Here is a 55,293-nt window from a genome sequence, read left to right on the forward strand (position 1 = left end):
GGGTCGCCCTTGGTCCAGCCCTCGAAGAAACAGGAGTTCTCCGGGTCGGGGACACAGACCCGGGTGTCGTGCTGCATGTAGTGCACATAGCGGGCGATGGTCGCCGAGGTTCCGCCGGTGCCCGCCGTCGCCACGATCCACGCCGGCTCGGGATAGCGCTCCAACCGCAGCTGCTGGTAGATCGATTCGGCGATGTTGTTGTTGCCGCGCCAGTCGGTGGCCCGCTCCGCGTAGGTGAACTGGTCCATGTAGTGGCCGCCGGTGCGCTCCGCGAGGGACGCGGACTCCTCGTACATCTTGCGCGAGTCGTCCACGAAGTGGCACTGCCCGCCATGGAATTCGATCAGCCGGATCTTCTCGGGGCTGGTCGTGCGCGGCATCACGGCGATGAAGGGGACACCGATCAGCTTGGCGAAATAGGCCTCGGAGACCGCGGTCGAGCCGCTGGACGCCTCGATGACCGGTTTGCCCGGCCGGATCCAGCCATTGCACAGGCCGTAGAGGAACAGCGAGCGCGCGAGGCGGTGCTTGAGGCTGCCAGTCGGATGGGTGGACTCGTCCTTGAGGTAAAGGTCGATTCCCCACTGCTCCGGCAGCGGGAAACGCAGCAGATGCGTGTCAGCGGAGCGGTTCGCGTCGGCCTGGACCTTGCGGACCGCTTCCTTCAGCCATGCCCGGTAATGCGGATCGCTGCGGTCCACGTCGACGGTCACCATCGCCCCGTCCGTCACAGACTTCCCACTCGTACTCATGCGTGCCGTTCCTCGCCTTGTCGACTCCGGTCCCCACTCGCCACAGTAAGCCCCTCACCTGCACAAACGTTCACTTTGGGGATCCATAGGAGTCACTTGCAGGCCAGGAGCCGCCCCTGCCTTTCCGCACGTACTGGTGAACTCGCCCCGAGTTGTGCAGACTTGCAAGGAGGAAACGTGCGAAGGGGGCGGAGACTCGATGGCGATGGCAGAGCCCGAATTCAGTGCTACGGGCGTGCGGATCGAGCGGTGGCCGCGATCATTGACAAGGGCCGGACAAGTGCTGATCAAGGACGGCAGGCTGGCGCTGCTCACCAGCTACGGCCGGGTGATCGAGAGCGCGCCGGTGCGCGCGGTCAGGGCCGGTAAGCCCTGGTTCGCCGATGACGCGAGCACGGTCGCGACGCTCAACGGCAAGAGGTACCGGCTCACCATGGGGCAGCGCAGCCGCAGGCCGGAGGGCCGGGCGCTGGCCGGGCGCTTCCTGGAGGCCGTGCGCGGCGCAGGCGGCACCAGGAGCTGAGAGTAACCACCCGAGTGCGGTGAGTTGCGGAACCGTCTGTACTGGTTCACGCTTGTATCACGTCACTCAGGGTTTACCGGCGGTCACGCTGTGATCCAGCCCGCCGGACACATCAGCAGCCAGCCAACTGCTGGATCCGATCCTTCGTCTTCCGGACCTCATTCGGGGAGTCGCAGCCGTGATCAGCCAGCCAAGCAGGCACTGCACGGTGGAGCTCCAGGCCCTGCCGTCGCGGATCGGTCAGGTCCGCAGAATCATCTCGGCGCAACTGCGCTACTGGCATCTCGATCCCTTGATCGACCAGGCAGCGCTCGGCGTCACCGAACTGCTGACCAATGTCCACCGCCATGCCGAGCCCGACAAAGTGTGCACTGTCGAGATCGAGTTGCTGCTCGACCGGCTCACGGTCTCGGTCCATGACCACGATCCGCGCCTTCCGACCGTGCGCGACTCCGATGCGCTGGCCACCTCCGGCCGCGGGCTCGCGCTGATAGCGGCGGTGAGCGAGAGCTGGGGCGTACGGCCCAAGGGCGACACGGGCAAGATCGTGTGGTTCACGCTCTCGGCGCCGTCGTCCGCGGTGGCTCTGCCGGCGTATCCGATGGTGTACGGAGCGACGCCTGACGGCCCGTTCGCCGAAACACAGGACGGTGCGCGTAAACGCGCCACAGCGCGGTCGGCCGTCGCCGGGTGAGCAGAAGGCGCCGGACGGGCTCGCAGCCCGTCCGGCGTTCGAGGACAACACTCGGACTGCTCCGTCTACTCCGTGGCGATGGCGCGCAGCACGTCCAGGCGTGCCGCCCGCCGCGCCGGCCGCCAGCCCGCGACCGCCCCGGCCACCAGGCCGACCAGCGCGACCACCAGGAGCTGGAGCGGCGGTACGGCGAACGCGAAGGCGGTGTCGCCCGCGCCCTCGGACGCCTTGACGAGCACCCAGCCGAGCAGCCCGCCCAGGGCCAGTCCGCCTGCCGTGCCGAAGGCGGCGACCAGCACCGACTCGTAGCGCACCATCGAGCGCAGCTGCCTCCTGGTCTGTCCGACCGCCCGCAACAGGCCCAGTTCCCTGGTGCGTTCGTGAATCGCGAGGGTGAGCGTGTTGGCGATGCCGAGCAGCGCGATCACCACGGCGAGCGCGAGCAGGGCATAGACCAGGGTGAGCATCATGTCGATGGCTCCGGCCGCGCTCTGCGCGTACTCGTCGCGGGTCTGCACCTCGGGGTTGCCGTACGCGGCCGCTGTCTTCTCGACCGCAGCCGCGCCGTCCGCAGTGGACACGCCGTCCTTGAAAGTGACCGCGATCAGCGTGTCGGAGTCCTGGCCCCGGTGCGGGGCCCATGCCTCGCGGGTGATGACATAGTCGCCCGCCAGCTCCGACTGCTCGAAGACGGCGCGGACGGTGAAGGTCTGCTTCTGGCCGTCGGTGAAGGCGAGCTCAGCGGTGGAGCCGGGCTTCCAGCCCTTCTTGTCCGCCTCGGTGTCCGCGACGGCCATTGCGGTGGTGCCGAGGCCGTCGAGCGAGCCGTGCACGGTGCCGAGGTCGAAGGACCTGCCCAGCGCCACCGGGTCGGTGACAGTCAGCAGGCGTCCCGCGCCGTCGACCTCCGCGACGCCCTTGCCCAGGCCGACCGCGGTCTCCACCTCGGGCTGCGCGGCAATGGCGGGGGCCAGCTTCGGGCTGAGCCCGCTGCCGCCCGCGCCGAAGGCCGGCACGCTGACGGCCACATCACCGGCAAAGGACCGGGAGACCGTCTGGTCCATGGTCGCCTTCAGCGAGGCGCCGAAGACGGTGAACAGTGAGACGACGGCGACACCGATCATCAGCGCGGTCGCGGTGGCCGCGGTCCGCTTGGGGCTGCGCAGGGCGTTGCGCTTGGCCAGGCTGCCGGACACGCCGCGCAGCCGGTCGAGCGGCCCGCCGAGGATCCGTACCGCATACGAGGACGCGACCGGGCCGAGCACCACGAAGGCCGCCAGGGCCAGCACAGCGCCCGCAGCCGCGAGCCAGAGGGACGGCGAGGCCACGACGCCGAACAGGATGATGCCGATACCGGCCAGGGCGACGCCCGTTCCGATGTACGCACGCTTCCGGGAGACCGCCGACTGGTCCACGGCCGTCTCGCGCAGCGCGGCGAGCGGAGCGGTCCGCCCGGCACGGAGAGCGGGCATCAGCGCGGAGCCGAGGCCCACGATCACGCCGACGGTGAGCGGCAGCAGCAGCGAGAGACCGCTGATGACCAGGCTGCCCTCCGGGAAGGGGAAGCCGATGACGGGGAACAGCGCCCGCAGTCCCGCGGCGATCCCGATGCCGCCGATGAGACCCACGGCGGACGCGGTCAGCGCGACGACGGCCGCCTCGACGAGCGTCGAGCCGACGACCTGGCGCCTCGACGCGCCGAGCGCGCGCAGCAGGGCGTTCTCGCGGGTGCGCTGGGCGATGACGATCGCGAAGGTGTTGTAGATGGAGAAGGTCGCGACCAGCAGCACGATGCCGGAGAACACCAGCAGCAGGGTGGTGAACAGATTCAGGAACTGACCCGAGATCATGTCCTGGTTCTCTTCCGTCACCTCCTGGCCGGTGACCGCCTCGACTCCCTGGGGCAGTACGGGCGTCAGCGCGTCCACGAGTTCCTGCTGACTGGTGCCGGGTCCGGCCCGCACCTGGATGGACGCGGCCTGACCGGGCTTGGGGGTCAGGTACTTCTCGGCGTCGGCGAGGGTCATTGCGGTGAAGGTGACCTGGGCCATGCCGTCCTCGCCGCCGAAGGTCGCCAGTCCGACGATCGTGACCTGCACCGGGTCGGGGGTGCGCAGCACGGTACGATCGCCGATCTCCAGCCCGCCCCTGTCGGCGGTGCCGCGGTTGACCACGACCTCGCCGCTCCTGGCGGGGACCCGTCCCTCGGCGAGCTGGTACGGGTTGAGCTCCGGGTCCGTGATCCAGTTGCCGGCGAGCGTCGGCGGGCCCTGTCCGCCGATGGGCTTGCCGCCCGATCCGACGAGCTGTCCCGCGCCCTGGATGCTGGGCACGGCGGCGGCGACACCCGGCGTCTTCTCGATCCTCGACACGAGGTCGGTCCCTACGGGCTGCCGGGTGCCCTGGCCCTCGCCGGAGACCGTGACGACATTGGAGCTGCGGACAACGGCGTCGGTGCCGCCGTTGGCGCTGGCGAACATGGTGTCGAAGCTGCCGCGGAGCGTGTCGCCCATGATGAGCGTGCCCGCGAGAAAGGCCACGCCGAGCAGTACGGCGGTGAAGGTGCCGGCGAAGCGCCGTTTGTGGGCGCGCAGGGAGTTGAGGCTGATGCGCAGCGAGGCGCGGCTGCCGCTCATGTCTTCGTCCCCTTGACGTCGAAGGCCTTGATTCGGTCCAGGACGCGCTCGGCGGTCGGGGCCTCCATCCGGTCGACGAGCCGTCCGTCGGCGAGGAAGACGACCTCGTCGGCGTGGGCCGCGGCGACCGGGTCATGGGTGACCATGACGACCGTACGGTCCGTCTGACGCACTGCCCGGCCCAGCAGCCGCAGCACCTCTTCGCCCGAGCGGGAGTCGAGATTGCCGGTGGGCTCGTCGGCGAAGACCACGTCCGGCCGGCCGGCGAAGGCGCGGGCCACGGCGACGCGCTGCTGCTGCCCGCCGGAGAGTTCGCTCGGCCGGTGGTGCAGCCGGTCGCCCAGTCCGACGGTGTCGATGAGGGCGTCGAGCCACTCACCGTCGGCCCGCTCCCCCGCCAGATCCATGGGGAGCGTGATGTTCTCGGCGACGGTGAGTGTGGGGATGAGATTGAAGGCCTGGAAGACGAAGCCGATGCGCTCGCGCCGCAGCAGGGTGAGCCTGCGGTCGTCGAGCGCGCTCAGATCGGTGTCGCCGATGAGGGCGGAGCCCGAGGTGAGGGTGTCGAGCCCGGCGGCGCAGTGCATCAGCGTCGACTTGCCGGAGCCCGAGGGCCCCATGATGGCGGTGAAGCGGCCGACCGGGAAGTCGACGCTCACCCCGTCCAGGGCCCTCACTTCGGTGTCGCCCTTGCCGTAGACCTTGACGGCGTCGACGACGCGGGCGGCGATCCGGGTCAGAGTGGCGGTGGTGGTCATGCCGCGCCGTCCTTGCCCGCCGTGCGGCCGAACTGCTCGTCCAGGACGGACAGTCGGCGCCAGTACTCGTCCTCGTCGATCTCACCGGCGGCGAAACGGCGCCCGATGATCGCGATCGGCGAGTTCTCGCCGTACGTCACGCGGGGGCCCTGCCACGGGCCGCGGCGGCCGCGCCAGATGCCGGTACGGCGCAGGACGGTGACGACGGAGACGACGACGGCCGCCCAGATCAGCGGGAAGAACAGAATCCACGGGCCGGGCCCGTCGTACGCCAGGGTGTTCATCTCGGTTCAGCTCCTCGGTGGCGATGGTGGTACGCGGTTCGTTGTCGCCTTCGAGGCTCTCGCCGGGAGGGGGTCGAAGTCGTCGTACGGCCAGCGGCACTGCGCGTACCACCCAGGGAGTACGCAGGGCTTTCACGGCTGCTCCCGAGCATCCTGGATTCTGTACCTACTAGTATGTACAGTCGGCCTATGAGCACCCCTGAACGGTTGATCGAGGCCACCCGTGAGCTGCTGTGGGAGCGCGGCTATGTGGGCACCAGCCCCAAGGCGATCCAGCAGCAGGCGGGCGCCGGCCAGGGCAGCATGTACCACCACTTCGCTGGCAAGCCCGATCTGGCGCTCGCGGCGATCCGGCGCACGGCCGAAGAGCTGCGCGCGAGTGCCGAGGCGGCGCTGGGCGTCGAGGGGACGGCGTACGAGCGGATCAGCGCGTACCTGCTGCGCGAGCGGGACGTGCTGCGCGGCTGCCCTGTCGGACGGCTGACGATGGACCCGGACGTCATCGCCGACGACGAGCTGCGTGCCCCGGTCGAAGAGACGCTCAGCTGGCTTCGCGGACGGCTCGCGGCAATCGTCCAGGAGGGCCGGGAGCGGGGCGAGTTGAGCACCGCGCTGGTGCCCGCCGAGATCGCGGCGACGATCGTCGCGACCGTGCAGGGCGGCTATGTGCTGGCCCGGGCCTCGGGCTCGACGGCCGCGTTCGACGCGGGCGTGCGGGGCCTGCTGGCTCTGCTGCGGACCAACGGGAGCAATTGATGCTGCCATGCAGTACGAGATCACATTAGGAGGTGAGACACTACGCGGTTGGGCAAGGAAGCCCAGTTCAGAGGGGCGGACAGCATGGCCGACACGATCGACCTGTACCTACGAAAGTCCCAGCGGGACAGACAGGGCGTCCATGCGCTGACCTTCCGCGCGCAAGAGGACCGTGGCCGACGCTGGGCCGCTGAGAACGGCTACACGGTCCGACAGGTCTGGAGAGACAACCTTTCAGCGTGGACCGACACCCATCGCCCCGACTTTGACCGGGCGCTAACGGCCCTCCGCGCCGACGAGACCGACGGCCTGTGGTGCTACGCGGGAGACAGGCTCACTCGCAAGGGATCAGACCTGGTCGCTCCGCTTCTCACCGCTGGCAAGCGGCTGATCTTCGATTACGAGCGGCTCGACTCCCAGGACCCGCCCGACCGACGGCGCATCATCGACCGGGCGGAGGAGGCACGGGAGTACAGCGACCTGCTCAGCTACCGAGTCCGTGGCACCAAGGAGCGCCAGCGCGAGGAAGGAGCTTGGCTGGGAGCCGCGCCGTACGGCTACCTCATCGCTGACGCGACGTCGCGCAAGCTCACCCACGACCCTGTCCGCTGGCCGGTCGTGCTCCGCATCTTCGCTGACACGGCAGAGGGCAAGTCGGCTCGCGCCATCGCCAGCGCCCTCAACGCCGAGGGCACCCTGAGCCCAACGGGGAAGACCTGGGGAGGCTCGCAGATTCACCGTATGGTCAGCTCCCCCGTGTACGAGGGTTGGCAGGCCGTGACCCGCGTCAAGGGTGGCCGCTCCGTGGCGTTCAGGGACACTGCGGGCAAGCGGGTGAGCATCCTCGCGGAGGGGGTCCTCCCTGTACCTCCTGACGTCGTCCAGCGGGCACGGCAAGTGGTCGCTGGACATGCCCGCGTAGGCGACGGAACGGGACGCCCCAAGCACTTGCTGAGTGGTCTGCTGCGCTGCGCCGGATGCGGAGGCGGGACGGCCATCCACGGACGCTCATACCGCTGCTACGGCTTCACGGTGGGCAAGCCTTGTCCCGCTCCGGCCAGCGTCATGCGGGCATACCTGGACGAGTACGTGTGGCGTCAGTGGCGCGCTGCTGTGCTGGCATCCGAACTGGACGACCCCAGCGAGCTGATGATGGCCGTTGCGGAACGCTGGCTGAAGCTGACACGGCCCACGGAGACGGCCGAGGCACAGGCTGCCGTAGCGGCCCTCAAAGCAGCGGAGGCCGCCCTTGAGCAACTCGCCAACGACCGTGCGGCGGGACTGTACGCGGGGGCTATGGGAAAGCACTTCCCCAGGCTGGTCGTGGAGGCGGAGGCCAGCCTGGCGGAGGCCCAGGAGCGGGTGAGCGAGTTCAGCGGGACGAGAGTGGACCTGACGATGTTCGATGATTTTGAGGTCCTGGATCGCTATTGGGACAAGGCAGATGGAGCGCTCCGCCGTGACCTCATCCGGCTGGCCATTGACCAGGTGACGATCACTCAGGGGACGCGTAGGGGGGCACCGTTCATTGGCGAGGAGCGCGTGACGATCAAGTGGGCTGGGGAGGTGACGGCGTGACTCTCACCCAGCCGGAACAGGATGCGGTCGATTCCGTCCTTGAAACCCACTTCCGCAGCGTTGAGGTGCGCGCGCTAATGGCCCGGCTGAACGACTTGTAGGGACGCCAGCACGGGGGAGACGCGTCGCTGGTCACCAGGAGCCGCGTGGAGCGCTGTGAGGCTCTCCTGGCTGCCTTGCAAGGTCACCCGGACGCCCTCGTACCCGACCCGCCGGAGGGCTGCCGCTGTAACCGCTGAGCCTCGCTGATGGGGCCCTCACCTGATCCTTGGGGTGGGGGCCTTTGGCATGCCTGCCCTGCGTCTCAGCGTCTCCTGACGCGTCAATACCTGTCCACATGGTGAGACTTTGGCCGGTTACGGCGGGAACCGAATGCCCCGGGGCGTGACCACGATTGTCCGGGACGGGCAGCGATTCGTCGTTGACCAGACGCCGCACGACGAAGACGGAAACCCCATCAATCCGCCAATGCTGCCGCCCACTTGACCACTGACCCTGCAGCGAATAGGGCCGTGCCAATCCCTGGCACGGCCCTCTGCCAGCGAAGCTCGCGTGCGTCACCAACTCAAGACTCATGGCGATTCGGGGCCGACGGGTCAACTCTTTCAGTAACCCTTCCCCACGCCATTACAGACCTTAAAGCCATAGCTTTTCGCCAAGGCTCGACCGTTTCTATTCAGGCTCTTATCATGCGCGGCGCACATTTGGGTTTGATAGACGACCGACGCAAGTTGTCACTATTCAAGCAACTGTCGAGGCTGGAGGAAGTCCGAGCCCGTAACTGTCCATGCGGAACAGCCAATGCTGATGTGGAAACTACTCGCGGCAAAGTATGGCCGAAAGGGCATCTATTCCCGAGCAGGTGACCCGCTTGGAATCCAAGCCCACGTCCTACGGAGTATTGCCCCCGAACCGGTAGCTGCCTAGCCGCTGCTTTGACGGCTGGTCTCGCAGGAGCTACGTCGACAGTCCGGTGGACGCGCGGGGCACGCACCACGGAGCTAGTTCCCATGCCAGCGTCCTCTTTGACGGGACGCCGGCGGTGTCCCCATGCTAGACGGTCCCGAACCTGCAGCGTGTTCCAGCCCGAGCCTCTCGAATAGCAACGGACCGGAGGAGTGGCGTACTACAAGGCTGGTCGATATGCGCGCGAGCCGCTTTGTGACGCTGTGGGGGGTTGCGGCAAACGGCGGCGGGAGCCTTTGCGGCGTCAGATGCGGCCGGTCTCGTGGGCCCACATGGCGACCTCGACGCGGTTTCGGGCGCCGAGCTTTCGCATGAGGCTGGCGAGGTGGGCTTTGACGGTGCTTGGGGTGATATGGAGCTCGTTGGCGATCTCATTGTTGGTGCGGCCTTGGGCTACAGGCACGAGGACTTCCTCCTCGCGGGCGGTGAGCGGTTCTATCGGCTGCCTTGGTGGTGGGGTCTGTGCGTGGGCGAACGCTGCGAGCAGTCGGACAGTCACGCTGGGTGCGATCAGTGCGTCTCCGTCGGCGGCGGCGTGGATGGCCTGGGTCAGCAGGGCGGGTCCGGCGTCCTTGAGCAGGAACCCGCGGGCGCCGGCTTTGAGCGCCCCGTGGACATACTCGTCGAGATCGAAGGTGGTGATGACCACGATCGGCAGGGGATCGGTGACGTCGGGGCCGGCGAGGCGTCGGGTGGCTTCGATGCCGTCCATCAGCGGCATTCGGATGTCGAACAGGCCGACGTCGGGGCGCAGCTGGAGCGCCAGGCGGATTGCCTCGCGCCCGTCGGCGGCCGCGCCGACCACTTCGATGTCGGGTTGGGCGTCGAGCAGCATCGTCAGCCCGGTGCGCACGATGGGCTGGTCGTCGGCGATGAGGACCCTGATGCTCATCGTGGCGTCCCGGTTCGGGGCAGGACCGCCTCTACCCGCCAGCCCCGCTCGGCGGCGGGGCCTGCGTGGAAGGTGCCGCCGAGCAGTGAGGCGCGTTCCCGCATCCCCACCAGGCCGTAGCCTGCTGGGGCGCGGCCGCCAGCGGCGGAGCCGTCGTCGTCGATGGTCAGCCGTACCTGGTCGGCGTCGCCTGTGACGGCGACGGTGACCTGGGTCGCGTGGCGGGCGTGCCGTCGAGCGTTGGTGATGGACTCCTGGGCTAGGCGGTAGATCGCGGCCCCGACCGCCGGGCTGAGGTCGTCGAACTCGCCGAATAGCGTCACCTCGACGCAGGGACGCGTCTGGCCATCGGTGGCGAGCTGCTCGACCTCGGCCACGCCGGGCTGCGGCGCGAACTCGGTGTCCTGTGTGGCGCGGAGCACGCCGACGATGGCGCGCAGCTCGGTGAGGGTGCGGGTCGCTGCGTCCTCGATGATGGCCAGGGCCTCGATGGCACGCTCGGGGTGGGAGGCCGCGATGGCACGTCCTGCTTGGGCCTGGATGGCGATGCCCGAGACGTGGTGGGCGACGGTGTCGTGGAGTTCACGAGCGAGCTGTTCGCGTTCGCGGGCCTTGGCTTGGTCGATGTCGCGGATGAGGATCTTCGTGTGATAGCGGATCGCGGCGCCGAGCGCGGCGGCGAACAGGAAGAACCCGTATGCTGCGACCGAATCCGCCAGGCTGGTTTTGTCGGCGACGTTGGTGATGGCCAGCCAGAGCAGGATGACGCCGAGGCCGCTTGCGGCTTCCCGACCGGAGCCCCACCGGAACAGGGCGTAGGCCAGGATCAGCGCCGCGGAGATGCTGTTCAGCAGGGCGCCTTGCGACCCGGTGAGGATTCTGACGATGTCGACGATTGTCAACGTGCCGAAGGAGACCGCAACCGCGACGAGCGGGTGCGTGCGTCGCCACAGCAGGGGGCCGAGGACCGCGAGCACCGCGAGTAGCAGCAGCGGGCGTGGCGCCAGGTCCTGGCGAAGCACCACTTCCAGCAGGGACCAGCAGATCAGTACTGCGACCAAGGCCCAGTCCCGCGGCCTCCGGTCCGGGGCATTCGTGGGTCGAGGTTCGGCCCACAGCGAGCGGAGTGCGTTGGTGGCCATCTGATCAGCCTAGGCGGCCCGCGTGCTCGGTGTATCCGCCGAAAGTACAAGAGCTCGGCTGTGCCAACGGCCAGGTCGAATCAGGCTCCGCGGCTGATGTGCCCGCCGCCGGCATCCGTGAAGGTGGAAGCACCCACCCAATCAAGCCAGGGAGCATTGTGATGAGAACGCCTCAATCCCATACCGCACTAGAGAATCCGCCGTCCCAGAGCACGCTGGAAGATCTGCGCATGCCCGTGCAGGCCAAGCTCGCAGCAGCATGGACCAGCTTCATGTTCCTCTACATCTACGTCGACTACCTCGCCCTGTACAAGCCCGGCTTCGTCGACGACATCCTGGCCGGCATCGTCCACGAGTTCGACATCGGTCCAACCTTTGTCGCCATTGCGCTCACGCTCATGGCCATCCCGATCCTCATGATCCTGCTCTCCGCGACACTGCCCGCCCGTGTCAACCGCACCATCAACCTCGTCGTAGCAACGCTCTACATCCCCGTCTCGATGTTCAACGCGGTAGGGGAGTCTTGGACCTACTTCTACTTCTACGGCCTCTCCATCGGACTCGAGGTGCTGCTCCTGGCCTTCATCCTGCGCTCCGCCTGGACCTGGCCACGCCGCATCGCATCACCGGCGACCCTGGCAGCCAGCCTCGACAGCGAGCCACTCCGCAGGCCGCAGCAGGCGTGACTGCCCGCCCCGCGCCCGACCATCCTTCGCTCGCGCCACCCGCGGGCACGGTCCATTCAGCGGTGACCTGATGGTCATGCCGGTGTGGCGATGCTCCAGGGATCGCCCAGAAAGGCGTTGCGTAGGGCTGTGAAGACCTCGACGCCGTGGGCTTTGGCCGTGGCGATGTAGGAACGGACGCGGCAGAACGCGGTGAGTCCTCGCATGCTGCGCCAGCTCCCGCTGATCTTGGCTTGGAGCTTGGCCATCCTGATCGCCTGCTCGGCTGGGTTGTTGGTCCACTCGACGTGGAAGTCCAGGGTGAAGTTGAGGACTTGATCGACTCGCTCACGCATCCGTTTCGCCAGCTTGTAGGCGTCGTGGCTGCGGCCGGCGGTCCCGGGGGTGTTCGCGTCGATGCCCTGCTGCGCGGTGTTGAGATACAGATCCCGCAGGCTCTGGCTCGTGGTCGTGGACAGGCCGGCCGCGCCCTGCGTGATCGCGGTGTCGACGGTGCGTCGTGCCTTCTTCAAGGTCTGGCGCATCTGCTCGGCCCACGCCTGATGTTCGGGGTCGGACTCCCACACGGCCTTGAGGTCGCGCAGCAGGTGAGCGCAGCACAGTTGCACCTGGGTGACCTTCCCGCCACGGGTGGGGTCGCTGTATTTGTGGTAGCCGTGCCAGTCATCGCGGATGAGCACTCCGGCGAAGCGCGGCAGGATGTCGAAGCCGTCCACGGCGGCGTGGCTGCGGGTCTGGTGCGCGCCGTACCAGATCTGAGCTATTCAGTATGGCGTCTCTCTCCGCGCCTTGTGTGGTTTGTAGGGGTGGATCGATGGTTAGTTGTACATCGCGTGCCAGCGTCGGCCCGATGTTCTCGATAAGGAAAACCAGCAGCATGGATCCGGGAATACGAGATCTGATGTCTGCGATCACGTAAGGCTGCACCTGTTCGCGCTGGGCGCGCTCTGTGAGTGCGTTCGCCCTCGCTGCGGCGGCTGTCTGCCTGTGGCTGTAGATGAAGGTCACGGCCGCCGATGGGACGGAGATCGCCAGGGCAACCAGGGCAATGACGGAGGATGCGTCCATAGTCCGAGGGCACGGAACCTGACTGACAGCGTCGGGAGCTTGGATCGGGGCGCGCCAGCTTCTGACTAATCGTCAGATGCAATGACTGGGGCTCATGCTCGGTTGAGAGCGCGGCTTTCGCCGTGTCCGGTCCAGCTTCCCCGGCGTACGCTCAGGGCATGGCCGCTGAGCACCTGGGCGACAAACTTGCCCGCCTTCGCCGACTGGCTGACCTCACTCAGGATGGTCTCGCCGAGCGATCTGGCGTGTCCGTCGACGTGATCCGCAAGCTTGAGCAACGGCGCAAGCACAGCGCCCGACTGCCCACCCTTCACGCGCTGTCCAAAGGGCTCGGTGTGGAGCTGACGGCACTGCTGGGAGACCCGCCGGGTGTTCCGTCCAATGGCGACCCTGAGCCTCCCGCGTTGGTCGCTGTCCGGCGCGCGATCATGCCGCCCCTGTTCGCTCCTCCGCCGGAGCCCAACAGCGCTGAACGCCTGTCGCTGGGCATCCTCCGCCGGGAGATCGCGGATGGGTGGACGCTGTACCACGATGCCGATTTCGGCCGCCTCATGGAGGTGCTGCCCGGCATCATCTCTGACGCTCGCCTGTCGGCTGCTGTGGGCACTGTCGGCGAAAGGGAGGCGGGCCAGGCAGCGTTGGGCAAGGCGTTGCAACTCGCCGGACACCTGGCCATCCGTTTAGGCAAGACGGACCTGGCGCTGTCAGCGCTGGAACGCGCCATGAACGCAGCGGAGCAGTCGTCCGACCCACTGCTGACTCCCATGGTCTCCAACTCGGTGGCCTGGAACTACCAGCGGCAGAACCGATTGGACGACGCGGAACGCCTTGCCGTGCACGCCGCTGATGGTGTCGAGCGGGATCACGCCGACACGGCGGAGGGAGTCCGTGTCTGGGGTGGGTTGCTCATGTCGGCAGCGACCAGCTACGCCCGAAGCGGGGATTACGACCAGGCGAATGAGCTCATGACGACGGCGGAGAATGCGACGCGCCGTCTGGCCACGCTGCCCGCTCCGGCGGACAGCAAGATGGTCTCGGTATTCAGCCGGTCGTCAGTGCGCATTGAGCGCGTCCGCCTCGCTGTCCAGCACGCTCGCCCCGAGGAGGCGCTGAGCCTTGCCCAAGGATTGCGACTGAGTGCTGACACGCCTCCTTCTTGGCGGACATGGCTCCTCCTGGACGTAGCGCGCGCTCATACGGACCTGGGGAATGCTGAGGGCGCTGTCCGTGCGCTGGAGAGGCTGTGTCAGATTGCCCCAGCGTGGATGCGTCATCACACCCTCGCTGTGGCCGTAGTCAGCGATCTGTGGTCGGGCCCCTCCAGGCCCCCGGGATTGCGCCGCCTGGCTGAGTTCCTGGGCATCGCCAACTAGGCCGCGAAAGTAGGCCGTTCCGTCCCTGTAGTCCCTCGCGGCATGGCGAGATCCTCAGCGCATCCGAGACACGGCGGAGGGTGCAAGCGATGGCGCGCAGTACGACCATGACAGCGGCAGTCCAGTTAACGGAGCCCTCCCAGGGGAAGCCCATTCCCGTGCCCGGCTGCGACGTCTGCCGAGCGCTGGCAGGACAGTGGGGCCAAGCGATGGAGGCCGGGTCTCCCGCCTACGACCCGTCGCACGCCACTGATCTGGCCGTGGAGATCCAGCGGCATCCCCACGGGAGGCACCGGTGACCCGCTCCGTACTGCGGTACGTCGACCACGTGATCAGCCACGTACCAGACGGCGGACTCATCGCGCTGATCACGTGCGTGGCGCATGGGTGCGGTGAGGCCAGCGGATCCCGGGATGATGCCGACGACGCTCAGGATTGGGCCCTTGCCCACGCTGGCCGGACAGGGCACGACCTGTTCCGGCGGGAGTACGTCGACCATGCCCGAGTGACCCGCACCGAGTAGGCCCCGTTCCCGCACGCTGCCCCAACTCCACCCCGACGGGGCTGGGTGCCGGCCGACTACGACATGGGGATCATCCGTGAGCGGGTCGCGACAAGGGGGCATCTCCTGGACGACTTCCCGGGGCTGGGGCTCAAGGCGTATCTGATGCGCGAGCGCGCCGACGGCTCCCCGGTGAACCAGTACGCGCCGTTCTATCTGTGGGCCGCGCCCGAAGGCATGAACGGCTTCCTGTGGGGACCGGGGTTCCAGGGCATCGTCAACGGCTTCGGACGTCCGGTCGTCCAGCACTGGACGGGGCTGGCATACGAAGAGGGACCCGCGTCCGGTGCCGTGCCGCGGACCGCGACACGCCGTCGGGTACGCCTGCCGGAGTACGACCCGCCCGCCGCGGCCGTGGAGCGGGCGCTGGAAGAGCATCGTCGTCTCGCGAGCGCGGACGGCGCGGTGGCGGTCGCCGTCGGCATCGATCCCCGGCACTGGGAGCTGGTGTACTTCGCGCTGTGGGCCGAGGACGCGCCCAAGGAGGTCGGCGATCCCTTCCAGGTGCTGCATCTGTCGGCCCCGCAGCGTGCTGAGCTGCCTCGCGGACGGCACTGGTGAGCCTCGTCCGAACAGTCCTAGACGGGACCTGCGAACTCGCGTTCCAGCCGCCGCCGTACGCGCTCCTCGTGGAAGAGGCGTCCCACAAGCGCTCCGCCGTAGACGACGAATCCGGCGCCGACGAGCCAGGACTGGATGACGAGCACGGTCCCGAACGGACCGTAGGTGACGGCGTTCGACGCGATCAGCGGCGAGAAGACCAGCTGTGAGAAGACCCGCAGACCCAGCATGCCCACGGCCGTGGCCACAGACCCGGGGAGCAGGGCGCGCCAGCGGACCCGGCCGCCGAGCAGCACGCGCTGCGAGACCCAGAAGAACAGGATGGTGCCGATGAGGTCACCCACGGCGTTGAATATCGTGACCGCGACCGATTGGGCCGACAGGGGTGTGTTGACGAAGGCCAGGAGGGCGAAGATCAGCAGGGCGAGCCAGACGACGTGCCGCCACATGGTGTGCCAGCGGGCGGTCGGCAGGTCCCAGACCTTCTCGTAGCCCGTCTGTACGGCAGCGCCGAAGGTCAGACCGAAGACGGTGAGCGCGGCGAGACCGAAGGCGGTCGTGCGCTGCAGCGTCGCGCCCGGCAGGCCGAACAGCCGCTGCACCTCGTCCTGGGAGGCTTCGGACACCCCCAGTGCCTGGCCCAGCCAGCGGGCGAAGCCCTGTCCGCTCGCCGGATCGGCCGCCGCGACGACGACGAGCAGCGGAACCAGCGTCAGAAAGCCCAGTGCGGCGAAGCCCATGGCACGGTGCATCAGCTCCATCTCGCGGCCGCGGTTCCAGGCCAGCCCAACCGGTGACGCAGCAATCCTGCGGCCCAGGTCGTGGAGCCGGTGCGCGTGGGAAGCCGCGCCGGAGGGCTTGTGGGTCATAGGTCCTCGACTACCCGGAAGTGCGTCGCCACGCTTCCATCGTGCCCCCGGTCGGGTGTTCCCGCCCGTGCCGCCGACTGGCTGCCGATCCGGCCGGGCCAGGTCGTGTACCCCGACGTCCTCCGTACCGTGTACACATACCTCAGGACCCCCTCGGCGATCAGCCGAGCGCGGCGAGCGGGTCGTCGAGAACCGGCTGCCAGGCCAACTCGGCGGCTCCGACCAGGCTGTTGTGATCCAGCGTGCAGGCCAGGATCGGCACCCCGCCGCTGCGCCCCCACAGACTGCGGTCGGCGACCACGGCGCGCAGCCGCTCGGGGTCGGCCTCGAGCAGATCGCGGTGCAGCCCGCCGAGGATGATGCGGTCGGGGTTGAGGATGTTGACCAGACCGGCGAGCCCGAGGCCGAGGCGGTCGATGAGTTCCTCGGCCGCGTTGCGTACGGCCGGGTCGTCGTACTCCGTACGCAGCAGCCGGAGGCACTGCTGGAGCAGTGAGACCTCGGGGCCGGGGTCGCGTCCCGCGGCGATGAGGAAGGCGAGCGGGTCGGCCTCGACGTCGAGGCAGCCGCGGCTGCCGCAGTGGCAGGGGCGTCCCTCCGGGTTGACGGTGAGGTGGCCGACTTCGAGAGCGAGGCCCGAACTGCCGGTGTGGAGACGGCCGTCGAGCACCAGGGCCCCGCCGACGCCGCGGTGGCCGGTGGCGACGCAGAGCAGATGCTGGGCGCCGCGGCCCGCGCCGTGGCGGTGTTCGGCGAGCGCCGCGAGGTTGACATCGTTGCCGGTGAACGCGGGTCCCTGGATGCCCGCCGCGCGGACCCGCTCGGCGAAGATGTCGCGGACGGGTGCCCCGGCGGGCCAGGCGAGGTGGAGCGGATTGAGCGCGGTGCCTTCCGGTTCGGCGACCGCGGAGGGCACGGCGAGGCCCGCGCCCACGCATCTGCGGCCGCTCGCGCGGAGCAGCGCCGCGCCCGCGTCGACGACCTCGCCGAGCACTTGGGCGGGGTCCTCGGAGACGGTGACGCAGCCGGGCGCGGTGGCGACGGTGCGGCCGCCGAGTGCGACGAGCGCGGCGCGGAATCCGTCGGCGTGCACCTGGGCGGCGAGGACGACCGGGCCCGCGTCGTTGACGGCGAGCCGGTGCGAGGGGCGGCCTTGGGATCCTGCGGCGGCGCCGGGCCGGGAGTCGACCCGGATCAGCCCGAGGGCTTCGAGTTCCGCGGCGACGGCGCCGGCGGTGGCGCGGGTGACGCCGAGCTCGGCGGTGAGGACGGCGCGGGTGGGGGCGCGGCCCGTATGAACCAGTTCCAGCGCGGGGCCGAGGGCGCCGCGGCCCCTCTCCAGCCTCGTTTTGATGGTTGTCGCCTTGCCGTTCATGGATGCGAGTCTCCCATGATCCGGAGGCTGAGCAGCCGCCTTGTCCGGATCGGCCTCCGGCCCCTATCCTGACTTTGTGCCGCTACTAAACAAACCAAGGACGGCCGTTCCCGGGAGGCCCGGCGCACCCATCGCCTCGCCCTCCCTGTCCCGCCTCCGTACCGCGCTGACCGTGTTCTTCGCCCTCGACGGCTTCCTCTTCGCCGGCTGGGTCGTCCGCATCCCCGCGATCAAGGAACAGACCGGGTCGTCGGCGAGCGATCTGGGGCTCGCCCTGCTCGGTGTCTCGGCGGGTGCGGTGGTGACGATGACGCTGACCGGTCGGCTCTGCCGCCGCTACGGCAGCCATCCGGTGACCGTCGTCAGCGGTGCCCTGATGTCGCTGAGCATCGCCCTCCCGCCGCTGACGCATTCGCCGCTCGCGCTGGGCCTGGTGCTGCTCGTCTTCGGGGCCGCGTACGGCGGGGTCAATGTCGCGATGAACAGCGCGGCGGTCGATCTGGTCGCGGCCATGCGGCGGCCGGTGATGCCCAGCTTCCATGCGGCATTCAGCCTCGGCGGCATGATCGGCGCGGGTCTCGGCGGACTCGTCGCGGGCGGGCTTTCCCCCACCGCGCATCTCATCGCCCTCACGGCGATCGGCCTGCTGGTCACCGCCGCCGCAGGACCCGTGCTCCTGCGCCACCCGGCGCCGGTCACCGAGCACACGGCGAAGGGCCCGGGGAAGGACCCGGCACCGCGCAGGCTCAAGGGGCGTACGCGCCGGATCGTCGTCGTCTTCGGCGTGATCGCGCTCTGCACGGCGTACGGAGAAGGGGCGATGGCCGACTGGGGCGCGCTCCACCTCGAACAGGACCTGCACGCCCACGCGGGCATCGCCGCCGCCGGATACTCGCTCTTCGCGCTCGCCATGACCGCCGGCCGGCTCTCGGGGACGGCCCTGCTGGAACGGCTCGGCCAGACCCGCACGCTGGTCGCGGGCGGCACCACGGCGGCTGCCGGCATGCTGCTCGGCGCCCTGGCACCCACCGTGTGGCTCGCTCTGCTCGGCTTCGCGGTGACCGGGCTGGGACTCGCGAACATCTTCCCGGTGGCCGTGGCCAGGGCGGGCGCACTCGCGGGACCCGGCGGCGTCGCGGCCGCGTCGACGCTGGGCTACGGCGGGATGCTGCTCGGCCCGCCCGCGATCGGCTTCCTCGCCGACTGGTTCTCGCTGCCCGTGGCGCTGACGACCGTGGCCGCTCTCGCCGGTGGCGCGGCCCTGATCGGGTACTCGGCACGAAGGATGTCCGTACCCCAGGGCCGCTGAGTACGCCGGGGACGCGGTTTCCGGGGCCGCGCCGTACCTCTGCACCGCGCTGGTGGTCTCCGTGCTGATCCAGTCGCTCGCGCTCGGACTGTTCGTACGACTGCTCCGGGGACACCCGCACCCCGCGCACCCCCAGGGAGCGTGAGCGCGGTGGCACAATCTGGAGCATGGAGACCGCCCGGCTGATCAAGTTCCTTGTCCACGACGGCCAGTTGCTGGCGGCGGCTGCCGTCGAGGCGGGCCCCGACGCGATGGTGCCGACCTGTCCCGGCTGGCAGGTGCGGGACCTGCTGCGGCACGTCGGGATGGTCCACCGCTGGGCGACCGCCTTCATCACCGAGGGCCATACCGATTACCACCCTGCCGAGGAACGGTCCGACCTCGACGGCGAGGCGCTGGTGGAGTGGTTCCGGGAGGGACACGGGCTGCTGGTGGCGGCGCTGAGCGAGGCGCCCGCGGACCTGCGGTGCTGGACCTTCCTGCCCGCGCCGTCGCCGCTCGCCTTCTGGGCCCGGCGGCAGGCGCACGAGACGGCGATCCATCGCACGGACGCCGAGTCGGCGCTGGGCGGCACACCGAGCCCCGTGGCCGCCGAGTTCGCCGCCGACGGCATCGCCGAGCTGCTGACCGGCTTTCACGGCCGCTCCCGCAGCCCAGTGCGCTCCGAGGCCCCGCGCTCACTTCGCGTACGGCCGGTCGACACGGATGATGTGTGGACCGTATGGGTGTCCACCGACGTGCCCCGTACGGAGCCCAGCGAAGAGGGGCCCGCGGACTGCGAGTTGAGTGGTATCGCCGAGCAGCTCTATCTGACGCTGTGGAACCGGCTGCCACTGTCCGCCGTGTCCGTCGCGGGCGAGGCGGACCTCGCCCAGCTGTGGCGTGAGATGTCCGCGGTCACCTGGTCCTAGGGCCTGCCGTTGACCGGATCAGGCTGTCGGGTTCGCCAGCATCCGGGAGAGCACGGCACGCTGCAGCGGCTGCACCTCGGTGTGCCGGGCCCGGCCCGCCTCCGTGAGTGCGACCCGCACACCGCGCCGGTCCTCGCTGCACATCCCGCGGGTGACGAGGCCGTCCTTCTCCAGCCGCGCGACCAACCGTGACAGGGCGCTCTGGCTCAGATGGACCCGGGACGCGAGCTCCTGCACCCGGAACGAGCAGTCGCCGTCCCCGGTCTTCTCGGCGAGCACATCGAGGACCTCGAAGTCGCTGGCGCCGAGCCCGTGCCGGTGCAGCTCGCGGTCGAGCTCGCAGATCGTACGGGCATGCAGCGCGAGGACCTCCCGCCACTCGTCCACGAGCGCTCGCTCGGACTTCTTCGCCGCCATGACGGCACGGTAGCAGAAAAGACGGACTTTGTTGCATCGGAATTAAATGCATTTGCATTCAATGCATGCGCATGTACTGTCCTGCTCATGACCTCTCCGCTCACCGTCCCCGTAGCGCAGGAGCGCTGGAGCCCGCGACTCTGGGGCACTCTGCTCGTGCTCTGCGCGGCGATGTTCCTCGACGCCCTCGACGTATCGATGGTCGGCGTCGCCCTGCCCTCGATCGGGACCGATCTCGATCTCTCCACCTCGACCCTGCAGTGGATCGTCAGCGGCTACATCCTCGGATACGGCGGCCTGCTGCTCCTCGGCGGCCGCGCCGCCGACCTGCTCGGCCGGCGCCGGGTGTTCCTGATCGCGCTCGCCGTCTTCGCGCTGGCCTCGCTCCTCGGCGGGCTCGTCGACTCCGGGCCGCTGCTCATCGCCAGCCGCTTCATCAAAGGCCTGAGCGCCGCGTTCACCGCGCCCGCCGGACTCTCCATCATCACGACAACCTTCAAGGAAGGCCCACAGCGCAACCGCGCGCTGGCCATCTACACCACCTGCGCGGCAACCGGCTTCTCCATGGGCCTGGTGCTGTCCGGGCTGCTCACCGAGGTGAGCTGGCGCCTGACGATGCTGCTGCCCGCGCCCATCGCCCTGATCGCGCTGCTGGCCGGCATCAAGCTGATCCCGAAGAGCAGCCGCGAAGACTCCGGAAAGGGATACGACCTGCCGGGCGCCGTCACCGGCACGGCCTCGATGCTGCTGCTCGTCTTCACCGTCGTCCAGGCCCCCGAAGCGGGCTGGGCGTCGGCACGCACCCTGCTGTCCTTCCTTGCCGTGGCCCTGCTGCTCACCACCTTCGTCATCATCGAACGGCGCAGCTCGCACCCGCTGATCCGGCTGGGCGTGCTGCGCTCGGGCAGCCAGATCCGGGCCAACCTCGGCGCGGCCTTCTTCTTCGGCTCGTACGTCGGATTCCAGTTCCTCGTCACGCAGTACATGCAGTCCCTGCTGGGCTGGTCGGCGCTCCAGACGGCACTCGCCTTCCTTCCGGCAGGCGCCCTGGTAGCACTCTCCTCGACGAAGATCGGCTCGGTCGTGGACCGGTTCGGAACGCCGCGTGTGATCGCCGCCGGCTTCAGCCTGCTGGTCGTCGCGTACGCGCTGTTCCTCCAGATCGACCTCACACCGACCTACGCGGCCGTGATCCTGCCCTCGATGCTGCTGCTCGGCGCGGCCTGCGCCCTGGTCTTCCCCTCGCTCAACATCCAGGCCACCAGCGGCGTGGAGGACCACGAGCAGGGCATGGTCTCCGGCCTGCTGAACACCTCGATCCAGGTCGGCGGGGCGATCTTCCTTGCCGTTGTCACCGCGGTGATCACGGCGGGCGGTGGCACGGACCGCTCCGCGCAGGCGGTGCTCGACAGTTTCCGGCCGGGCCTGGTGGTGGTGACCGCGATCGCGGCGGCCGGGCTGCTGATCACGGTGACCGGTCTTCGTACGCGCCGCAGCGGACCGACCGTCCTGGTGGCGAAGTCCGTACCGGAGACGGAGCTAGAGCGGGTGACGGTCGGCGACTGACCGGGACCGTGCTCAAGAGGGCGGCGGCCGACGGGAGTTCTTGCCCGTCGGCCGCCGCCCTGTGACACTCCGTGCATGGGGCGACGGACACAGGCGGAGCGGGACGCGATCACGGTGGAGATCGGCTTTGCTGTCGTCACCGGGTTCCTGGTGGGCGGACTGACGTTCCTGGCGATCGCCGGACCGATGATAGTGATCCCGATGTCGTCCGACACCGAGCGCCGACTCGTCCTCGCGGCCGCCGTGGCCGGCCTGGCCGTCTTCGTCGTACGCGTCGTGCACGTCCTGTGGCGCTTTCCCGGCGGGCCGGGCAAAACCCGTCAGCCGAGCCAGCCCGGGCGCACCAACCCCGACTCGTAGGCCAGCACGACCAGTTGTGCCCGGTCGCGGGCGCCGAGCTTGACCATCGTGCGGCTCACATGCGTCTTGGCGGTGAGCGGGCTGACCACGAGTCTGCGGGCGATCTCCTCGTTCGAGAGGCCGATGCCGACGAGGGCCATCACCTCCCGCTCCCGTTCGGTGAGTTCGCCGAGAACCTCGGCGTCCGTGGGTGCCTTGGAACGAGCCGCGAACTCCGCGATGAGACGACGCGTCACGCCCGGGGAGAGCAGAGCGTCGCCCTGCACCACCGCCCGTACCGCACGCAACAGTTCCTCGGGCTCCGTGTCCTTCACCAGGAAGCCCGAGGCTCCGGAGCGGATCGCATCGAAGACGTACTCGTCGAGCTCGAAGGTGGTCAGCATCACCACCTTCACCTCCCCGAGCTGCTCGTCCTCGGTGATTTTCCGAGTGGCGGCGAGACCGTCGAGCTCCGGCATCCGGATGTCCATCAGCACGACGTCGGGGCGCAGTTCACGCACCAGCCTCACCGCCTCCTCGCCGTCGGCCGCCTCGCCCGCCACCTCGATGTCCTGCTGGGCATCGAGCAGCGCGCGGAAGCCTGCCCTCACGAGCAGCTGGTCGTCGGCGAGCAGTACGCGGATCACATCGTCTCCTTCGGCTGCACAGGGAGGTCGGCCAGCACCCGGAAGCCACCGTCCGGCCGTGGTCCCGCCTCGATCGTGCCACCCAGTGCGGCGGCCCGCTCCCGCATTCCGATGAGGCCGTTGCCACTGCCGCCCACGTCCGAACGGGTGGCCGGGCCGTCGTCGTCGATCCGCAGACCGAGCCGGCCCGGCGCGTACGCGATCCGCACGCGCGCGGTGCGTGATCCCGAGTGGCGTACGACATTGGTAAGGGCCTCCTGGACGATACGGAAGGCGGCGAGATCGGTGCCGGGCGACAGCGCGGTGCGCTCCCCCTCCGTCTCGATCTCCACGCTCAGTCCGGCGCCGGCGGCCTGTTCGACGAGTTCGGGGAGCCGGTCGAGTCCGGGCGCGGGCGCCCGCGGGGCGTCGCCCGGCGTACGGAGCGTGTCGAGGACCTGGCGCACCTCGCCCAGCGCCTCCTTGCTGGCCGCCTTGATGGTGGTGAGCGCGGTACGGGCCTGCTCCGGATTGGTGTCGAGCAGCGCGAGGCCCACGCCCGCCTGCACGTTGATGACCGAGATGGAGTGGGCGAGGACGTCGTGGAGTTCACGGGCGATCCGCAGGCGCTCCTCGTCGGCGCGGCGCTTCTCGGCGGCGGCGCGCTCGGCGCCCTCACGGGCCCACACCTCACGCCGTACGCGGACGAGCTCCGAGGCCGCGAGGACCGCCACCACCCAGGCGAGGACGACCAGTTCCTGCCCCCACGGCGCCGCGTCGTCATTGCTCGGTGGCAGATACTCGTACAGCCAGTGCGCGATCAGCAGATGTCCTGCCCCGAGCCCGCCGACGGCCCACCAGGCGGCACGACGGTGCCCGGAGATGACGGCCGCGAAAGCGCCGACGGCGACGCTGAGGAAGACCGGGCCGTAGGGGTAGCCGGCGCCGATGTAGATGAGCGCGATCGCGCAGACGCCGAATACGGAGGCGACGGGCCGGCGGTTGCGCAGCAGCAGAATGGCCGGACCGGCCAGCAGCAGCACGTGCGCGAAGGCGTCGATCGGTTCACGGTCCGGCTGGCCGTGCGCGGCGAAGCTCGACCCCACCATCGCGAACACGGCCAGGGCGATCGTCGAGAGCCAGGGCACCTTGCCGGTGCTGCGCCGGGCTTCCCAGCGACGCAACGGCGGCGGTGGTCCGCCACCTCGCGCCCAGGGGGGACCACCGCAGAAGCGGGTGCGCTGCTCATCCATACGGCCACGCTAGACCGGGCCGGGCGGCCCGGGCGTCAGCCCGGCGTGGCGATCACACGTACTCCCTGTGCAGTACGCGACGTGCAGTACGCGACCTGCCTCAGGGCCGCACACCCCGCAGACCGACCTCGTGCGCGAGGCGGGCCACAGCATGGACAAAGAAGTCGTCCCTGTGCTCGACGACACGGTTGAACTGGCCGAAGAGCTCGAAGGAGATCAGCCCGAACAGCTGCGGCCAGGCGCTCACCAGGGCCACCACGACGGCCGGCGGCAGATCGGGCGCGACGGTGGCGGTGAGGCGGTGGGCTTCAGGGCGCAGCTCCTCGGCGAGCGGGGGCAGCGCAATGCCGTTCGCGCGGTGGGCGTCACGGGCGATCGAGATCATCGCGAGTCCGACGCGGGAGGCGGGTCCGACGGTGTCCATGGGGGCGGAGTAGCCGGGGACCGGGGAGCCGTAGATCAGCGCGTACTCATGGGGGTGGGCAAGGGCCCAGGCGCGGACGGCCGAGCACAGCGCGACCCAGCGGGCCGGGTGATCCTGGGGGTCGGGGGCGTCGGCCAGTGCGGTCTCGGCCGCTGCGCCGACGGCGTCGTAGGCGTCGACGATGAGGGCGGTCAGCAGGTCGTCGCGGCTGGGGAAGTAGCGGTAGAGGGCGGAGGAGACCATGCCCAGTTCGCGGGCGACGGCGCGCAGGGAGAGCTTGGAGGCACCCTCTGCGGCGAGCTGTCTGCGGGCCTCGTCCTTGATCGCTGCGGTGACTTCGACTCGGGCTCGTTCCCTGGCACCTCGGATGGTGGTCATGGCTCGCAGTCTTTCATGTTTCGGAGCAGTGACCAACAATGAGAGCACTGCTCTTGCTTTGGATCACCAATCCAGTGCACACTGCTCTTAAGCGAGAGCACTGCTCTCTCAACTATAGGAGTCCACGATGTCGCAGGTGCACTACATCAAGCCCGGCCGCTTCGACAACATGCTCAACGGCGCTGTCGCCTGGCTCGCCCGCCACGGCATCAGCCTCATGGGCACCGCCGAGCTCTCCGTACGCGGCCGCACCAGCGGCGAATGGCGGCGCATCCCGGTCAACCCGCTCCCCTACGAGGGCGGCCCGTATCTGATCTCCGCCCGTGGCCACTCCCAGTGGGTCCGCAATCTGCGGGCGGCCGGCGGCGGACAGCTCCAAGTCGGCCGCAAGACCCAGCAGTTCACGGCGGTCGAGCTGCCCGACGAGGAGAAGCCCGCGCTGCTGCGCACCTACCTGGAGCGCTGGGGCTGGGAGGTCGGACGCTTCTTCGGTGACGTCAACGCCAAGTCCACGGACGAGGAACTCCTCGCCGCGGCGCACAAGCACCCTGTCTTCCGGATCACCGTGTCGAAGTGACCGCCGAGGCGGCCGACGCGCAAGTCACGGCGACCGGAGAGACGACCGACGCGGCAGCCGAAGCGACCGACCATGCGCCCGACGCGCAAGGCACAGCGACCGACCAGGCGCCCGACGCGCAGGTCACGGCGAGCGGCGAGACGCCCGGCGCGCAAGCCGAAGCGACTGGCGAGACGCCCTCCCGGAGCAAGTCCGCGCCCCGGCCGCTCAGGCCGACGGTTCGCTCGGCTCCGCGCGGCGGTCGAGCGCTTCCAGTGCCCGCCGCGCCACCGCGTGCGTCCGCACCAGCCCCGCCAGCGTCGTCGATCCACGCGTGATGTCCGCGAACGCCCGCCACGCGGGCCGCAGACCGGTGATCGCCGCATGGAAAAGCCCCGGACGGCGCTCGAAGATCGCCAGCATCCGCCGCCCGACGCCCATCTCCACGCCAAGACCGGCCTTGATCGCGAACGCGTAGTTCAGCGCCTGACGCCTCGCGTCCACAGCGTCATGGGCCTCCGAGATCCGTACCGCCCACTCCCCCGCGAGCCGTCCCGACCGCAGCGCGAACGAGATCCCCTCCCGGGTCCACGGCTCAAGGAGACCGGCCGCGTCCCCGCACACCAGCACCCGCCCGCGCGACAGCGGCGAGTCGTCGCTGCGGCACCGGGTCAGATGTCCGGAGGAGATGGCGGGCTCGAACCCGGCGAGCCCCAGCCGTGCGATGAAGTCCTCCAGATAGCGCTTGGTCGCCGCGCCCTCGCCCCGGGCCGAGATCACACCGACCGTCAGGGTCCGCCCCTTGGGGAACACCCAGCCGTAACTGCCCGGCATCGGCCCCCAGTCGATGAGCACGCGCCCCGCCCAGTCCTCGGCCACGGTCGCCGGTACCGGGATCTCGGCCTCCAGGCCCAGGTCGACCTGGTCGAGCTTCACCCCGACATGTGCGCCTATCCGGCTGGCGCTGCCGTCGGCGCCGACGACGGCGCGGGCAAGCACGGTCTCGCCGTCGGCAAGCACCACGGCGACCGTGCGCCGGTCCGGCACGGCGGGTCCGTGCTGCTCGACCCGGGAGACGGTCGCGCCCGTACGCAGCACGGCTCCCGCCTTCTGCGCCTGCTCGACAAGACCGGCGTCGAACTCCGGCCTGTTGATGAGCCCGAAGAGCATCCGCTTGGAGCGGCGCGTACGCGTCAACCTGCCGTTCAGCGAGAAGGTGACGGCGTGCACCCGGTCGAGCAGCGGCAGCTCGAAGCCCGGCGGCAGACTGTCGCGCGAGGGGCCGATGATCCCTCCGCCGCAGGTTTTGTAGCGGGGCAGTTCGGACTTCTCCAGCAGGAGCACCTGACGGCCGGCCACCGCCGCGGCGTAGGCGGCCGAGGCCCCGGCGGGCCCGGCGCCGACCACGACGACGTCCCACACCGGCTGGTCGTGCCCCGGCTCGTCGTGCTCACCCACGGCGTCTGCGTTCTCGCTGCTCACGATGTGCTTCTGCTCCCCATCCGAGGCGTGATCATGCTCTCGACGGCATCCTACGGCGCGGTCACTTCCTGCCCGTGGGAGGATCAACCACACATTCGCCGTACACATATCTCACAACGTCGCACCCACAAGGAGCGTGCCCATGACCGCCGATCCGATCGCCGAGACCATTGCGTCCCTGATGCCCCGCGCCAAGGCGGAGCTGACGGAACTGGTGGCCTTCCAGTCGGTGGCGGACGAGGCCGTGGCACCGAGGAGCGAGTGCGAGGCCGCCGCGAACTGGGTCGCCGATGCGCTGCGCGCCGAGGGTTTCCAGGACGTCGAGCTGCTCGACACCCCTGACGGCTCGCAGTCGGTGTACGGGCTGCTGCCCGGCCCGGAGGGTGCGCGGACCGTGCTCCTCTACGCGCACTACGACGTCCAGCCGAAGCTGGACGAGGCCGCCTGGGTGAGCCCGCCCTTCGACCTGACCGAGCGCGACGGCCGCTGGTACGGGCGCGGTGCCGCCGACTGCAAGGGCGGCTTCATCATGCATCTGCTCGCGCTGCGCGCCCTCAAGGCGAACGGCGGTGTCCCCATCAATGTGAAGGTGATCGTCGAGGGATCGGAGGAGCAGGGCACGGGCGGCCTGGAGCAGTACGCCGAGGCGCACCCCGAGCTGCTGACGGCCGACGCGATCGTGATCGGCGACACCGGGAACTTCCGGGTGGGTCTGCCGACGGTGACGGCGACGCTGCGCGGGATGACGATGATCCGCGTCCAGATCGACACCCTTGAAGGCAATCTGCACTCGGGCCAGTTCGGCGGCGCCGCGCCCGACGCGCTGGCCGCGCTCATCCGCGTACTGGACTCATTGCGTGCCGCGGACGGTTCGACGGTGATCGACGGGCTCCCCGCGCAGGCCCAGTGGGACGGACTGCAGTACCCGGAGGACGAGTTCCGCAAGGACGCCAAGGTCCTCGCCGGTGTCGGTCTGACCGGCAACGGCACGGTCGCCGACCGTATCTGGGCGCGCCCCGCCGTCACGGTGATCGGCATCGACTGCCACCCCGTGGCGGGCGCGACCCCCTCCATTCCGGCGAGCGCCCGGGCCCAGATCAGCCTGCGCGTGCCGCCCGGCCAGGACGCGGCCGAGGCGACCAAGCTGCTCTTCGCCCACATCGAGAAGCACACGCCGTGGAACGCCCGGGTCTCGCTGGAGCAGGTGGGCCAGGGCCAGGCCTTCCAGGCGGACGTCACGAGCCCCGCGTACACCTCGATGGCCGACGCGATGCGTGTCGCCTACCCGGGCGAGGAGATGCAGGCCTCCGGCATGGGCGGCTCGATCCCGCTGTGCAACACGCTCGCCGCGCTCTACCCCGAGGCGGAGATCCTGCTCATCGGTCTGAGCGAGCCGGAGGCCCAGATCCACGCGGTGAACGAGTCGGTCTCCCCCGAGGAACTGGAGCGGCTGTCCGTGGCGGAGGCGCTGTTCCTGCAGAACTACGCCGCGAGCTGACCGTCGAGCGCGCGTAGGGGTAGAGCCGAAGGCATACGCGTAGAGCCGAAGCCGCACGCGCAGAGCAGAGAACGTACGCGCAGAGCAGAGAACGTACGCGCGAAGCTGAAGCCGTACGCCCACAGTGACGGGCCCTCGCCTTGCGTCGGGGGCCTTTCTACGGTGGGGCGCATGGATGTCATCAAGGTTCTTTCCGAGCTGCACCTGCTGCGCTTCCCTGTCGGCCAGGCCTATCTATGGCGCGACGGGGACGAGTTGACGCTGATCGACGCGGGCACGATCGGCGCCGGTCCGCTCATCGCGGACGCCGTGAGGGGGCTCGGACTGCACCCCCGGGACGTGCGGCGGATCGTGCTGACGCACTTCCACGAGGATCATGCGGGCGGGGCGGGCGAGTTCGCGGCGCTGAGCGGTGCGCCGGTGCTGGCGCACCGGCTGGACGCGCCGTTCGTACGGGGCGACGAGCCGGGTCCGCCGCCCCTGTTCGAGGACTGGGAGCGGCCGATCTTCGCGGAGGTGGCGAAGCTGCTGCCGCCGCCGTCGGACGAGCCCGTATTGCCCTCGGACGTACGGGAGTTGGAGGACGGGGAACTCCTCGACTTCGGGGGCGGAGCGCGCGTGGTGTCCGTGCCCGGGCACACGGAGGGCAGCATTGGTCTCCATCTCCCGGCGCACGGCGTCCTGTTCACCGGGGACGCGGTCGCCGCGGCACCGGAGCACGGCGGCGTTCTGATGGGCGTGTTCAACCAGGACCGTACGCGCACCGTGGAGTCGTTTCGGAAGCTGGCCGCTCTCGACGCGGACGTCGCCTGCTTCGGCCACGGCGATCCGGTGACCCGCGACGCCTCGGCGGGCCTGCGGGAGGCGTTCGAGCGCGACCACGGGTAGACCGGGCCGGCCGGGGGCGGGCCGTCAGACCGGGACGCCCGCCTCCAGGTAGAGCGCGGAGCCCCGCTCCCGCGCCCTCAGCGCCCAGCGCAGCCGCTCGTAGCGCGTCGGCGGCAGCAGCTCGGCGGCCTCCTCCTCGGCGACGAACCGCCAGCCGCGCAGCTCCGATCCGGGCAGCAGCACCCGCCCTGCCTCGCCGCTGTCCAGCCGGCCGCCGTCGTAGAGCAGCCGCAGCCCGCCGAAGCCCGGTGGCCGCGGCGCCTCCCAGTCGACCACCAACAGCCGGGGCACCTGGGCGAGTTCGATGCCCAGCTCCTCGGTCACCTCGCGCATCCCGCCGCGCGCGGGTGGCTCGCCTCGCTCCACCACTCCGCCCGGGAACTCCCAGCCGGGCTTGTAGGTGGGGTCGACGAGGAGCACCCGGTCCTCCTCGTCGAAGAGCAGTACTCCGGCGGCCAGTGTTTCGGCGGTCGGCTCGGGGGTCTGCACGATCTCGCAGACCGCGGCGTCCCCGCTGCGTACCGCCGTGGCTATGCGCCGCGCCGTCTGAAGGGGGTCGAGCCGGCTGGTGTCGATGACGTGCGCGTCGCCCCCGATCCAGTCGAGGGCGGCGAGGTACGGCTCGATGTGGTCGTACGCCCATTGCCTCACGCGCTGGTCGGCATCCGGGATGTCCGGCTCCTCGCGGGTGGCGATCCGTTCGCGCAGGATCGTTTCATCCGGTCGAAGCAGCACATGCCGTACCGGAATGCGGCGGGAGGCGAGACCGCCGAAGATCTCGTCGCGGTACTCCTGGCGCAGCAGAGTCATCGGCACGACCAGCACCCCGCCGAGCTCGCTGAGCAGCGCCGCCGCCGTGTCCACCACGAGGCGCCGCCAGATCGGCAGATCCTGGTAGTCGCTCACCTCGGCCAGGCGCTTCTGCGGCAGCAGATGGCGCAGCTGGCCGCCGATGAGTTCGGGGTCGTACAGCGTGCTGTTCGGGATCAGATCGATCAGTTCGCGCGCGGTACTGGTCTTGCCCGCTCCGAACGCACCGTTGATCCAGACAATCACGGTTCCCCCTCTTCCGTAGCCCACAGTGGATTGCCCGCAACACCCTGCCACGAAAACCCGTGTCGGGAACCCGCCGGTTGATCGTGGTCGGCGTCGCGGATCCAACTGTGGCCGTGCTGTTGCCGGTTCACCACCACCGTGCGGGAACCTGGTGCGTCTCACCCTACGAACAGACGGCTTCGCCGGACCGTGACACGGGCGTGTGAAGCGTCGTTGGAGCGGGAGAGACAAGGGGGTGCGGGATGCGCCGTACGGTGTTGGAGAGGTTTCCCGCCGGGGGCCCGCGCGGGAGCTGGCCGGCCGAGGAGTTCGCACGCGCACGCCGGGACGAGGGCCTGGCGGCGGAGGTCGTGATGGACCTGGAATCGGATGCGTTCCTGGTCGTCGTGCCGCAGCAGCCCGCGGACGCGGTCACCTAGGGGGTGTCTTTCGGATCTTGCCGGGCTCGCGTGCCCTGGCACGCACGGTCGCTGCGTTGTCGTCAGTCGCCGACGCTCCGCGTCGGCTCCTTCCTCCGCCTTGCGATCGCACGCACCAGACCCCGCTCACTGATCCGGCCTGATCCAAAAGACACCCCCTAGGGCCCGGCCCCCGCCCGGACGGGGACGGGGGCCTCCTCGGATCAGCCCTTGGTTGAGCCGAGCGTGAGCCCGGCGATGAAGTGCCGCTGCAGCAGCAGGAAGACCAGCAGCGTCGGCAGCGCGACGATCACCGAGCCCGCGGCGAGCAGGTTGTAGTCGGTGAAGAACTGGCCGCGGAGATTGTTGAGCGCCGAGGTGACGGGGAGCTTGTCGCCGTCGGAGATGAAGACGAGCGCCCACAGGAAGTCGTTGTACATCCAGGTGAACTGGAGCGTACCGAGCGCCGCGAGGGCCGGTCGGCACAGCGGCAGGGTGATGCGCCAGTACTGCGTCCACACGCTCGCGCCGTCCACGATCGCCGCCTCCAGGATCTCCTGCGGCAGCGTGCGCATGAAGTTGGCGAGCACGAAGACGCAGAAGCCGATCTGGAACCCGACCTGGACGGAGATGACGGCCCAGTACGAGTCGAACATCGTCATCGAGTCGGACATCCAGTAGGGCAGCGGGATGCGGTTGAACATGACGTACAACGGAGTGACGATCACCTGCTGGGGCAGCAGATTGCCCGCGGTGAACAGCATCAGGAGCAGGATCGAGCCGCGCATCTTCAGCCGCGCCACGGCGAAGGCGACGAACGAGGCGAAGAACAGCGCGAGAAGCACCCCCGGCACGGCGATGATGAGGGTGTTGACGAAGTACTTCGTCATCCCCGAGTCGCTGAAGGCCTGCTGGTAGTAGTCGAAGGAGAGCTTCTTCGGCAGCGAGAAGTACCCGCGCTCGGAGGTCTCGCCGTACGGCCTGAGCGAGGCGTAGACCGCGAGCAGCAGCGGCGCGAGGAAGGCCAGCGAGACGGTCATCAAGAAGGCGTGCAGGCCCAGCCGTCCGGGGCGCAGGAGGCGCTTTCGGGGCTGCGCGGGCGGGGCGGGCCGGGCGGCAGCGGGCGCCGGGGCGGTGTCGAGCGTCATCGGTTCTTCTCCCCACGGATCTCCTGGACCAGGTACGTCACGACGAATCCCATGGAGACGAGCAGCAGGACGACGGCGATGGCGGAGCCGAATCCGATCCGGCTGGCCTCGCCGATGATGTTGTCGGTGACGAGTACGGAGAGCAGCTCCAGGCCGTTTCTGCCCTTGTTGACCGCGTAGACGATGTCGAAGGCGCGCAGCGCTTCGATGACGGTGATGACGCCGACGATGACATTGACGGGCCGCAGGGTCGGGAAGACGACGCGGAAGAAGGTCTGTGCCTCACTGGCCCCGTCGATGGCGGCGGCTTCCTTCAGGGAGGGGTCGACGGCCTTGAGCCCGGCCAGGTAGAGGATCATCACATAGCCGGTGTGCCGCCAGGCAGCGGCCAGCAGGATCATCCAGAGGTTGATGTCGGGGTCGCCGAGCCAGTCGGTGGGATTCTCGGTGTCCCCGAGGATCGCGTTGAGCGCGCCCTGGTCGCGGGAGAAGACCAGTTGGGCGATGAAGCCGACGACGGCGAGCGAGAGCACCACCGGCATGTACAGCGTGGACTGGTAGAAGCGGCTGAACCGCACGCCCCTGTCGATCAGGACGGCCAGCAGCAGCCCGAAGGGGGTGGCGACCAGTCCGAGGAAGGCCAGCCAGAGCAGGTTGTGGCGGGCCGCCGGCCAGAACTGCGGATAGTCGGTGAAGAGGGTCTCGTAGTTCTTCGTACCGACCCAGGAGATGTCTCCTATGCCGTCCCAGCTGGTGAAGGAGAGCACGACGGAGGCGAGGGTCGGTCCCCACACGATGGCCAGGTCGAGCAGGATCGGTATGCCCAGCAGCACGCCGAGAACGGCGCGGTCGCGGCGGGTGAAGCGCCGCGGACCCCGCCGTGCGGCGCGCCTTGTGATGCTCACGCCCGATCGCCCCCCGGAGTCCTTCAGGGTGCCCCCGGCGGCCTGGGGTTCCGGGCCGGGGACGTGTTCCCCGGAAGAGTGCAGCAGCGGCACGGCTGGTGGCTCCAAGTCGGTTGCGGCCGGTGTCGGTTCAGCCTTCGGCGGCGAAGATGGTCTTCTTCTGCCTCTCGATGCTGTTGACCAACCCATCCACGTCCTTCGGCTTGTTGATGAAGGTCTGGATGGCCGGAATCATCACCGTCGACGAGAAGTCGGGCCTCGTGTCGCGGTCCAGGAACTGCGAGATCTGCTTGGCGCCCGAGACGAGGTCGACCGCCTTCTTCTGCAGCGGGGAGTACTTCGAGGTGTCGGCCTGGTCGCTCACGGCGATGTTGTTGGGGTCACTGGCGAGGTAGATGTCCTCCGCCTTGCCGGTGGCCAGCCACTTGAGCAGGTCCTTGGCGCTCTCCATGCTCTTGCTGTTCTTCAGTTCCTTGGACTTCTTCGCCAGCAGGAAGCCGTCGATGGGAGCCTCGACCGCGTCCTGGCCGTGCTCGGGGTTGATCTCCGGGAAGGGGAAGAAGTCGATGTCGGCCTGCTCGCCCTTGGGGAACTGGGCGCCGGGGTGCGGGAGTCCGAAGACGGCCATGCCCGCTTCCTTCTTCTGCAGGCTGGTCGCGGCCTCCTGCCAGGTGCGGCCGTTCGCTCCGGGCTGGCAGTACGGGAGGATGCTGCGCCAGGTGTCGAAGACGTCCTTGACGCGCTTGTCGGTCCACGCCTCCTTGCCCGCCATGAGGTTCTTGTGGAACTCGTATCCGTTACTGCGCATGTTGATGTAGTCGAAGGTGCCCATCGCGGGCCAGCCGTCCTTGTCGCAGAACGCGATCGGGACAAGCTTGTCCTTCTGCATCTGCCTGGCGAGGGCTATGTACTCGTCGAGGGTCTTGGGGGCCTGGTAGCCGTACTGCTGGAAGACGCTCTTCCGGTGGAAGACGGCCCAGGGGTAGTAGTAGTACGGGGTGAGGTACTGCTTGCCGTCCTCGCCCGTCGACTGGGCCTTCAGCGCGGCCGAGAAGCCCTGGTAGCCCGCCCAGTTGTCGCTGATGTCGTGCAGCAGGCCCTTCTTGGCGAAGAACTGCATGCGGTAGCCCGCGAACCACATGAACACGGAGTCCGGCTTGCCCTGCAGATAGCGGTTGATGTTCTCCTGGAAGGTGTTGTGGTCAACGGTGTTGACCTTGACCTTCCGTCCGTCCTTCGACTGCTCCGCGTACGCGGCGAACGCGTCGGCGAACGCCTTCTTCGGCACAGGGTCGGACGAGTTGGACCCCACCTTGATGGTCTTGCCGTCCCCGCCGGGGCCGCTGTCGCAGGCAGCGAGCAGCGAGGGCAGCGCGATCGCACCTGCACCCACCGCTGCACCGCGCAGCAGGCTCCGCCGGGACATCCGATGTCCTGCCACGCTCCCGGGCGCGGCAGGACCGTTGAACGATGACTGCGCCATGTCCCCTCCTCCGGGGTGCAACCCAACACAACCCAACGCGAGGATTGGATCTCACTCCCAGAAAGGGGTGTCGTCAAGGGTTTTGGCGAGACATCGAACAACCGTTACCGCTTCTCTTCAACAGACTCCAACACGCCCTACCGTAAACGCTCGCGACGGACACGCACCTCCAGCCGTCCCAAAATGGGCGAGTACGGAGGAACGTAACGATGCGTCACCTTCCCACCCGCAGTACCCGTCGCAGAGTCGTCGGAGCGCTGGCCGCGGCGCGGTAGTCACCGACGGCCGGAAGTGCGTCGATTCCGACCACGCCAACTGGCCACTGCTGAGCGGCCGGTCTCAGGACCGGCCGCTTACGACGGCTGCCGCCTCGCCCTGCCTGCCGAGCGAGGCGGCAGCCGCCGCACCCACCAGACCGGCGTCCGTGCCCGTCAGCGCCGGGGCCACCGTGAGGCGCTGAACGAAGGAGAGCGCGGCGTAGTCGCGCAACGAGCGGCGCAACGGAGCGAACAGCACCTCGCCCGCGCCCGCCACTCCCCCGCCGATCACCGCGATCTCGATCTCCACGAGAGTCGCGGTGGCGGCGATACCAGCGGCGAGCGCCTGGGCCGCGCGCTCGAAGGAGGCGATGGCGACCGGGTTCCCCGCGCGGGCGGCGGCGGCCACCGCGGCGGCCGAGGTGTCTCCGTCGAGGCCGGGCCGCCAGCCGTTCTCCAGTGCCCGGCGTGCGATGTTCGGGCCGCTGGCGAGGCGCTCGACGCAGCCGCGGGCGCCACAGGGGCAGAGGTCGCCGTCGAGGTCGACACTGATGTGGCCGATGTGCCCGGCGTTGCCGGTGGGGCCGGGGTGGAGCTTGCCGCCGAGGACGAGTCCGCCGCCGACGCCGGTCGAGACGACCATGCACAGGGCGTTGTCGTAGCCGCGGGCCGCGCCCTGCCAGTGCTCGGCCGCCGTCATCGCGACACCGTCCCCGACCAGCTCCACGGGGAGCCCGCCCACGGCCCGGCGCACCCGCGCGACCAGGGGGAACCCGCGCCAGCCGGGGACGTTGACCGGGCTGACCGTGCCTGCGGATGCGTCCACGGGTCCGGCACTGCCGATGCCGACGGCGCTGGCCCGCACCCAGAGCGGGGATGCGGCGAGCTCACCGAGGACCGCCTCGACCGCGCGCATCACCGTGTCGCCGTCCTCCTTGGCCGGAGTCGGGCGCTGGGCCCGCACCAGGATCGTGCCGCTGCCGTCCACCAACGCGCCGGCGATCTTGGTGCCGCCGATGTCGAGCGCGGCGACGAGGTCGGTATGCATCGGTGTGGGATCCCCCATGGGAGCTGTCGGACCTGCGGGTTCGGTAACAGTCTCCATTCCCCTGACAACGTTGTCCAGGGCCTATGCTCGACGCCACACCCTCGCACACCCGACGACGACAGGACAGCGCACTGTGGCCGAGACCGACGATCCCCTGGCTTCGCCCGGGCGCCCCAGAGGCCCCGAGCCCCGCTACGGCAATCGGCCCACCATGAAGGATGTCGCCGCCCGGGCGGGCGTAGGCCTCAAGACCGTCTCCCGGGTGGTCAACGGCGAACCGGGTGTCACCCCCGACACCGAGCGCCGGGTGCAGGAGGCCATCGAGTCCCTGGGCTTCCGCCGTAACGACAGCGCGCGCGTCCTGCGCAAGGGCCGCACCGCCTCCATCGGGCTCGTCCTCGAAGATCTCGCCGACCCCTTCTACGGCCCGCTCAGCCGCGCCGTCGAGGAGGTCGCCCGCGCGCACGGCGCGCTGTTGATCAACGGTTCCAGCGCCGAGGACCCGGACCGCGAGCAGGAGCTGGTGCTCGCGCTGTGCGCCCGCCGGGTCGACGGGCTGATCGTGATTCCCGCAGGTCATGACCACCGCTATCTGGAGCCCGAGATCAAGGCGGGCATAGCGACGGTGTTCGTGGACCGGCCGCCCGGTCAGATCGACGCCGATGTGGTGCTCTCCGACAGCTTCGGCGGCGCCCGCGCGGGCGTGGCCCATCTGATCGCGCACGGGCACCGCCGTATCGGCTTCATCGGCGACCAGCCCCGTATCCACACGGCCGTCGAGCGGCTGCGCGGCTATCGCGCCGCCATGGAGGACGCCGAGCTCACGGTGGACGAGTCCTGGGTGTCGCTGGGCTCCACCGCGCCGGAGCGGGTGCGGGCCGCCGTAACCGCGATGCTGACTGGTCCCGACCCGGTCACCGCGATCTTCGCGGGCAACAACCGGGTGACGGTGACGGCGGTACGGGCGCTGGCCGAGCGCGAGCGGCCGGTCGCCCTGGTCGGCTTCGACGACATCGAGCTGGCCGATCTGCTGGGCATCACGGTCATCGCCCAGGACGCCGCAACGCTGGGACGTACCGCGGCCGAGCGGCTGTTCCGGCGTCTCGACGGCGCGGACGACGCACCCTCGCAGGTGGCGCTGGACACAGTGCTGATCCCGCGCGGTTCGGGCGAGATCCCGCCGTCAGCAGACGGGTAGGCCCGGCACCGGCTCGTCGTTGTCGCCGCCCTTGATGTAGACGTCGCTGACGAGGACATCGGCGTTCCCGCTGTCGTCGTCGGTCTTGGCCCACCAGACGTTCGTCCACTGGCCGTAGGTCTCGCGGCGGCCCAGATTCTGCTGGCAGTAGAAGTAGTTGGTGCCAGCGTTCAGCGTGCCCACCCGCGTGCCGGACGCGGTGTACGAGTTCGCGGTGCGCCAGACCTCGCAGTTGTACTTCCCGGCGCCGATCGCGTGGCAGGCGGCCGCGGGGGTCGGGGCCGGACCGCCGCCGGTCGTCGAACCGCCGCCCGTGGTCGTGGTGCTGGAGCCGCCGGTCGACCCATTGGTGGTGCCCGAGGATCCCCCGGTGGCCGAACTGCCGCCCGTGGTACCCGAGTCGGAGCCTCCGGAGACCGTGCCCGGCGCCGGCGGCTTCGCTGACGGCGAGGCCGACTTGGTGGCGCCCTTGTCGGTGGGCTTGCCGCTCGGGCTCTGCTTCCCGTTCGTGGGGCTCCCGCCGGGCTCCCCGGGTGCGCTGGAACCGGCGGCCGGGCTCTCGCCCCGGCCGCCCGCGAGCTCGCTGCCCTTGGTGCCGTCCCCGCCCCGGCCGACGAGGGCGTACGTCACGCCTCCTCCGGCGAGCAGGACGGCGAGGACTCCGGCGGCGACCAGGGCCCGCGCTCGACCAGGGCGGCCGGACGCGGGAGCCGGGGCATGCGCGGCCGGAGCGGCGGCGGGCCCCGGCGGGGCCTGCGGCACAGCGGGCCCGAAGCCCTCGGGCCGGTGCGGCATCTCGTTGAGCTCGGTCGGCACCCGGGTCGACGGGTCCGGCGCCGGAGGCACCGCGGAACCGAGCGACACGGTCGATGTGGCGGTGTCCTTGCCCTCGGCCACCGCGGTCAGCAGGCGGGCCGCGGTGTCCGCGTCGGGTCGCTGCGCCGGGTCCTTGTGCATCAGCTGCCGCAGTACGGGTGCGAGCGCCGCGGCCCGGCGCGGCTCGGGCAGCGGATCCACGACGATGGCGTTCAGCGTCGACCAGGTGGAGGTGCGGCGGAAGGGGGCGGAGCCCTCGACAGCCGCGTACAGAGTCGCGCCCAGTGCCCAGATGTCCGAGGCCGGTCCGGGCGCCTGGCCCTGGGCGCGTTCGGGCGCCAAGTAGTCGAGCGAGCCGACCAGTTCGCCGCTGCGTGTCAGATGGGTGGTGGAACCGTCGCCCGGGTCGTCCATCGCGGCGATGCCGAAGTCGGTGAGCACCACCCGGCCTCCCCCATAGCCTTCGGCATGGGAGGTACCCCCACCTTCGAGCAGCACATTGCCGGGCTTGACGTCGCGGTGCAGCACGCCGGCGCGATGGGCGGCGCCCAGCGCCCCCAGCACCCTGGCGCCGATGGCGGCGGCTTCGCGCGCGTCGATGACGCCGCGTTCGCTCAGCACATCGTCCAGCGAGGGGCCGTCGATGAACTCCATGACGATGACCGGGCGGCCCTGGTGCTCGGCGACGTCGTGGACGGCGATGACCCCGGGGTGGCGTACGCGCGCGGCGGCGCGGGCCTCGCGCTGCATACGCACCGTCAGGTCGGCCAGTTCGGGGCCCGAGGAGTCGGTGTAGGTGCGCAGTTCCTTGACGGCGACCTCACGGCCGAGCACCTCGTCGAGGGCCCGCCACACGACGCCCATGCCGCCGCGGCCCAGCTGTTCGATCACCCGGTAGCGGCCGGCGATCCGCTCGTTCTCCCCCGAAGACACCGCTGCCCCGATCCTGTTGCGACTCTGGTCGCGTACAGGGTAAGGGGCAGCGGTGACAGCTTCGGGCGGTTGTTACTTGGCTGTGGCAGTGAGGTCTCCGCGGCGCGGCGCGGCGAATCCGTCCAGATCGGCACGGGTCAGACCGGTGAGCCGGGCCACCTCGGCCGTGTCGAGGGCGCCGCAGTCGATGCCGCGCAGCAGATAGCTGCTCAGCGCCTTGGCGGTGGCGGGCTCGTCCATGACGTCGCCGCCCGCGTGGTTGGCGTAGGCACGAAGGCGTGCCGCGGCCTGCTCGAAGCCCTCGCGGTAGAAGGCGAACACGGCGGCGTAGCGGGTCGGCAGGTGGCCGGGGTGCATGTCCCAGCCCTGGTAGTAGGCGCGGGCCAGCGCGCGGCGGGTCAGGCCGTAGTGCAGCCGCCAGGCGTCGTGGACCTTCTCGGTGCTGCCCACCGGCAGGACGTTGGTGGAGCCGTCCGACACGCGTACGCCGGTGCCCGCTGCGGCGACCTGCATGACGGCCTTCGCGTGGTCGGCTGCCGGGTGGTCGCTGGCCTGGTAGGCGGCGCTGACGCCGAGGCAGGCGCTGTAGTCGAAGGTGCCGTAGTGCAGTCCGGTGGCCCGGCCCTCGGCGGCGTCGATCATCCGGGCCACGGCCGCGGTCCCGTCGGCCGCGAGGATGGACTGGCTGGTCTCGATCTGGATCTCGAAACCGATGCGGCCCGCCTCCAGGCCGCGGGCCTTCTCGAAGGCTTCGAGCAGCCGGACGAACGCGGTCACCTGCTCCGGATACGTCACCTTGGGCAGCGTGAGCACGAGTCCGCCGGGCAGGCCGCCGGCCTCCATCAGACCGGTGAGGAAGATGTCGAGGGTACGGATGCCGCGCTCGCGTACGGCGGCCTCCATGCACTTCATACGGATACCCATGTACGGGGCGGCGGTGCCGTTCCGGTACGCCTCGCTGATCAGCCGGGCGGCGCGGGCGGCGTGCGCGTCCTCCTCGGCGTCGCCACGGCCGCCGTAGCCGTCCTCGAAGTCGATACGCAGATCCTCGATGGGCTCGCGCTCCAGCTTGGCCCGTACGCGGTCGTGAACAGGGGCGGCGAGTTCGTCGGAGAGGCCGAGGACGGCGGCGAAGGACGCGGCGTCCGGGGCGTGCTCGTCCAGCGCGGCAAGCGCCTGGTCGCCCCAGGAGCGGATGCTGTCGGCGGCGAAGGCGTCGCCGGGTACGTAGACGGTGTGGACGGGCTGGCGCGTGCCGGGGTCTCCCGGGTAACGGCGGGCGAGCTCCGCGTCCACCGGCGCGAGGGAGGCGCTGATGCCCTCGCTGACCGCGCCGGCGAGGCTCGTTGCCACCTTCTCCTGCTGACCCATCCCGTACCCTCCTGTTTTCCGCTCCACGGAATCAATAATCCGTATAGCGAAGTTAATAGGCGGTGACTACCTGCGTCAATGGTCGCCCGAATGACGGCGGGGCCGCGCGGTGACCAACACCGCGCGGCCCCGGCCGCTCAAGACATGCGCAGGTCAGCCCTTGCGGGTGTTGACCTCTTCGGTCAGCTGCGGGACGACCTCGAACAGGTCGCCGACCACGCCGTAGTCGACCAGGTCGAAGATCGGGGCCTCGGCGTCCTTGTTGACGGCCACGATGGTCTTCGAGGTCTGCATACCGGCCCGGTGCTGGATCGCGCCGGAGATGCCCGAGGCGATGTACAGCTGCGGGGAGACCGACTTGCCGGTCTGGCCGACCTGGTTGGAGTGCGGGTACCAGCCGGCGTCCACCGCGGCACGCGAGGCGCCGACGGCGGCACCGAGCGAGTCGGCCAGCGCCTCGATGATGTGGAAGTTCTCGGCACCGTTGACGCCACGGCCGCCGGAGACCACGATCGCGGCCTCGGTCAGCTCGGGGCGGCCGGTCGACTCGCGCGGGGTGCGGGAGACGACCTTGGTACCGGTGGCCTTCTCGGAGAAGGAGACCGAGAGGGCCTCGACGGTGCCCGCGGCCGGGGCGGCCTCCACGGCGGCCGAGTTCGGCTTGACCGTGATGACCGGAGTGCCCTTGGAGACACGGGACTTGGTGGTGAAGGAGGCGGCGAACGCGGACTGCGTGGCCACCGGGCCCTCGTCGCCGGCCTCGAGGTCGACGGCGTCGGTGATGATGCCGGAGCCGATACGGACCGCGAGGCGGGCCGCGATCTCCTTGCCCTCGGCGGAGGACGGGACGAGCACGGCGGCCGGGGAAACGGCCTCGTACGCGGCCTGCAGCGCGTCCACCTTCGGCACGACGAGGTAGTCGGCGAACTCGGGGGCGTCGGCGGTCAGCACCTTCACCGCGCCGTGCTCGGCGAGGGCGGGGGCGGTGGCCTCGGCGCCGGAGCCGAGGGCGACGGCGACCGGCTCGCCGATGCGGCGGGCCAGGGTCAGCAGCTCCAGGGTGGGCTTGCGGACGGCGCCGTCCACGTGGTCGACGTAGACGAGAACTTCAGCCATGGGATTGCTCTCCTGCGAATGCGAAGTGTCTGGGGGCGGTTGGGGAAGTGGCCGAAGCTCAGATGAACTTCTGGCTCGCGAGGAACTCTGCGAGCTGCTTGCCGCCCTCGCCCTCGTCCTTGACGATCGTGCCGGCGGTACGGGCCGGACGCTCGGCAGCCGAGTCCACCGAGGTCCAGGCGCCCTCGAGGCCGACCTCGTCGGCGTCGAGCTCGAGGTCCTCCAGGTCCAGGGACTCCACCGGCTTCTTCTTGGCCGCCATGATGCCCTTGAAGGACGGGTAGCGGGCCTCGCCCGACTGGTCCGTCACGGACACGACGGCCGGCAGGGACGCCTCGAGCTGCTCGCTCGCGGTGTCACCGTCACGACGGCCCTTGACTACGCCGTCCTCGACCGAGACCTCGGAGAGCAGCGTGACCTGCGGGACGCCCAGCCGCTCGGCGAGGATCGCCGGGAGGACACCCATGGTGCCGTCCGTCGACGCCATACCGGCGATGACCAGGTCGTAGCCGGTCTTCTCGATCGCCTTGGCGAGCACCAGCGAGGTGCCCATGACGTCGGAGCCGTGCAGGTCGTCGTCCTCGACGTGGACGGCCTTGTCGGCACCCATGGACAGCGCCTTGCGCAGGGCGTCCTTGGCGTCCTCGGGACCGACGGTCAGCACGGTGATCTCCGCGTCGTCCGCCTCGTCGGCGATCTGCAGCGCCTGCTCGACCGCGTACTCATCCAGTTCCGACAGCAGGCCGTCGACGTCGTCGCGGTCGACGGTCAGGTCATCGGCGAAGTGCCGGTCGCCGGTGGCGTCGGGCACGTACTTCACACAGACAACGATCCTCAAGCTCACGCCGGCTCTCCTACTGCATCGTCTCTATTGAGCTGCCTTCTGTTGGCAGCATAGGCGCCTTACTGGGCGGATCCCGGTCGGGGCTGGCCGCGCACCGAACGAAATATTACTCGTCAGTACACCCAGCTCCTTCCCCATATGCAAGCGCTTAGTACTGTGACCTTGCCAACGCTGCGTAACCGGAAAGTCTCACTCCCTGAGGGCATTGAAACGTCCTTGGTGATAGAGCAGCGGACGGCCGGCTCCCGCGGGGTCGCCGACGACGGCCTCGGCGATCACGATGCGATGATCCCCGGCCGGGACACGGTTGATGATCCGGCACACCAGCCAGGCCAGTACGCCGTCGAGAACGGGCACGCCTTCGGGGCCGGTGCGCCAGGAGGTCTGCGGACCGAAGCGGTCGGCGCCGCTGCGGGCGAAGGTGGCGGCCAGATCGCGCTGGTGCTCGCCGAGTATGTGGACGCCTATGTGCTCGGCCCGGGCGATGACCGGCCAGCTGGAGGACGAGGCCCCCACCCCGAAGGAGATCAACGGGGGCTCGGCGGCTACAGAGTTCAGAGACGTGGCGGTGAATCCGACGGGGTTCTCACCCTGGGCGGTGATCACCGCGACGCCCGCGGCATGCTGCCGGAAGACGGAGCGAAGCAGGTCGGGAGAGGCCAGCTGAGGAGTGCCGAGTTCGGGCGAGGCCGTCATGGTGTCCTTCTGGAGGGATGCGAGCGGGGCGGCGGTGGCTGTTCACACAGCCGGACAGCGCGCGCTCGCGTTCCGGGCGAGGTCCACATGAGCCCGCCCGTGGAGAAGGAGTTCTGAAGGCACTGCGTCAGCGTGACGATGCATGGCGGGTGCAGTCAAGCGCGTTCCACGATGTGCGACACGTGTCACGGGGCGTCACACCGCCTGCCCCAGTGCGGCGATGACATCCGCCGTGCGGGGCTGCCCCGACGCGCGGGTGACGATACGGCCGTCCGCGTCGAGCACCAGCACGGTCGGTGTCTTGAGAATGCCGAGCTCCCGGACCAGCGCCAGCCGCTCCTCAGCGTCGATCTCGACATGGGTGACTCCGTCGACCATGCCGGTGACTTCGGCGAGGGTGCGCCGGGTGGCCCGGCACGGCTGACAGAAGGCACTGGAGAACTGCACGAGCGTCGCCCGCTCGCCGAGCTCGGCACCCAGTTCGTCCGCGCCGAGCCGTCTGCCGGCATCCCGTCCGCGCACCTTCAGCCTCCCTCCGCTGCGTTGCTGCCACCCGCCGAAGGCGCTCGCCGCCGCGAGCACCACCAGTCCTGTCATCCCAGACACCAGCATTCACGAGACTGCAAAGAACCCCGCACCGCTCCCGCCGATCGGCTGCGCCGCCGCGTTCCTCAACGCCGTATTCGGGTACTGCCTGGGGTGTGAGCTGTTTCTGCTACTGCGCCGCGCCGCGCCTGTCCGGTCATGATGTGACAAGAAGGACGTGAGAAGAATCTCGCCCGCCTCAGGCCTCAGGACTGGTCAGCACGCCGCGCATGGGGCACGATCTGCCCAATGCCGAAAACCTACGGCTGCGTAACTTCCGCCGGGAGAACCCTCCCCGGGCACAACAGAAGGGTCTTCTCCAGATGGCAGAGCTCGTCTATCGGCCGGTCATCGGCGCCGCTCGAACCATGTTCAAGGCGCTGGACCTGAAGATCGACACTCAGGGTTCGGAGAACATCCCGCGCTCGGGCGGCGCTGTGCTCGTGAGCAACCACATCAGCTACCTGGACTTCGTCTTCACCGGCCTCGCAGCGCTCCCCCAGAAGCGCGTGGTGCGCTTCATGGCGAAGGAGTCGGTCTTCCGGCACAAGATCTCCGGCCCGCTGATGCGCGGAATGAAGCACATCCCGGTGGACCGCAAGCAGGGCGAGCAGGCCTACGCGCACGCGCTGGCCTCGCTTCGCGCCGGCGAGATCATCGGCGTGTTCCCCGAGGCCACGATCTCGCAGTCGTTCACCCTCAAGTCCTTCAAGTCGGGTGCGGCCCGTCTCGCCCAGGAGGCCGGCGTACCGCTGATCCCGATGGCGCTGTGGGGTACGCAGCGGATCTGGACCAAGGGCCGCCCGCGCAACTTCAAGCGCAGCCACATCCCCGTGACGATCCGGGTGGGCGAGCCGGTGGAGGCTCCCACCGACCAGTACGCGGGCGCGATCACGCGCCGACTGCGCGAGCGGGTGCAGGAGCTTCTGGAAGCGGCGCAGCGCGCCTATCCCGTACGCCCCAAGGACGCGAGCGACACCTGGTGGGTGCCCGCGCACCTCGGGGGTACGGCGCCGACGCCCGCCGAGGTCCGCGAGGCCGGTTAGGTCCTGTCCGGTCGATCAGGCCGGATCAGGGAGCGGGGTCTGGCGTGGTGCATCGCAAGGCGGAGGATGGAGCCCACGCGGAGCGTAGGCGACTGACGACAACGCAGCGAGGTGCCGTGCCAGGGCTCGCGAGCCCGGCAAGATCGGCCGGACAGGACCTAGACGTCACACCTGGGGCTGGGGCGGGTGGACCGTGATCCGCGCCCCGGGACTCAGCTTCTCCAGCGACTCGGCGAGTTCGGCGGCTGCGGCCCCGAGCTCGCCGATCGTCATGGGGGCCATGGACTCCAGCAGGAACAGCGCGTTCACGGACTGTTCGGTGAGCCGGGTCCGTACGCCCTGACGCCAGTTCCAGCGCCGGCAGGTGACGCCCTCGTCGTCGCACCAGACCACCTCGCCCGCCTCCGGATGCTCCACGGTCTCCTCGCCGCCCGCGACGGTGACGAACGGCTCGTCGCCCGTGGCGCGCAGCAGCCTCATCCCGCCCTTGATGTGGTCGGTGTCCTCACCGCCGACCGGAATCAGATGCGCGACGCTGACCGCGTTGTAGGCGTCGACCAGCAGATTGATCCGCGGCAGGCCGCCGTCCGCGAGCGCCCGCCTGGCGAGCGCCTCGGCGGAGTTGCGGGTGCGCGACGGCTTGGCGCCGAAGGCGGCGTACGCCTCGCGCCAGGCGGCGATGTGCGGGTCCTCGTGCGGGGCGCGCGCGCCGAGCCGCTCGGCGAGCCGGCGGGCGGCGTCGTCCAGGAGCGCCGAACTGTCCGCGCTGCTGGGCCCGTTGACCAGACCGCGGGCCTCGACGGCGACGTGGGTGAAGCCGGGCGCGATCGCCCGGACCTCGTCGGACACGGTGAGCGTGAGCGTCATGATTCTTCGTGCCTCACAGTTCGGCTGGGTACAAGTTCCGGCGGATGTCCTGGCCCGGACGCCGGACCTCGGGGCGTCGAGCACGACCGGATGCGGTACATCATAGAGCACCAGACAGTCCATCTCATTGGACCAGGTCGAACCCAAGAAAGTGGCCGACCGGAAGTCAAAGACTTTCCGGCCGGCCACATACGTGTGCAAGCTTCGCGCTAGTGCGCCATCTCTTCCTTCAGCGCCTGGACGAAGGAGTCGACATCGTCCTCGGTGGTGTCGAAGGAGCACATCCAGCGGACATCGCCGGCCGCCTCGTCCCAGAAGTAGAAGCGGAAGCGCTTCTGCAGCCGCTCGCTCACATCGTGCGGCAGACGCGCGAAGACGGCGTTGGCCTGGACGGGATGAAGGATCTCCACACCGTCCAGGGTGCGTACGCCGTCGGCCAGCCGCTGGGCCATGGCATTGGCGTGCCGGGCGTTGCGCAGCCACAGATCGCGGGCGAGGAGCGCCTCCAACTGCACCGACACGAAGCGCATCTTGGACGCCAGCTGCATCGACAGCTTGCGCAGATGCTTCATATGACTCACGGCGTCCGGGTTGAGGACGACCACGGCCTCGCCGAACAGCATGCCGTTCTTGGTGCCGCCGTAGGACAGGACGTCGACGCCGACGGCGTTGGTGAAGGCGCGCATCGGCACATCCAGCGACGCGGCCGCGTTGGCTATCCGGGCCCCGTCGAGATGGACCTTCATGCCGTGCCCGTGGGCGTGGTCGACGATCGCCCGGATCTCCTCCACCGTGTAGACCGTGCCCAGTTCGGTGTTCTGGGTGATCGACACGACCTGCGGCATCGCCCGGTGCTCGTCGTCCCAGCCCCACGCCTGCCGGTCGATGAGCTCGGGCGTGAGCTTGCCGTCCGGAGTCGGTACGGTCAGCAGCTTCAGCCCGCCCATCCGCTCCGGCGCCCCGCCCTCGTCGACGTTGATGTGCGCCGACTCGGCACAGATCACCGCGCCCCAGCGGTCCGTGAGCGCCTGGAGCGCTGTGACGTTCGCGCCGGTGCCGTTGAAGACCGGGAAGGCCTCGGCCGTCGAGCCGAAGTGGCTGTGCATGACCCGCTGGAGGTGCTCGGTGTACACGTCCTCGCCGTAAGCGACCTGGTGACCGCCGTTGGCGAGCGCGAGCGCAGCCAGGATCTCGGGGTGGGCGCCGGCGTAGTTGTCGCTGGCGAAGCCCCGTACCGCTGGGTCGTGATGGCGTCGGGCGTCGGTCTTCGGCGGTGTCACGGCTTGGGCGTCAGCCACAGGCGCTGTCCATTCGCTTCCCGGGCGGGCCGGTCCCAGACTCCGGCGATGGCCTCGGCCAGTTCAGCCACGTCCGTGAAGCCCGCGAATTTCGCGTTCGGGCGCTCGGCGCGCATGGCGTCGTGCACGAGTGCCTTGACGATCAGGATGACAGCAGCAGCCTTGGGGCCGTCCTCGCCCCCCGCCTTGCGGAAGGCGTCGCCGAGGGCGAGCGTCCAGGCCTCGGCTGCGGCCTTGGATGCGGCGTAGGCGGCGTTGCCCTCAGTGGGCTTGCTCGCCCCGGACTGGCTGACCAGTACGAAGCGGCCCCTGTCGCTGCGCTGCAGCGGCTCCTGGAAGGCGAGGGAGGTGTGCTGAACCGTACGGATCAGCAGCTTCTCCAGGAAGGTCCAGTCGGCCAGTTCGGTCTCGGCGAAGGTGGCGCTGCCGCGCCAGCCGCCGACGAGATGGACCAGGCCGTCGATGCGGCCGAACTCCTTCTCGGTCTGGTTCACCCAGTCCCGCGTCGCGGCCAGGTCGAGCAGATCGACCGTGTCGCCGGTGACGGTCGCTCCGCCGTGCGCGTAGCGGGCGGCGTCGACCGCCTCGGCGAGGCGGGCCGTGTCCGCGTCGGAGGCCACGACGATCGCCCCGGCGTCGGCGAGCTTGAGCAGGGTGGCGCGGCCCGCAGGACCGGCCGCTCCGGCCACCGCGATCACGGCACCGTCCAGCGCCCCGTTGCCGTTGGTGTTCATAGACCTGGCCTCCTGGGTACGAGTGCTCACGCGGCTGCCTGCTCGACGCTCGCCGCGGTGATCCCCTTGGTGGAGGCGATCACGTTCTTCAGCTTCTTGGAGAGCGCCTCATAGAACATGCTGAGCGGAAACTCGTCAGGAAGCACGTCGTCGACAAGTTTGCGCGGCGGCTGCGTCAGATCGAGAGCATCGGGACCCTTGGCCCAGCGGGAGCCGGGGTGCGGCGCGAGGTACGTCGAGACCAGGTCGTACGCGGCGAACCAGTGCACGAGCTTGGGACGGTCGATGCCGTCGCGGTAGAGCTTCTCGATCTCGGCGCAGAGCTCGTTGGTGACCTGCGGGGCGCGGTCCCAGTCGATCTTCAGCTTGTTGTCGGTCCAGCGCACCACTTCGTGCTTGTGGAGGTACGCGAAGAGCAGCTGGCCGCCGAGACCGTCGTAGTTGCGCACCCGGTCGCCGGAGACCGGGAAGCGGAACATCCGGTCGAAGAGCACCGCGTACTGCACGTCGCGGCCGTGCCGGTTGCCCTCGGCATCCAGTTTCACGGCCTCCTTGAAGGCGGTGAGGTCGCAGCGCAGCTCCTCCAGGCCGTACATCCAGAACGGCTGGCGCTGCTTGATCATGAAGGGGTCGAAGGGCAGGTCGCCATGGCTGTGGGTGCGGTCGTGGACCATGTCCCAGAGCACGAAGGCCTGCTCGCAGCGCGACTGGTCGGCGACCATCTCGCTGATGTCCTCGGGGAGTTCGAGACCGAGGACGTGCACGGCCTCCTCGGTCACGGCGCGGAAGCGGGCCGCCTCGCGGTCGCAGAAAATGCCGCCCCAGGTGAAGCGCTCGGGGGCCTCGCGCACGGCGATCGTCTCCGGGAAGAGCACCGCGGAGTTGGTGTCGTAGCCCGCGGTGAAGTCCTCGAAGGTGATGCCGCAGAAGAGGGGGTTGTCGTAGCGGGTGCGCTCGAGCTCGGCGAGCCACTCGGGCCAGACCATGCGCAGCACGACCGCCTCGAAGTTGCGGTCCGGGTTGCCGTTCTGCGTGTACATGGGGAAGAGGACCAGATGCTGCAGTCCGTCGACTCGCGCCGCGGCAGGCTGGAAGGCGAGCAGCGAGTCCAGGAAGTCGGGGACGGTGAAGGTGCTGTCGGCCCACTTGTGCAGATCGGCGACGAGCGCGCGGTGGTAGGCGGCATCGTGCGGCAGCAGCGGGGACAGCTCTTCCACGGCGTCGATCACGCGGTCGAGCGCGGCCTCCACGGTGACACGGGCGGGGGCGCCCTCGGCGTCGAAGTCGATCGAGCCGTCCTTGGACTGCCAGGGGCGGATCTCCTCGACGGCACTCTTGAGCTTCGGCCAGGCCGGGTGCTCAATCACCGGGGCAGCAGGGGCAGCATTCGGTATGCCCCCTACTGCTGGATCCTGCACAAGAATTTCCGTCATGTCACTTCCTCCACAGGAGAACCTCGCGTCAAGACACCGTATCTGTGCATGGTTCTCCCGTACAAGTGAAGCTTTGGGAAATTATCCTGCCCCACCACATGATCACCGGAGGTTTTGCGGCCGACGCCCGTCAACCCGGGCATGACGCGCCCACGGGCGGGTGACACGGTTCACGCCACTGCGACGCCGACGGGCCCGCGGGCGTCGCGATGGGCAGAGCGGAGCACTCCACTCCCCCGCGCGCGAGCGGTCCCTTCGCGGAGGCGGGCCATTAGGCTGCGAGCTTGCCGTGCGGCTGCCGGGATGCGCCGCGCGGGAGCCGCAGTCGACGGAAGCGAGAGAATCTTGACTTTCCTCACCATCGGTCATCGCGGGGTCATGGGCGTCGAGCCGGAGAACACCCTGCGCTCCTTCATCCGTGCCGAACAGTCCGGCATGGACGCCATCGAACTGGATCTGCATCTCAGCAAGGACGGCGCGCTCGTCGTCATGCACGACGCGGACGTGGACCGTACGACCGACGGAAACGGACCGACCGACGGAAACGGACCGATCGCCGACAAGACCCTCGCCGAGCTGCGGGAGCTCGACGCGGGCGGCGGCGAGCGGGTGCCGGTCTTCGACGAGGTCCTCGACGCCGTACGAGCCCCCCTCCAGGTGGAGATCAAGGACGTGGCCGCCGCCCGGGCGCTCGCGGAGGTGATGCTCCGCCGCGATCTCGTCCACCGTGTCGAGGTGTCGTCCTTCCACGACGGCGCGATCGCCGAGATCGGGAGCATGGTGCCGGGCGTACGGACCGTGCTGGTCGCCAGCCGCTGGGGCGCCGACATCGCTGACCGCGCGAAGACCGTCGGCGCCGCCGCGCTCGCGCTGAACATCCGCAGGCTGACCCTGGAGACCGTCGAGCACGCGCACGCCGAAGGACTTCAGGTCATCGGCTGGGTCGTGAACACCCAGGACCATCTGCGGCTGGTGCGCGCGCTCGAACTCGACGGCGCGACCACCGACTTCCCCGAGATCCGGCGCACCGGCCGCTTCACGGCCTGAAGCCCTCTACGGCAGGTCCTTCACCAGGAGCTCGAAGGCGAGATCCTCGCGCTGCGGGATACCGAAGCGCTCGTCGCCGTACGGGAAGGGGCTCAGCTTTCCCGTACGGCGGTAACCGCGCCGCTCGTACCAGGCGATCAGCTCGTCCCGTACCGAGATCACGGTCATGTGCATCTCGCTCACACCCCAGCGCTCGCGCGCACTGCGCTCCGCCTCGGCGATGATCCGCCGGCCGAGGCCCCCGCCCTGCAGCTCGGGGCGGACGGCGAACATGCCGAAGTAGGCGGCCTCGCCGCGGTGTTCGAGCTGGCAGCAGGCAATCAGCTCACCGTCGCGCTCCACGACGAGCAGGGTGCTGCCGGAGGCGGTGATGACCTCGCGGACGCCTTCCGGGTCGGTGCGCCGGCCGTCGAGTATGTCCGCCTCGGTGGTCCAGCCGGTCCGGCTCGCGTCACCTCGGTACGCGGACTCGATCAGCGGGACGAGCGCCGGCACATCGGCCTCGACCGCGTCACGGTAGGTGAGCTCGCCGGAGTCCCGGAGTGGTGCGGTGTCCATGAAGTGGGCTCCCCTCTCGACTGTCTACAAGTGCCCCGAGACTAACCCGGGCCTCCCGATCCAGGCCCTGTCCGGCCGATCTTGCCGGGCTCGTCGACCGGAAGGACCTAGGCCGTGTCTGACAAATCTCGCCTGGTGCGCGGCGTCCGGCACGCACACTCGCTGCGTTGTCGGAGTCATCCAAGTACGTCCAGTACGAGGATGATCCTCCGCCTTGCGATTGCACGCACCGGACGCCGCGCACCCCGCCCTGCGGGCGGACGCCGCTATTTGTCAGACACGGCCTAGGGTTCGGCCATGGTTCATGTGCTCAGCAGCCGGATCCTCCTGCGTCCCGCCGACCCCGAGCGGTCCCGGCGTTTCTACGGGCAGACGCTCAGCCTGCCGGTCTACCGCGAGTTCGGCACCGGCCCCGAGCGGGGCACGGTCTACTTCCTCGGCGGCGGTTTTCTGGAGGTGTCGGGGCGCTCTGCGGACGCCCCGTCGCCGACCGTGCTGTTGTGGCTCCAGGTCGAGGACGCGGCCGCCGTGCACGCCGAGCTCTCCGGGCTCGGCGTCGAGGTGCTGCGGCCGCCGGTGCGTGAGCCGTGGGGGCTGATCGAGATGTGGATCGCCGACCCGGACGGGCACCGCATCGCGATCGTCGAGGTCCCCGCCGATCATCCGCTGCGCCATCGGCCCTGACGGCCGCGTGCGCCCGCTCGCACCACCGTCCGTGCTCCCTGCGCACCCCTGTGCGCTCGCGTAGGCCTCTCGGGAGCCGGGCATCGCCCCCTTGACTCAGTCTGAGGGGGAGGTACGCCGTGCACGGACCCGCGGTGTCCGGCTGGCTGCTCGTGACCCTGTGCGGGGCGACCGGCGCCTACTGCCTGGTGCGGATGCGCAGTTGTTCCGGTCAGGCGCGCGAGGCTGCCTGCGGCGAGGCCATGATGGGGCTGGGGATGGCGGCGATGGCGGTGCCTGCTGCCGTGTTCGCGCTGCCCCGGTGGGTGTGGGTGATGTACGCGACGGTGTTCGGCGCCGCCGCGCTGCGCGCCCTCTTACCCTCCCGGCGCAGCACTCACCATCTGCACCATCTCGTCGGCTCACTCGCGATGGTCTATATGGCGGTGGCCATGCCGTCGGGCGCCGGGGCGCACGCCGGGCATCAGGCCGCCGGAATCCCCCTGCTCACCGGCGGACTGCTGGCGTACTACACCGTGTATGTCTTGCGCTCGGGCGTCCGGCTGGTGCCTCCGGCACCCCCCGCGGGCGGCGCGGCGGCAGTCTCCCTGGGCGCCCGTCCCGAACTGGCGCCGGCCTGCAGACTCGCGATGGGCCTCGCCATGCTGGCGATGCTGCTCACGCTCTGAGTCCCGCCTCTGTGAGCCTCCGCGGGCACACGACACCGAAACCGTGTCGTACGTCACTTGGGACGCGCGGCCATACCCGCAAGTAGCCCCGCGCTCATAGGCTGACACCATGTTGGTCTCCCTCGTGCTGCTGGGTCTCGGCGCACTGGCCGCCGTCCTGGCCCCGCGACTCGTGTCGCGCGCCGACTGGCCGGAGCGGGAGCCCGTGGTGGCACTGTGGGTCTGGCAGTGCGTGGTGGCGGCCGTACTGCTCTGCTTCGCCCTCTCCATGACCTTCAGCGCGGCAGCGGCCTGGCAGCTCGTACGCGGCCAGGTCTTCGCGTCCGCGCCGCACCGCGTGATGGAGGCGTACGCCCTCGGCGCGGGCGAACCGTACTCCGCCGTCCTCGCCGTGATCCTGGCCGCCTGCGGGTTGTGGACCGGCGCGATGCTCACCCGGGAGATCTACCGGTCCCACGTCCGGCGCAAGCGGCGGCGCACGGAACTGCTCGTGCGCTCCCCCCTGATGCCGGGCGAGGAGCCGGGCAGCGAACCGCTCGTCGTCCTGGAGGGCGAGCGGCCCGACGCCTGGTGGCTGCCGGGAGCCGCGCCCCAACTGGTCATCACCACGGCCGCGTTGCGCCGGCTGAAGGGCCGCCGGCTCGATGCCGTACTGGCGCACGAGCAGGGGCACGCGCGAGCCAGGCACGACTGGCTGCTGCACTGTTCCGCCGCGCTCGCCTACGGCTTTCCGCAGATCCCGGTGTTCGCGGCGTTCCGCGACGAGATGCACCGCCTGGTCGAGTTGGCCGCCGACGATGTCGCCTCCCGGCGCTTCGGCCGGCTGACGATCGCGCTGGCGCTGGTCGAACTCAACGAGGACCGTGGGGTGTTCGGGCCCTGCCCCACCCCCGACGCCCAGCTGCCGCAGCGGGTGAACCGGCTGCTCATGCCGGTGCCGCGGCTGACCGCGGGCAGGCGGCTGCGGCTGACGGCGGCCGCCGCACTGGTTCCGGTGGTCCCGCTGCTGGTGGCCTTCGTGCCCGGACTGCGCGCGCTGGGATAGCCGTATGCGGCCGTCGGCGGCGAAGATCTTCCCCATGCATCTCCCGCGCCCAGCACAGCCCACCCCGCCGGCGCCCGTCCCGTTCTCGGCAGCCGCCCGAGTGGCAGCGGTGCTCGGCGCCCTCGCGGCGCTGCTGCTGACCCTGGTCGCGATCCCGTGGGCTCCCCTCATCTCCTTCGACCGGACGATCACGGACGCACTGCACCGCTCGGCGGTGGCCGAGCCAGGGCTGACCCGGGTCAACCGGGTGCTCACGGACTGGGTCTGGGACCCGTGGACGATGCGCGCGCTGATCGCCGTCGCGGTCCTGTGGCTGCTGTGGCGCAGACAGTGGCTGCTCGCCGCGTGGATCGCGCTGACGAGCGCGGTGGGCACCCAAGTCCAGCAGGGGCTCAAGGCCGCCGTCGGCCGCGAGCGGCCGCGGTGGTCCGATCCGGTCGCCACGGCGCACTACGCCGCCTTCCCCTCCGGCCATGCGATGACGGCCATGGTCACCTGCGGGCTGCTGCTGTGGCTGCTCAGGCGGTACGGAGGCCGGGGCCTGCTCTGGAAGGTGAGTGTCGTGGCCGCAGCCGTGTCCGTCGCAGGGGTGGGTTTCACGCGGCTCTACCTCGGCGTGCACTGGCCCTCCGACGTACTCGGCGGCTGGCTGCTCGGCGCCTGCTGGGTGGCCCTTGCCATCGCGGTGTACGAACGTGTGGTCTTGTCCCGGGAACGCTGATCCCGGAAGGATCGCGGTCATGGCGATCAAGGGTGTGCTCTTCGACTTCTCCGGAACCCTCTTCCGCATCGAGTCGGTGCGGGACTGGCTGCAGGCGGTTCTGGACGAACGCGGCAGCCGTCAGTCCGAGGCCGAACTGGACAGGTACGCCGAGCAGTTGGCGGCCGCCGGGGCGCTGCCGGGCGGTTCGTACCCGCAGCGGATGCCCTCCCGGCTCGCCGAACTGTGGGCGACCCGCGACGAGAGCGCGGAGCGGCACCGTGCCGCCTACACCGGGCTCGCCCGCCAGGTGGAGCTGCCCGACCCGGGTCTGTACGACGCGCTCTACGAACGTCATATGACGCCCGCCGCCTGGCGCCCCTACCCCGACGCTGCCGAGGTGCTGCGCACGCTGCGGGAGCGGGGCGTGGGCATCGCAGTGGTCAGCAACATCGGCTGGGACCCGCGGCCTGTCTTCCGTGCCCATGGCCTCGACCTGTGGGTGGACGCGTATGTGCTGTCGTACGAGCACGGAGTGCAGAAGCCGGACATACGGCTCTTCCGCGCGGCCTGCGAGGCGCTGGGCCAGGACCCGGCCGATGTCCTGATGGTCGGCGACGACCGGCGCGCGGACGGCGGGGCCGCGGATCTGGGATGCGCTGTCCACTTCGTGGACCATCTTCCGGTCGCGGACCGGCCGGCGGGCCTGCTGCCGGTACTCGGACTCGTCGAGTGAAAGGGGCACAGGGTTACGAAAGGCGACAAAACGACGCACAGGACCACGCTCAAGACACGCCAAAGCTACCCAAACCGGACGATCCCCCGCGTCGCCCGGTTCGGGCAGCACCCCCGCTGACCAGGCCCTGAAGACCTCCCAGCGGGACACGTTGAGTATACTGGCTCGGAGCCAGTCAACGCAGGAGTTAAGCATGTCCCCGCGGAGCGCATCGGTCAATGAAGAGCTTCGTCGGCGTTCCCGGGAGCGGCTTCTCCAGGCAACCGTGGAGCTGGTCGGAGAGCGCGGATACGAAGCCACGACGCTCGGCGACATCGCCGACAGAGCGGGCTCGGCGCGCGGCCTGGTCTCGTACTACTTCCCAGGGAAACGACAGCTCCTGCAGTCGGCCGTGCATCGCCTGATGCATCTCACCCTCGATGCGGCACTGGAACGCGAGCCCCGCACCGACGACGGACGGGAGCGGCTGGCGCGGGCGATCGACGCGATTCTCGGGCTGGCGGTCGACCATCCCGTACTGATGCGTACGCACATGTCGGGGGTGCTGCAGGCCGACGGGTTCAGGCAGTGCCCGGAGCAGCAGCGTCTGGCGGCGCTGTTGCGCGGCACGGTGGAGCGGTACGGCTCGCAGAACGTCGACGCCGACTATCCGCTGCTGCGGGCGCTGCTGATGGGAGCGGTCTTCGCGATCCTGCTGCCCGGCGTGCCGATGCCGCCGTCGCGACTGCGCGCGGAGCTGTTCCAGCGATACGGGCTGGAGTGGGAGCTCGGCGTTCCGCCGGACGACGAGCCGCCCGGCGGAACCCTTGATGACACCGTTCTCGAGCCGCTTGCTCAGTCGCGGTCGAAGTCGTCGAAGTAGTCGGGCTGGGTCTGGACATTGAGCTCGTCCATCCGCACCCGCTTCGCCGGATCCGTCCGCCGGTCGTCGAGCTTCAGCACGTCGAAGCCCTTGGCGATGTCGTTCGAGTAGATGTAGCCGTTGTAGTAGTACGCCGACCAGGAGCCGCCGCTCACCATCGTGTCCGCGCTGAGCGGGCCACGCTCGAAGTAGGCGATCTCCCTGGGCTTGCTGGAGTTGGTGAAGTCCCAGACGGAGACGCCACCCTGGTACCAGGCCTGGACCATGATGTCGCGGCCCTTGACCGGGATCAGCGAGCCGTTGTGGGCCACGCAGTTCTCGGTGTCCGCCTGGTGCCGGGGGATCTTGTAGTAGCTGCGGAAGACGAGCTTGCGGTTCTCGCCCCTGCCGACGATGTCGTAGATGCCGTCGGCGCCGCGGTTCGGACCGATCGCGGCGTTGCAGGTGGCCGCGCCGCCGCCGCCGAGCTCGTCGGTGAAGATGACCTTGTTGGCCTTCTGGTTGAAGGTCGCCGAGTGCCAGAACGCGAAGTTCACATTGTCCTGGACCTGGTCGATGACCTTCGGGTGCTCCGGATCCTCGATGTCGAACAGGATGCCGTCACCCATGCAGGCACCGGCGGCCATGTCCTTGGAGGGG

55 protein-coding genes and 1 pseudogene (2 of these 56 only partly in view) are annotated in these 55,293 nt (G+C 69.6%); 25 read left to right on the forward strand and 31 right to left on the reverse strand.

From position 1 onward, the window contains the following. On the reverse strand, nucleotides 1-752 hold the 5' portion of the coding sequence (locus OOK40_RS30590; protein WP_323136133.1) for a PLP-dependent cysteine synthase family protein. Its footprint begins 382 nt before the window's first position; only the first 752 of its 1,134 coding nucleotides appear in the window; its start codon is at nucleotides 750-752; its stop codon lies off the left edge, out of view. Between the two features lie 199 nt (nucleotides 753-951). Here OOK40_RS30590 and OOK40_RS30595 point away from each other — a divergent pair, with 199 nt between their 5' ends. Then, nucleotides 952-1,275 carry a hypothetical protein gene (locus OOK40_RS30595; RefSeq protein ID WP_266488005.1) on the forward strand — a complete coding sequence of 108 codons (324 nt, stop codon included), beginning with the start codon at nucleotides 952-954 and terminating at the stop codon, nucleotides 1,273-1,275. 178 nt (nucleotides 1,276-1,453) lie between these two features. After that, nucleotides 1,454-1,969: an ATP-binding protein gene (locus tag OOK40_RS30600; protein ID WP_266488007.1), complete on the forward strand. Its 516-nt coding sequence runs from the start codon at nucleotides 1,454-1,456 to the stop codon at nucleotides 1,967-1,969. Between the two features lie 65 nt (nucleotides 1,970-2,034). Here the strand turns inward: OOK40_RS30600 and OOK40_RS30605 are convergent, their stop codons facing one another. The 3 genes from OOK40_RS30605 to OOK40_RS30615 are packed head-to-tail and all read right to left on the reverse strand — an operon-like array spanning nucleotide 2,035 to nucleotide 5,647. Beyond that, nucleotides 2,035-4,605, reverse strand: coding sequence for an ABC transporter permease (locus OOK40_RS30605; protein WP_266488009.1), 2,571 nt, complete (start codon nucleotides 4,603-4,605; stop codon nucleotides 2,035-2,037). Then, nucleotides 4,602-5,363 carry an ABC transporter ATP-binding protein gene (locus OOK40_RS30610; RefSeq protein ID WP_266488011.1) on the reverse strand — a complete coding sequence of 254 codons (762 nt, stop codon included), beginning with the start codon at nucleotides 5,361-5,363 and terminating at the stop codon, nucleotides 4,602-4,604. Before OOK40_RS30610 ends, OOK40_RS30605 begins: the two co-directional genes overlap by 4 nt. Continuing rightward, complete coding sequence (locus OOK40_RS30615) at nucleotides 5,360-5,647, reverse strand: SHOCT domain-containing protein (RefSeq protein WP_266488014.1); 288 nt, start codon at nucleotides 5,645-5,647, stop codon at nucleotides 5,360-5,362. Before OOK40_RS30615 ends, OOK40_RS30610 begins: the two co-directional genes overlap by 4 nt. A gap of 174 nt (nucleotides 5,648-5,821) precedes the next feature. On the opposite strand from OOK40_RS30615, the gene OOK40_RS30620 reads away from it, so the two are divergent. Together OOK40_RS30620 and OOK40_RS30625 are read left to right on the forward strand one after the other, a co-directional pair. Further along, complete coding sequence (locus tag OOK40_RS30620; RefSeq protein ID WP_266488017.1) at nucleotides 5,822-6,403, forward strand: TetR/AcrR family transcriptional regulator; 582 nt, start codon at nucleotides 5,822-5,824, stop codon at nucleotides 6,401-6,403. Nucleotides 6,404-6,487: 84 nt separating this feature from the next. Then, nucleotides 6,488-7,981, forward strand: a complete 1,494-nt coding sequence (locus OOK40_RS30625; RefSeq protein WP_266488019.1) for a recombinase family protein — start codon at nucleotides 6,488-6,490, stop codon at nucleotides 7,979-7,981. 1,210 nt (nucleotides 7,982-9,191) lie between these two features. Here the strand turns inward: OOK40_RS30625 and OOK40_RS30630 are convergent. Next, nucleotides 9,192-9,839, reverse strand: a complete 648-nt coding sequence (locus OOK40_RS30630; protein WP_266488021.1) for a response regulator transcription factor — start codon at nucleotides 9,837-9,839, stop codon at nucleotides 9,192-9,194. Next, nucleotides 9,836-10,981, reverse strand: coding sequence for a sensor histidine kinase (locus OOK40_RS30635; RefSeq protein ID WP_266488023.1), 1,146 nt, complete (start codon nucleotides 10,979-10,981; stop codon nucleotides 9,836-9,838). Before OOK40_RS30635 ends, OOK40_RS30630 begins: the two co-directional genes overlap by 4 nt. Before the next feature lie 230 nt (nucleotides 10,982-11,211). On the opposite strand from OOK40_RS30635, the gene OOK40_RS30640 reads away from it, so the two are divergent. After that, entirely contained in the window at nucleotides 11,212-11,667 is a 456-nt protein-coding gene (locus OOK40_RS30640) for a DUF6326 family protein (RefSeq protein ID WP_217505176.1), read from the forward strand. 74 nt (nucleotides 11,668-11,741) lie between these two features. On the opposite strand, the gene OOK40_RS30645 is transcribed toward OOK40_RS30640, so the two are convergent. Next, complete coding sequence (locus OOK40_RS30645) at nucleotides 11,742-12,431, reverse strand: transposase (RefSeq protein ID WP_323136138.1); 690 nt, start codon at nucleotides 12,429-12,431, stop codon at nucleotides 11,742-11,744. A 462-nt stretch (nucleotides 12,432-12,893) separates the two neighbouring features. Here OOK40_RS30645 and OOK40_RS30650 point away from each other — a divergent pair, with 462 nt between their 5' ends. Then, entirely contained in the window at nucleotides 12,894-14,108 is a 1,215-nt protein-coding gene (locus OOK40_RS30650) for a helix-turn-helix domain-containing protein (protein ID WP_266488030.1), read from the forward strand. A 568-nt stretch (nucleotides 14,109-14,676) separates the two neighbouring features. Next, complete coding sequence (locus tag OOK40_RS30655; RefSeq protein ID WP_266488032.1) at nucleotides 14,677-15,231, forward strand: DUF4865 family protein; 555 nt, start codon at nucleotides 14,677-14,679, stop codon at nucleotides 15,229-15,231. 17 nt (nucleotides 15,232-15,248) lie between these two features. Here the strand turns inward: OOK40_RS30655 and OOK40_RS30660 are convergent, their stop codons facing one another. Beyond that, nucleotides 15,249-16,100, reverse strand: a complete 852-nt coding sequence (locus OOK40_RS30660; RefSeq protein ID WP_266488035.1) for a YhjD/YihY/BrkB family envelope integrity protein — start codon at nucleotides 16,098-16,100, stop codon at nucleotides 15,249-15,251. Nucleotides 16,101-16,260: 160 nt separating this feature from the next. Next, a complete protein-coding gene (locus OOK40_RS30665; RefSeq protein WP_266488037.1) occupies nucleotides 16,261-17,475 on the reverse strand; it encodes an ROK family protein in 1,215 nt (404 codons plus the stop codon). Nucleotides 17,476-17,551: 76 nt separating this feature from the next. Between OOK40_RS30665 and OOK40_RS30670 the strand changes: the two genes are divergently transcribed. Then, entirely contained in the window at nucleotides 17,552-18,784 is a 1,233-nt protein-coding gene (locus OOK40_RS30670) for an MFS transporter (RefSeq protein ID WP_266488040.1), read from the forward strand. A gap of 167 nt (nucleotides 18,785-18,951) precedes the next feature. Continuing rightward, the gene (locus OOK40_RS30675) at nucleotides 18,952-19,695 is read left to right on the forward strand and encodes a maleylpyruvate isomerase family mycothiol-dependent enzyme (RefSeq protein ID WP_266488042.1); all 744 of its coding nucleotides are present in this window, start codon (nucleotides 18,952-18,954) and stop codon (nucleotides 19,693-19,695) included. An 18-nt stretch (nucleotides 19,696-19,713) separates the two neighbouring features. Here the strand turns inward: OOK40_RS30675 and OOK40_RS30680 are convergent, their stop codons facing one another. Beyond that, on the reverse strand, nucleotides 19,714-20,112 hold the full coding sequence (locus tag OOK40_RS30680) for a MarR family winged helix-turn-helix transcriptional regulator (RefSeq protein WP_266488044.1): 399 nt from the start codon (nucleotides 20,110-20,112) through the stop codon (nucleotides 19,714-19,716). 87 nt (nucleotides 20,113-20,199) lie between these two features. Between OOK40_RS30680 and OOK40_RS30685 the strand changes: the two genes are divergently transcribed. Together OOK40_RS30685 and OOK40_RS30690 are read left to right on the forward strand one after the other, a co-directional pair. Beyond that, on the forward strand, nucleotides 20,200-21,678 hold the full coding sequence (locus OOK40_RS30685) for an MFS transporter (protein WP_266488045.1): 1,479 nt from the start codon (nucleotides 20,200-20,202) through the stop codon (nucleotides 21,676-21,678). Nucleotides 21,679-21,753: 75 nt separating this feature from the next. Continuing rightward, entirely contained in the window at nucleotides 21,754-22,038 is a 285-nt protein-coding gene (locus OOK40_RS30690) for a DUF6332 family protein (RefSeq protein WP_266488047.1), read from the forward strand. Here the strand turns inward: OOK40_RS30690 and OOK40_RS30695 are convergent. The 3 genes from OOK40_RS30695 to OOK40_RS30705 form a co-directional block, all read right to left on the reverse strand. Further along, a complete protein-coding gene (locus OOK40_RS30695) occupies nucleotides 21,999-22,664 on the reverse strand; it encodes a response regulator transcription factor (protein WP_266488049.1) in 666 nt (221 codons plus the stop codon). The genes OOK40_RS30690 and OOK40_RS30695 overlap by 40 nt on opposite strands. Beyond that, nucleotides 22,661-23,896 carry a sensor histidine kinase gene (locus tag OOK40_RS30700; protein ID WP_266488051.1) on the reverse strand — a complete coding sequence of 412 codons (1,236 nt, stop codon included), beginning with the start codon at nucleotides 23,894-23,896 and terminating at the stop codon, nucleotides 22,661-22,663. Before OOK40_RS30700 ends, OOK40_RS30695 begins: the two co-directional genes overlap by 4 nt. 100 nt (nucleotides 23,897-23,996) lie before the next feature. After that, nucleotides 23,997-24,698, reverse strand: coding sequence for a TetR/AcrR family transcriptional regulator (locus OOK40_RS30705; RefSeq protein ID WP_266488052.1), 702 nt, complete (start codon nucleotides 24,696-24,698; stop codon nucleotides 23,997-23,999). Nucleotides 24,699-24,825: 127 nt separating this feature from the next. Between OOK40_RS30705 and OOK40_RS30710 the strand changes: the two genes are divergently transcribed. Further along, nucleotides 24,826-25,275: a nitroreductase family deazaflavin-dependent oxidoreductase gene (locus OOK40_RS30710; protein WP_266488054.1), complete on the forward strand. Its 450-nt coding sequence runs from the start codon at nucleotides 24,826-24,828 to the stop codon at nucleotides 25,273-25,275. A 207-nt stretch (nucleotides 25,276-25,482) separates the two neighbouring features. On the opposite strand, the gene OOK40_RS30715 is transcribed toward OOK40_RS30710, so the two are convergent. Then, nucleotides 25,483-26,736 carry a geranylgeranyl reductase family protein gene (locus OOK40_RS30715; RefSeq protein ID WP_266488056.1) on the reverse strand — a complete coding sequence of 418 codons (1,254 nt, stop codon included), beginning with the start codon at nucleotides 26,734-26,736 and terminating at the stop codon, nucleotides 25,483-25,485. Between the two features lie 142 nt (nucleotides 26,737-26,878). On the opposite strand from OOK40_RS30715, the gene OOK40_RS30720 reads away from it, so the two are divergent. Further along, a complete protein-coding gene (locus tag OOK40_RS30720; protein ID WP_266488058.1) occupies nucleotides 26,879-28,234 on the forward strand; it encodes a dipeptidase in 1,356 nt (451 codons plus the stop codon). 171 nt (nucleotides 28,235-28,405) lie between these two features. After that, the gene (locus tag OOK40_RS30725; protein ID WP_266488059.1) at nucleotides 28,406-29,122 is read left to right on the forward strand and encodes an MBL fold metallo-hydrolase; all 717 of its coding nucleotides are present in this window, start codon (nucleotides 28,406-28,408) and stop codon (nucleotides 29,120-29,122) included. 24 nt (nucleotides 29,123-29,146) lie between these two features. Here OOK40_RS30725 and OOK40_RS30730 read toward each other — a convergent pair whose 3' ends face one another. Further along, a complete protein-coding gene (locus OOK40_RS30730) occupies nucleotides 29,147-30,178 on the reverse strand; it encodes an NUDIX hydrolase (RefSeq protein ID WP_266488061.1) in 1,032 nt (343 codons plus the stop codon). Nucleotides 30,179-30,420: 242 nt separating this feature from the next. Here OOK40_RS30730 and OOK40_RS30735 point away from each other — a divergent pair, with 242 nt between their 5' ends. After that, nucleotides 30,421-30,597: a hypothetical protein gene (locus OOK40_RS30735; protein WP_266488063.1), complete on the forward strand. Its 177-nt coding sequence runs from the start codon at nucleotides 30,421-30,423 to the stop codon at nucleotides 30,595-30,597. Between the two features lie 203 nt (nucleotides 30,598-30,800). Here the strand turns inward: OOK40_RS30735 and OOK40_RS30740 are convergent, their stop codons facing one another. From OOK40_RS30740 to OOK40_RS30755, 4 genes are all read right to left on the reverse strand, one after another. Beyond that, a complete protein-coding gene (locus tag OOK40_RS30740; protein ID WP_266488064.1) occupies nucleotides 30,801-31,724 on the reverse strand; it encodes a carbohydrate ABC transporter permease in 924 nt (307 codons plus the stop codon). Further along, nucleotides 31,721-32,629: a carbohydrate ABC transporter permease gene (locus OOK40_RS30745; protein WP_266488065.1), complete on the reverse strand. Its 909-nt coding sequence runs from the start codon at nucleotides 32,627-32,629 to the stop codon at nucleotides 31,721-31,723. Before OOK40_RS30745 ends, OOK40_RS30740 begins: the two co-directional genes overlap by 4 nt. Nucleotides 32,630-32,759: 130 nt before the next feature. Further along, nucleotides 32,760-34,055, reverse strand: a complete 1,296-nt coding sequence (locus tag OOK40_RS30750) for an ABC transporter substrate-binding protein (protein WP_266488067.1) — start codon at nucleotides 34,053-34,055, stop codon at nucleotides 32,760-32,762. A 396-nt stretch (nucleotides 34,056-34,451) separates the two neighbouring features. Next, nucleotides 34,452-35,417 carry an ROK family protein gene (locus OOK40_RS30755; RefSeq protein WP_266488069.1) on the reverse strand — a complete coding sequence of 322 codons (966 nt, stop codon included), beginning with the start codon at nucleotides 35,415-35,417 and terminating at the stop codon, nucleotides 34,452-34,454. Nucleotides 35,418-35,628: 211 nt separating this feature from the next. On the opposite strand from OOK40_RS30755, the gene OOK40_RS30760 reads away from it, so the two are divergent. After that, a complete protein-coding gene (locus OOK40_RS30760; protein ID WP_266488536.1) occupies nucleotides 35,629-36,615 on the forward strand; it encodes a LacI family DNA-binding transcriptional regulator in 987 nt (328 codons plus the stop codon). Here the strand turns inward: OOK40_RS30760 and OOK40_RS30765 are convergent. The 6 genes from OOK40_RS30765 to OOK40_RS30790 form a co-directional block, all read right to left on the reverse strand. Further along, the gene (locus OOK40_RS30765; RefSeq protein ID WP_266488072.1) at nucleotides 36,601-38,364 is read right to left on the reverse strand and encodes a serine/threonine-protein kinase; all 1,764 of its coding nucleotides are present in this window, start codon (nucleotides 38,362-38,364) and stop codon (nucleotides 36,601-36,603) included. The two genes, OOK40_RS30760 and OOK40_RS30765, sit on opposite strands and share 15 nt — an antisense overlap. Before the next feature lie 72 nt (nucleotides 38,365-38,436). Further along, on the reverse strand, nucleotides 38,437-39,735 hold the full coding sequence (locus tag OOK40_RS30770; RefSeq protein WP_266488075.1) for an aldolase/citrate lyase family protein: 1,299 nt from the start codon (nucleotides 39,733-39,735) through the stop codon (nucleotides 38,437-38,439). A 153-nt stretch (nucleotides 39,736-39,888) separates the two neighbouring features. After that, entirely contained in the window at nucleotides 39,889-40,851 is a 963-nt protein-coding gene (locus tag OOK40_RS30775) for an electron transfer flavoprotein subunit alpha/FixB family protein (protein WP_266488077.1), read from the reverse strand. Between the two features lie 58 nt (nucleotides 40,852-40,909). Then, complete coding sequence (locus OOK40_RS30780; protein WP_266488079.1) at nucleotides 40,910-41,695, reverse strand: electron transfer flavoprotein subunit beta/FixA family protein; 786 nt, start codon at nucleotides 41,693-41,695, stop codon at nucleotides 40,910-40,912. A 189-nt stretch (nucleotides 41,696-41,884) separates the two neighbouring features. Then, nucleotides 41,885-42,391, reverse strand: a complete 507-nt coding sequence (locus OOK40_RS30785) for a flavin reductase family protein (protein ID WP_266488081.1) — start codon at nucleotides 42,389-42,391, stop codon at nucleotides 41,885-41,887. Nucleotides 42,392-42,586: 195 nt separating this feature from the next. Then, complete coding sequence (locus OOK40_RS30790) at nucleotides 42,587-42,988, reverse strand: thioredoxin family protein (RefSeq protein WP_266488083.1); 402 nt, start codon at nucleotides 42,986-42,988, stop codon at nucleotides 42,587-42,589. A 61-nt stretch (nucleotides 42,989-43,049) separates the two neighbouring features. Here OOK40_RS30790 and OOK40_RS30795 point away from each other — a divergent pair. Both OOK40_RS30795 and OOK40_RS30800 read left to right on the forward strand, forming a co-directional pair. Continuing rightward, nucleotides 43,050-43,139 (forward strand): annotated as a pseudogene (locus OOK40_RS30795) (DUF4395 family protein); the annotation flags it as partial. A 160-nt stretch (nucleotides 43,140-43,299) separates the two neighbouring features. Then, on the forward strand, nucleotides 43,300-44,022 hold the full coding sequence (locus OOK40_RS30800) for a 1-acyl-sn-glycerol-3-phosphate acyltransferase (RefSeq protein ID WP_266488085.1): 723 nt from the start codon (nucleotides 43,300-43,302) through the stop codon (nucleotides 44,020-44,022). 165 nt (nucleotides 44,023-44,187) lie between these two features. Here the strand turns inward: OOK40_RS30800 and OOK40_RS30805 are convergent, their stop codons facing one another. From OOK40_RS30805 to OOK40_RS30820, 4 genes are all read right to left on the reverse strand, one after another. Further along, complete coding sequence (locus OOK40_RS30805; protein WP_266488086.1) at nucleotides 44,188-44,889, reverse strand: B3/4 domain-containing protein; 702 nt, start codon at nucleotides 44,887-44,889, stop codon at nucleotides 44,188-44,190. A 209-nt stretch (nucleotides 44,890-45,098) separates the two neighbouring features. Beyond that, entirely contained in the window at nucleotides 45,099-46,169 is a 1,071-nt protein-coding gene (locus tag OOK40_RS30810; RefSeq protein ID WP_323136139.1) for a low specificity L-threonine aldolase, read from the reverse strand. Further along, on the reverse strand, nucleotides 46,166-46,921 hold the full coding sequence (locus OOK40_RS30815) for an SDR family NAD(P)-dependent oxidoreductase (RefSeq protein WP_266488089.1): 756 nt from the start codon (nucleotides 46,919-46,921) through the stop codon (nucleotides 46,166-46,168). The genes OOK40_RS30810 and OOK40_RS30815 overlap by 4 nt, the downstream gene beginning before the upstream one ends. Nucleotides 46,922-46,947: 26 nt before the next feature. After that, nucleotides 46,948-48,354 carry a DUF6421 family protein gene (locus OOK40_RS30820; RefSeq protein WP_266488091.1) on the reverse strand — a complete coding sequence of 469 codons (1,407 nt, stop codon included), beginning with the start codon at nucleotides 48,352-48,354 and terminating at the stop codon, nucleotides 46,948-46,950. Between the two features lie 345 nt (nucleotides 48,355-48,699). Here OOK40_RS30820 and OOK40_RS30825 point away from each other — a divergent pair, with 345 nt between their 5' ends. Beyond that, nucleotides 48,700-49,401 (forward strand): glycerophosphodiester phosphodiesterase family protein, encoded by a 702-nt coding sequence (locus OOK40_RS30825; protein ID WP_266488093.1) that lies wholly within the window; start codon nucleotides 48,700-48,702, stop codon nucleotides 49,399-49,401. 6 nt (nucleotides 49,402-49,407) lie between these two features. Here OOK40_RS30825 and OOK40_RS30830 read toward each other — a convergent pair whose 3' ends face one another. Then, entirely contained in the window at nucleotides 49,408-49,959 is a 552-nt protein-coding gene (locus tag OOK40_RS30830) for a GNAT family N-acetyltransferase (protein ID WP_266488094.1), read from the reverse strand. 297 nt (nucleotides 49,960-50,256) lie between these two features. On the opposite strand from OOK40_RS30830, the gene OOK40_RS30835 reads away from it, so the two are divergent. From OOK40_RS30835 to OOK40_RS30860, 6 genes are all read left to right on the forward strand, one after another. Next, a complete protein-coding gene (locus OOK40_RS30835) occupies nucleotides 50,257-50,643 on the forward strand; it encodes a VOC family protein (RefSeq protein WP_266488097.1) in 387 nt (128 codons plus the stop codon). Nucleotides 50,644-50,762: 119 nt separating this feature from the next. Continuing rightward, nucleotides 50,763-51,311, forward strand: a complete 549-nt coding sequence (locus OOK40_RS30840; protein WP_266488099.1) for a DUF5134 domain-containing protein — start codon at nucleotides 50,763-50,765, stop codon at nucleotides 51,309-51,311. Nucleotides 51,312-51,420: 109 nt separating this feature from the next. Continuing rightward, a complete protein-coding gene (locus OOK40_RS30845) occupies nucleotides 51,421-52,356 on the forward strand; it encodes a M56 family metallopeptidase (RefSeq protein WP_266488101.1) in 936 nt (311 codons plus the stop codon). 34 nt (nucleotides 52,357-52,390) lie between these two features. Beyond that, on the forward strand, nucleotides 52,391-53,077 hold the full coding sequence (locus OOK40_RS30850) for a phosphatase PAP2 family protein (protein ID WP_266488104.1): 687 nt from the start codon (nucleotides 52,391-52,393) through the stop codon (nucleotides 53,075-53,077). 19 nt (nucleotides 53,078-53,096) lie between these two features. Further along, nucleotides 53,097-53,792 carry an HAD family hydrolase gene (locus OOK40_RS30855; protein WP_266488106.1) on the forward strand — a complete coding sequence of 232 codons (696 nt, stop codon included), beginning with the start codon at nucleotides 53,097-53,099 and terminating at the stop codon, nucleotides 53,790-53,792. A 193-nt stretch (nucleotides 53,793-53,985) separates the two neighbouring features. Beyond that, the gene (locus OOK40_RS30860; RefSeq protein WP_266488108.1) at nucleotides 53,986-54,654 is read left to right on the forward strand and encodes a TetR/AcrR family transcriptional regulator; all 669 of its coding nucleotides are present in this window, start codon (nucleotides 53,986-53,988) and stop codon (nucleotides 54,652-54,654) included. On the opposite strand, the gene OOK40_RS30865 is transcribed toward OOK40_RS30860, so the two are convergent. After that, a protein-coding gene (locus OOK40_RS30865; RefSeq protein WP_266488110.1) for an LVIVD repeat-containing protein crosses the window boundary here: on the reverse strand, nucleotides 54,627-55,293 show its 3' portion. Its footprint extends 848 nt past the window's final position; only the last 667 of its 1,515 coding nucleotides appear in the window; its start codon lies beyond the right edge, outside the window; it ends in the stop codon at nucleotides 54,627-54,629. The genes OOK40_RS30860 and OOK40_RS30865 overlap by 28 nt on opposite strands.

Origin of the sequence: Streptomyces sp. NBC_01481, assembly GCF_026339995.1 — a bacterium.
Lineage (GTDB): Bacteria > Actinomycetota > Actinomycetes > Streptomycetales > Streptomycetaceae > Streptomyces.

Coding starts and splice junctions, on each gene's coding strand:
- OOK40_RS30680 (WP_266488044.1), bottom strand. CDS start 20,112: ATGGCGGCGAAGAAGTCCGAGCGAGCGCTCGTGGACGAGTGGCGGGAG.
- OOK40_RS30750 (WP_266488067.1), bottom strand. CDS start 34,055: ATGTCCCGGCGGAGCCTGCTGCGCGGTGCAGCGGTGGGTGCAGGTGCG.
- OOK40_RS30610 (WP_266488011.1), bottom strand. CDS start 5,363: ATGACCACCACCGCCACTCTGACCCGGATCGCCGCCCGCGTCGTCGAC.
- OOK40_RS30595 (WP_266488005.1), top strand. CDS start 952: ATGGCGATGGCAGAGCCCGAATTCAGTGCTACGGGCGTGCGGATCGAG.
- OOK40_RS30860 (WP_266488108.1), top strand. CDS start 53,986: ATGTCCCCGCGGAGCGCATCGGTCAATGAAGAGCTTCGTCGGCGTTCC.
- OOK40_RS30835 (WP_266488097.1), top strand. CDS start 50,257: ATGGTTCATGTGCTCAGCAGCCGGATCCTCCTGCGTCCCGCCGACCCC.
- OOK40_RS30755 (WP_266488069.1), bottom strand. CDS start 35,417: ATGCATACCGACCTCGTCGCCGCGCTCGACATCGGCGGCACCAAGATC.
- OOK40_RS30820 (WP_266488091.1), bottom strand. CDS start 48,354: ATGACGGAAATTCTTGTGCAGGATCCAGCAGTAGGGGGCATACCGAAT.
- OOK40_RS30690 (WP_266488047.1), top strand. CDS start 21,754: ATGGGGCGACGGACACAGGCGGAGCGGGACGCGATCACGGTGGAGATC.
- OOK40_RS30675 (WP_266488042.1), top strand. CDS start 18,952: ATGGAGACCGCCCGGCTGATCAAGTTCCTTGTCCACGACGGCCAGTTG.
- OOK40_RS30685 (WP_266488045.1), top strand. CDS start 20,200: ATGACCTCTCCGCTCACCGTCCCCGTAGCGCAGGAGCGCTGGAGCCCG.
- OOK40_RS30725 (WP_266488059.1), top strand. CDS start 28,406: ATGGATGTCATCAAGGTTCTTTCCGAGCTGCACCTGCTGCGCTTCCCT.
- OOK40_RS30620 (WP_266488017.1), top strand. CDS start 5,822: ATGTACAGTCGGCCTATGAGCACCCCTGAACGGTTGATCGAGGCCACC.
- OOK40_RS30605 (WP_266488009.1), bottom strand. CDS start 4,605: ATGAGCGGCAGCCGCGCCTCGCTGCGCATCAGCCTCAACTCCCTGCGC.
- OOK40_RS30640 (WP_217505176.1), top strand. CDS start 11,212: ATGCCCGTGCAGGCCAAGCTCGCAGCAGCATGGACCAGCTTCATGTTC.
- OOK40_RS30740 (WP_266488064.1), bottom strand. CDS start 31,724: ATGACGCTCGACACCGCCCCGGCGCCCGCTGCCGCCCGGCCCGCCCCG.
- OOK40_RS30800 (WP_266488085.1), top strand. CDS start 43,300: ATGGCAGAGCTCGTCTATCGGCCGGTCATCGGCGCCGCTCGAACCATG.
- OOK40_RS30760 (WP_266488536.1), top strand. CDS start 35,629: ATGAAGGATGTCGCCGCCCGGGCGGGCGTAGGCCTCAAGACCGTCTCC.
- OOK40_RS30805 (WP_266488086.1), bottom strand. CDS start 44,889: ATGACGCTCACGCTCACCGTGTCCGACGAGGTCCGGGCGATCGCGCCC.
- OOK40_RS30775 (WP_266488077.1), bottom strand. CDS start 40,851: ATGGCTGAAGTTCTCGTCTACGTCGACCACGTGGACGGCGCCGTCCGC.
- OOK40_RS30625 (WP_266488019.1), top strand. CDS start 6,488: ATGGCCGACACGATCGACCTGTACCTACGAAAGTCCCAGCGGGACAGA.
- OOK40_RS30850 (WP_266488104.1), top strand. CDS start 52,391: ATGCATCTCCCGCGCCCAGCACAGCCCACCCCGCCGGCGCCCGTCCCG.
- OOK40_RS30705 (WP_266488052.1), bottom strand. CDS start 24,698: ATGACCACCATCCGAGGTGCCAGGGAACGAGCCCGAGTCGAAGTCACC.
- OOK40_RS30660 (WP_266488035.1), bottom strand. CDS start 16,100: ATGACCCACAAGCCCTCCGGCGCGGCTTCCCACGCGCACCGGCTCCAC.
- OOK40_RS30710 (WP_266488054.1), top strand. CDS start 24,826: ATGTCGCAGGTGCACTACATCAAGCCCGGCCGCTTCGACAACATGCTC.
- OOK40_RS30650 (WP_266488030.1), top strand. CDS start 12,894: ATGGCCGCTGAGCACCTGGGCGACAAACTTGCCCGCCTTCGCCGACTG.
- OOK40_RS30635 (WP_266488023.1), bottom strand. CDS start 10,981: ATGGCCACCAACGCACTCCGCTCGCTGTGGGCCGAACCTCGACCCACG.
- OOK40_RS30815 (WP_266488089.1), bottom strand. CDS start 46,921: ATGAACACCAACGGCAACGGGGCGCTGGACGGTGCCGTGATCGCGGTG.
- OOK40_RS30770 (WP_266488075.1), bottom strand. CDS start 39,735: ATGGGTCAGCAGGAGAAGGTGGCAACGAGCCTCGCCGGCGCGGTCAGC.
- OOK40_RS30790 (WP_266488083.1), bottom strand. CDS start 42,988: ATGACAGGACTGGTGGTGCTCGCGGCGGCGAGCGCCTTCGGCGGGTGG.
- OOK40_RS30615 (WP_266488014.1), bottom strand. CDS start 5,647: ATGAACACCCTGGCGTACGACGGGCCCGGCCCGTGGATTCTGTTCTTC.
- OOK40_RS30665 (WP_266488037.1), bottom strand. CDS start 17,475: ATGAACGGCAAGGCGACAACCATCAAAACGAGGCTGGAGAGGGGCCGC.
- OOK40_RS30735 (WP_266488063.1), top strand. CDS start 30,421: ATGCGCCGTACGGTGTTGGAGAGGTTTCCCGCCGGGGGCCCGCGCGGG.
- OOK40_RS30845 (WP_266488101.1), top strand. CDS start 51,421: ATGTTGGTCTCCCTCGTGCTGCTGGGTCTCGGCGCACTGGCCGCCGTC.
- OOK40_RS30855 (WP_266488106.1), top strand. CDS start 53,097: ATGGCGATCAAGGGTGTGCTCTTCGACTTCTCCGGAACCCTCTTCCGC.
- OOK40_RS30830 (WP_266488094.1), bottom strand. CDS start 49,959: ATGGACACCGCACCACTCCGGGACTCCGGCGAGCTCACCTACCGTGAC.
- OOK40_RS30700 (WP_266488051.1), bottom strand. CDS start 23,896: ATGGATGAGCAGCGCACCCGCTTCTGCGGTGGTCCCCCCTGGGCGCGA.
- OOK40_RS30785 (WP_266488081.1), bottom strand. CDS start 42,391: ATGACGGCCTCGCCCGAACTCGGCACTCCTCAGCTGGCCTCTCCCGAC.
- OOK40_RS30630 (WP_266488021.1), bottom strand. CDS start 9,839: ATGAGCATCAGGGTCCTCATCGCCGACGACCAGCCCATCGTGCGCACC.
- OOK40_RS30720 (WP_266488058.1), top strand. CDS start 26,879: ATGACCGCCGATCCGATCGCCGAGACCATTGCGTCCCTGATGCCCCGC.